We start from the raw sequence: 57671 nt of genomic DNA, 5'->3' as shown, positions 1-57671 counted from the left end.
TGCAAAAATACGTCGTCATAACACTGGTCTCTGGCTTTTTAGTTTATACCACGACATTAGTGGTTACGGAACTCATGCGCTAAATCTGTAGGAGCAAAGAATTGAACAACGAGTCTGAAGTTGAGAATGATGATGTTGTGGTCATCGAAGAACGGGACAAGCGCAGCTATTTGTATATTGTCATTGCAGGTGTCATAGGGCTAGCGTTAGGCGGCCTTGCCGGAGCCGTTGTTACGGCTGATAAATGGCAAAAAGCATATGATGGGCTGGAAGAAAAGTATCAGTCACTGGTTGAAGATAAGAAACAACTCGTGAACCAAGTCGAAGTTAAGGTTGCGAAAGTCGATGATGAAATTGCCGTTAAACTTCAGCAAGCCATTGATGAGCAGCAACAAGAGCATGAAGCGGCTCTGGCAGCGCTACGTTCTGAAGTGTCGGAGCTTGAGAAAGTCAATTTATCTCTTGAAGAACAACTGAATCAGCAGAAGCAGAAGATTGCTGAAGCGAACCGAGAGAATAATCAACTGAATCGACAGGCTGATATGCAAGCCACGATGTTTGAGCGGTCACGAGAGTTATTCCAACAAGAGCTCAAAGTTAAGCAGGAACTGGAAGCATTAGAAAAAGAACGGGAAGAGCTGGAGCCTAAAATCAAGCAACTCAAAAAAGACTGTGATTTGTATCTGGCGGGGACGTCTTGGGAAGCAAAATCTGACTCATGTGACAAGCAAGATGAAGCCAACTCTCGTTTAAGTCAGGTCAATCAGATGATCAGGGTACATCAAATGGATCTCAAGCAGATGAAAGCGTTGACTGACGAGTTAGGCTTATAGTGAAGTCTAACGAACTTGATATGAAACCTCTCTTATGAGAGGTTTTTTTACGCCTAAAGTGGGCAAGAAAACATTTTATTACTAATTTTAAGAGGTGAGGTAGTTAACGTTGCTAATGCAGTAAGGAAGCGGTGTGCATAAGAATAACAGTACAGAGTGGTTTCAAATTATTGCCAACCTTGCTTTCCTTTGTGCTGTAGGGGTTGTGTCTTATAGCCTAGTCAATCAGGATCACACCTGGTCGAGGATCTTCTTCTTATTCCCAATACTAATGATCCTGTCTTTAATCTCGTCTGATTTAACACTTCGACATTTATTTTCATTCTCTGGTGTGGCTATGTTTTTAGTCGGCGGTCTGATTGAACCGTTTGATGTGGCTTCCATCCGAGATAGTTTAATGCTCATTCCTTTGTGCTACATCGTATTGTTCCCAGGCTCCTTGTGGCCGATCGCGGTGGGAGCGGCGCTCATCAATGGATATCTTTACCAATTAACGACCACTGACTTCGAGTTATTCGTCGAAGTGGCTACCGAAGTCAGTGCTATTACCATTGCATTGACCGTGATGTCATATTTCTATGTTAAAGCACGAGAACAAGCACTTACCTACAAGAAAGAGAGTGTCACTGACTATCTAACTAAACTGCCAAACTTGCACGCTTTTTACAGTGATATTAAACAAGTCAATGCCAGCAATGCTGACCATTTTGGCTTGCTGCATATTGGTCTTGAAGGGTTTAAGAATGTGAATGACCGTTTGGGGTATCGTCATGGTGATGTGTTGTTGGTGGCGTTTGCTAATCATATTAAGCAATTAGTTGGTGGCTATGGAAAACTGTATCGGTTGGGGGGAGATGAGTTTGTTCTTATGGTTGAGTCCACTGGGGTGGAACTGGTGCTTGATGAAGTAGTCGAGATTCTTGTGAGGCACAAAAAAACCTTATTTAACATAGATAATACCAGTCATAGGCTTGGGTTTTGCATTGGCGTCGCTTTTGCGAGAGACGCCTCTGAAAGTACCGATGTTTGGATTAAAAATGCCGATTTTGCATTGTACAAAGCGCGTTCGGAAGGAGCGGGTACAGTGTGCTGGTTTGATGAAGCCTTGCTGAATGAGACGATTCGCCAGCATCAGATAGAAACAGAAATTAAAGAAGCGTTAGCCAAAGATCAATTTGTGCTTTGTTATCAGCCGAAAGTTTCTACGACCACGTCGGAAGTGGTTGGTGCGGAAGCTCTGATTCGATGGAAACACCCACAGTTAGGGGCGATAACGCCAGCGGAATTTATTCCGGTTGCTGAGAAAACAGCGCAGATAGTTCCCTTAGGGCACTGGATTTTACGTGAAGCCTGTAAGCAAATTAAAGCTTGGCATGATGAGGGGATTGATATCTGTGTGTCGGTAAATGTGTCCAATGTACAGTTTGCTCACACCGATTTGTTTAAAGTGATCTGTGAAATTCTTAGAGAAGTGCAACTGCCTTCCCACTTATTGCAGATTGAGATCACGGAGTCCACATTGATGAAAGATCCTGAGAGTGTGACGGATATTTGTGGGCAACTGCGAGCGTTGGGAATTTCAATTGCGATTGATGATTTCGGTGTAGAATACTCGTGCTTGAAGTATCTGAAGCAACTTCCGGTTGATGTATTAAAAATTGATAAGTGTTTTGTTGATGATTGTGCAATTCACGATTCCGACAGAATGTTGCTGAGAACGATAGTGCAGATGGGGCACAGTTTAAACATTAAAGTGGTCGCAGAAGGAATAGAGGATGAAGATCAACTGGAGGTTCTTCGTCAGGAGCGATGTGATGAATATCAAGGCTATTTGTTTTCTCAGCCCCTGTCTGGTAAAGAATTTTTCTCTTTGTTTAATGTGAGTGCTAATAAAGCCTCGGCATAAATATCAGAGTAGGTTACAGTGCCCCAGTGTTATCCAATTGAGATACTAGATGCCTACCGATAAGCTGATTATTCCCCTCCCTTCGCTGATTCGTCGGATTGGTAGTGAACAGAACAAACAGTTACGTGTCATCGCCAAACAACATCACTGTGAGCTAAAGCGCATTCGTCGGTCTAGAGATTGGCAACTGATTGGCGAACCTGAAGCGTTACGTGATCTGGTCAATTCTTTATATCAGCATGCATCGAATTTAGAGTTTGTGTTGAACAAACTAGAAGCGTTTATTGATTTCCATGCACCGCCTTGTGAGTCTCTTGCTGCACAGCTTGAGTACTTATTGCGTTCTAACTCTGCTATCACCTTAAATGAATTGATGGAGCAAACCGGATGCTCTCTGTCGGAAGCACGTAGCGCTCGGTTTGCTCTAGACGTATTATGAGCGAACTAGTTGAGGTGATCTAATGGGCTTATTGTGCCCGCGTAGTGCTGGCCTATCACATGTGTGTAGATCTGTGTCGTCTTAACGTCGTTGTGACCCAACAGCTCTTGAACACTGCGAATGTCTCTGCCAGCCTGCAGTAGGTGTGTCGCAAAGCTATGGCGAAATGTGTGGCATGATACCTTTTTGTTGATATCGGCTTTAGCTACAGCTCGACTCAAGGTTTTTCTCACGACACTGCTGTGAAGGTGGTGCCTAGAAGGGCGGTGATTGTGTGGGTTGTGAGAAATAGAAGGTGAGGGGAAGATAAACATCCAGCCGAGTTGTTGAAACGCGTTAGGATACTTTCTATGCAGTGCATTTGGTAAAGATGGGCCAATACCATGCTGGTTGTCAGCTAGCTGTAACTTTTTAGCTGCATCTATTTGTTGGTGTAACTGACTAACACACTGATGGCTGAGTAATGTCTGACGGTCTTTCTTGCCTTTTCCATCCCTCACGGTAATAGACAAGTTGTTTAAATCGATATCTTGTACCCGAAGCCTTAGGCACTCTGAGATTCTTAACCCACTTCCATAAAGTAATTCAATAATCAGTTTTTCTTTTCCATCTAGATAAGAAAGGATTTGCTTAATTTCACTCGGCGTTAATACAATCGGTAATTGTCTCTGCTTACTGGCTAAGCTAAACCCCAAATCCCCTAAATCAATTTTTAAATAGCTCTGATAGAGGAAAACCAGCGCGTTAAGTGCCACCTTTTGTGTATTTACGGCCACATTACGAGAATTCGCGAGGTAGGATAGGAATTGAGTTACTTCATACGCGCCCATATCTTGAGGGTGTCGTTTATCGTGAAAGAAAATAAACGAACGAATCCAGTACAGATACGATTTCTCAGTACGAATACTGTAGCCACTTAACCTCATATACTCACATACCTCTCTAAGAAACGGGCTTTTCTCAGGCATTGAATCATCCTCGGTTCGTTTAGACCTGTACCTTTATAGCGACTTCCGTGAACAGAAAAGTGTGATTTTTGGCTTATTGTGAAGATTAAGAATGTTGTACTTGAAGTGACGTTCACATGTAGAGCTGTTCATGAAGAAATGAAGTGGTTGGATACTGGTTATCTATGTATATCCTCTTTATGTTACCAATTGAGTAATAACCTTTGATTCCAAGTGGAATCATTCTATATAATTCCTTTTATTTTTCAGATACTCAGTACCTAATTTTAAGCTAATCATCATGCCTTTTTTTATTCTTATTACGCTCCTTTTTGTTTTATTAACCCTCTTTGCCTTGTACTTCTATTTTGAAGCTAAACGGAAAAAGGAAGCACAAGATGCGAAAAAAGCACTGACCGTGCGTGTCGAAAAAATGAAAAAGCGATTCAAGTCAGAAGCTCAGCAATGGATGTTTTCTGGAGCCTTGTCCAAGCAGGATGAGAGCACGATGATTCGATTGCCGAACTATTTTTTTGTTTTTCAGCCGATAACGCCTGAAAACGTAGAACATTACGAACAGTCATTAGAAAGCGTGTTATTGACGGTTAATGAAAAGGTGTTGCTCGTCCCTAATAATAGTGATGACGTTACTGTGACATGCGAGCCATTGTGTCAGTTTGTTCAGTCTCTACCATCTGCTGCTCAAGGCTACAATGCCAGCTTTTATCGTAATGATCTGCCTGTGCTCATTCAAAAGCTAAGAGATGCTGAGATTGAGCCAGTAGATGAGCGGAGCCAAGAAGAGACAGAAGTTGCCTAAGGGCTTTTCACTTAAATGGAGAGCGCCCGTTGGCGCTCTTTTTACTGGCTAGCGTTTATTTCTTTGTTCGAAAATATTGAATGACTTGATTTAAATATGTGTGTTGTTGCAAATTTTTGTTGTTTTATGATTTCTCATCAATAACTTACATAATAAGGAAATGAAATGGCAGCATTAACAAAAGGTATACATCACGTAGGATTAACCGTATCTGACTTAGAAGCCAGTGCTCAGTTTTTTATTGAGCACTTAGGTTGGAATGAAGTAAAGAGGAACCCCGATTATCCAGCCATATTTGTTAGTGATGGCAATATCATGCTGACGCTATGGTCCTCTCAGGTTGCTAATCCTACTCCGTTTGACCGAAAAACGAATGTCGGCTTACATCATTTAGCCTTGCTTGTTGAAAGTGAAGGGCAATTAGATCAATTACGAGAGCAGTTCCTCAAATCAGGGATTGAGGTTGAGTTTGGTCCTGAGCTTGTTAAATCTGGCCCTGCCAAACATCTTATGTGTTACGACCCAAGTGGTATTCGAGTAGAGCTATTCTGGCCTGGCTTGTAAAATAAGCATCTCAGAGGACTATCAATGTGTTAAATATCCCCTTTTGGGGTACTTAAAAAGCCTTTTCGTTGTTAAAGGTAATGGCTCGCTTAGAGCTAAAACTCGCAGTATCATATTGAAAAATAATTGTAGAGAAGTCTTTTAAGATGTCATTTCCCCCATGTCCTAATTGCCAATCTGAGTATGTTTATCAAGACCAAGATCATCTGATTTGTCCTGAGTGTGCTTATGAGTGGAATCCAGCCGAAGTATTGGAAGCTGAAACTTTGCATGTGAAAGATACCAATGGAACACTCCTCGCTGAAGGGGATAAGGTGACATTAGCGAAAGACCTTAAGGTGAAGGGAAGCTCACTGGTCTTAAAAATTGGTACGAAAGCAGTGATTCGACGTATTGTCGATGGCAAGGATCATCAACTGGACTGTAAAGTCGATGGTGCAGGGGAAATGATGGTAACGGCGCAATTTGTTAAGAAGGCTTAATCCGACCATGGATTAAACACACTACTTAGAGAAAAACTCATCAACAATCCGTTACCTTATTCCTGTTTGCTCGAGATTCATGTTGTTTTAAGATTGTCTAACAACATACAAGGCTAAAAAGGTTATTCATGAAGAAAACAGTGAGCTTAATTGTGATGCTAGGGGCTCTAATTGGTTGTGATGATGCAACGAAAGCCATCGATCAAGCGCAAGAAGCCGCCAATAAAGCGGTGGATGATATTCAGCAGCAAGTGGAGTCAATTGACTTGGATAAGTTAAACCTTGATCAGCTTGGCGCTGCAACTGAGTCTGCTAAAGAAATGGCGACATCTATAGAGGAGGCCATCAGCATTGATTTTGATAACCCAGAAGCTTTGACCCAAGCTAAGGAGCATATTGCAAATGCATACAGCTGCTTGGTTGAAACTTCCTCTGAATCCACCGCTTCTGAACTAGTAGATCAATTGTTGTCGTCGGTGAATAGTGAAGATGCTATCGCTTTGATTGAGAATGGGGTTGAACAAGCCAAATTGTCACAAGAATGTATCATGTGAACTTTTTAATCCTATTCCCTTTCATATCTAAGTGATCCTTTATTGGCACTAAAAGGTTTTTGATTTTTACAACAAGGTTATAGACGACTGCGAGATATGATGAACAGAGTAATTTTTTTGCTAGCGGTACTTTTTATCAGCGGCTGTTTAGGAATGCCGAAAGATGTGAAACCTGTACAAGGCTTTAAAATCGATAGGTATTTGGGAAAATGGTATGAGATTGCAAGGCTCGATCATTCTTTCGAGAAAGGGCTTAGCCAAGTTACCGCAGAGTATCGCTTAAAACATGATGGGGGCATTAAAGTGATTAACCGCGGTTTTTCCGAAGAGCTTAGCGAATGGAAAGAAGCGGAAGGCAAGGCGTATTTTGTTCGAAGCGCAGATCAAGGCTATCTAAAAGTGTCATTCTTTGGGCCATTTTATGGCTCATACATTGTTTTTGAGCTTGAGAAAGAAAATTACGATTACGCCTTTGTGTCTGGGCCTAATAATAATTACCTATGGTTGTTAGCTCGCACCGCTTCAGTAGAGCAAGATGTCATCAACAAGTTTGTTGCTATGGCCAACGAGAAAGGGTTTGACACGAACCGGCTTATTTTTGTTGAGCACAAATAGTATTCACTTGCTTTAAACTCTTCTATTTAAAATCAATGCTTAATTGGTTTTTCTCCTTGTTTTCTCCATTGTCCTCTATTTCTCTTTGAATGAATTTGAGCGGTTTTCTTATTCAGCCGCTCTATTGTCAAACCGATAACCAGCTCACTTATTAATATTTCTAATAGTTAATGTGATCACAATAATTACAGTGATTGCTTTCCTTGGTCTACTTATCACTTCAGTATGGGATCGATCCCATGGGATTGTTCCCATAAATCATAAAATATACAAACTTGAGTGAATCAATTGAGCTTTACGCTACAAGGAAAGAATTATGAAACTATTACCTATTGCCAGTGCACTTTCTGTTGCCATTCTATCAACCAGCACGTTAGCCGCCACTTCTCCCGTCGAATTTTACGGCTACATGCGTGGTGGAGTCGGGCTAAGTAATGAGGGCGGTTCTAACAGCAAATGGGAAGTGAACAAGGTCGGTCGTCTTGGTAACGAAGATGATCTGTATGGTGAGTTTGGCCTGAAAAAAGAAGTCTATGCAGAAGACGAAGTCTCCTTTGTGGTTGACTCGATGCTTAAATACTGGGAAGGGCAAGATGAAAACTCCAAAGATCGCAGTGTTGAGTTAGCACAGCTGAACGTTCAGGCAACAGGTTTATTTGAAGATAAAGACATCACTATCTGGGCGGGTGAACGTTACTACCAGCGTCACGATGTTCATATCGTAGATAACTACTACTGGGATGTCAGCGGTATCGGTGGGGGTGTTGAACACATTAATATGGGGCCGGGTAAGCTGTCCGTTGCGCTTCTACAAGATACTGTGGCTGGTGACTTAGATGATGGTCAGGAAACGACGGCTGTTATTGCCGATGTTCGATACGCTGGTATCCCAATGTGGGAAAATGCAGATCTGGAAGTGGGCTTGGATTATCACGCGGGTAACGAACGTAGTGGTCAATCACTGGATGCCGACAACAGCCTGATGTTTACGGCAAGCCTTCAACAATCACTGGACAATGGTTTCAACAAAACAATCCTACAGTTAGCGAACTCTGGTTACGCGGAGCAAATGACGACATTTGGTCATGGTAATGGTCTGGTGCGTGATGCTGCAAACAATGATGCGAAAGGTTACCGCCTGATCAACTGGGGTGTTGTTTCTGTTGGAGACAAAATTGAATTTGGTCACTCTATCCGTTATGCCGCAGCCACAGATGTTGATGGTACTGCAACGGATGATTCCACACTCAGCGTGGTAGTTCGTCCGCTATACAAATGGACAGATAGAATGCGTACCATTCTGGAAATTGGTGGTTTCTCAGAAAAGATCAATAACATAGATAGTGCAGGTAGCAAGTTTACTGTTGCACAAGCTTGGGTACCTAAAGCGGGTTTTTGGTCTCGACCTGAGATTCGCGTATTTGCTACATATCTGAATGATGCAGAAAATGATAATGCTTTTGGTACAGGTAAGGACACAGAAATCAGTGTTGGTATGCAGGTAGAAGCTTGGTGGTAAGCGCTTCGTAATCGACTGATTTTTCTTGCTGGGCGGGATAGAATTATCCCGCCTAAACTCTTCAAGGTAGCTCTTCTCACTTCTTTCTTAATATCACATCATTGCTGCACCATTCGCCTGTTTTATTAAGTTGCTATAAATTAAGACTTATTCTTGACGTTAGTTTGCCAAACTTGGGTACTTATCTCGTTGTCATCTTGATAAGATGAAAAAACGTGAAACCACTGTCGTCAGGGAATGATATGGACATTGCTGTGTTAACTTTCCAAGGCTTTAATGAGTTGGACTCATTTATTGCTTCTGGGATCCTCAACCGAATGAAAAGTGCTGGCTGGAATGTTCAAATTACCAGCCCAAGTGAAACTGTCACATCAATGAACGGTGTGTCCATTGCTGCCCAGCAACCTTTAGAGTTTGCTAACCAAGCGGATGCGGTGCTTTTTGGTAGTGGTAGCCTGACCCGAGAGATTGCTAAAGACAGTGCTGTGCTATCCAGATTATCGCTGGATCCAAGTAAGCAATTGATTGGAGCACAGTGTTCAGGAACCTTATTGTTATCTGCTCTGGGGCTTTTAGATAACACGCCCGCATGCACCGATTTGACCACCAGACCATGGGTGCTGGAAGCTGGTGTGGAAGTCCTAAATCAGCCATTTTATGCCAATGGAAATCTCGCAACCGCAGGCGGTTGTTTGGCGTCTCAATACTTGGCCTGCTGGACTATTAGTAAATTGGCTGGAGTAGAGCAAGCAGAGAGTGCTATCCATTATGTCGCGCCAGTGGGAGAAAAAGAACAAACGGTCATAAAGTGCCTATCAACCGTGACGCCATTCTTGTAATTGAAGGAGTGAACGGTATGGCATTGGTTGGCTGGTCATCCGCCTTTTCCTTCAGTTAATAGGAATTCAATGGAACGTTTTATTGTATTTACAGGTGGGCCCGGTTCAGGGAAAACATCGGTTATAGAGCACCTGCAAAGTCTGGGGTACAAGACCGCTGACGAAGTTGGTCGACGAGTGATTCAACAACAGGTTGAGAGCGGCGGTAATGCCCTTCCATGGTTGGATAAAACTGCTTTTCGTGACGCCATGGTTTCAGCAGAAATAGACAAATATCGTCGAATTGGTGTTGGGGGAGAGTTTGTATTTTTCGATCGAAGCATCGTTGATAGTTACGGTTACAGCTTATTAGAGGACTTGGCCCTCACTGAGAGTCTCACGCAGCAATGCTATCAACTCAGACATCACCTACAGGTGTTTGTTTTCCCTCCTTGGAAAGAGATATTTGCCAACGATGCGGAAAGGAAGCAAGACTTTGCCGAAGCCGTGACCACTTATGAAAAAATGCGCGAAGCGTATCAATTGTTTGGCTACACCTTAACGGAAGTACCAAAAGGTAGCGTTGAGCAACGATCACGATTTGTTCTTGATGCGCTAAGCTCTCGTTAACCTCAATCTATAAGTGACTGAAGAGATAAACATGACTTACGAGCAGTTTAATCAGTTTTGTTCTGAGCTTCCCGCCACTACCCATATTGTGCAATGGGGGGATTCTCATGTTTGGAAAGTAGGGGGTAAGGTATTTGCCGTCGGCGGTTGGGGCAAATCGGACAAACCCGCCTTTACGTTTAAAACCTCCCCGCTAAATTTTGATTTTCTTAGCGATCATGACGGGTATATTCCTGCACCTTACTTTGCGAACCGAGGAATGAAATGGATTCAGCAAGTGGAAACGTCAGGTGAACTCGATGAAGAGCTGGAGTACTACCTGCGAGAGTCTTATCGGCTGGTGGCTTCAGGTTTGAGTAAACGTAAGCAAAGTGAACTTGGGTTGAATCTGGAAGGGAAAAGTTAGCATCCGGTCATTTCCTTTCTCCAATCTATACTTTGTTCCTTTCGGTTGTTAGGATCCGCATTCGCGGCTGCACATGGATACAACTTACGAATTAAGTGACTCATTATGAATGTAGAAAATGTGCTTCCTGAAAATTTCGCAGAGATGCTGGATGTTTGGGAAAACTCAGTCCGAGCGACTCATGACTTCATAACAGAAGAAGATATTGAGTTTTTTAAACCTATTATCATTGAAGAAGCTTTTCCGGCCGTCACACTGAAGTGTATAAAAAACGAAAACGGCAACATTCTCGGCTTTGTGGGTGTTCATGAAGCAAAAGTAGAAATGCTGTTTGTGTTAGACGCCGCGAGAGGCAAGGGAATAGGGAAAGCATTATTGCAATATGCCATTGAACATCTCGGTGTAAACAAAGTAGATGTGAATGAGCAAAACCCAATGGCGATCGACTTTTATAAACACATGGGGTTCCATGTTGAGTCGCGCTCGCCTTTTGATGATATGGGAAAACCATTTCCAATTTTGCATATGACGCTCTAAGTCTCGGTTTGTCGTCACTCAATCTGTTAGAAGAAACGCTCAAAGCTAATAACTTTGAGCGTTTCCGTATATATTCATTATTTACAGTGACTTATATAACCTAAGTGATAGGTTATTTACGCAATTTAATTTTCATATAAGGAACCTAATGGCTGTCTTAAAGATTCTTACCGCACCAGACCCAAAGCTAAAGATAAAAGCTGAAAAAGTATCGGACATTCAATCCGTTCAGACCCTAATCGATGACATGCTGGAAACACTCTACGCCACAAGTAATGGAATTGGCTTGGCGGCAACTCAAGTGGGCCACCGTGAGGCTATCGTGATTATTGATCTGTCGGAGAGCCGAGATCAGCCACTGATATTAGTGAATCCAGAAGTAGTAGAGGGTAAGAATCGAGCGATGGGACAAGAAGGGTGTTTATCCGTCCCGGATTATTATGCTGATGTTGAGCGTTACACATCCGTTGTCGTTGAAGCTCTAGATAGACACGGCGAACCTGTGAGGATTGAAAGTGATGATTTTCTTGCGATTGTCATGCAGCATGAAATCGATCACTTGGCAGGTAATCTGTTTATCGACTATCTTTCTCCATTAAAGCAGCGTATGGCATTGAAAAAAGTGAAAAAACACATCAAAACAATGGCAAGCTAAACGTGACAAAATGATAAATACAGGGAGTGTAATTAATGCAGCCTTTTGAATGTGTCATTTCTTTTAGTCGATAACAACCAGATACTGCTGGAAAAGAGATCGATACATAAAGCGAGTGACCCTGGCTTAACCTGTATTCCCGGTGGACATATAGAAGATGGCGAAACTCAGCCACAAGCCCTGTGCCGTGAGCTAAAAGAAGAATTGGATCTTACCGCCAATAAGTATCATTACTTGTGTTCTCTTTACCATCCCACCTCTGAGTTACAGCTTCTACATTATTACGTGGTGACTGAGTGGCAAGGTGAGATTAAAGCATTGGAAGCAGAGAGCGTAAGTTGGGAGAAGCTTGAATCAGATTCAGTTTCGATTGAGGCAGATAAGCGAGCGATAGAAGAATTCAAACGAGTGAATCATCATCTTTGTTAGTTAGGAGGGGGACTATGAACCAAGCTGAGGCATTGTTACCTCTCTTCTGGCGTGAATCCCATGAAGAGCTGCGTGAATTTAAAAATATAGACGAAACGGTGCAGGCTAGTGACCGCTATGAAGCGTGGCTAGATAAAAAACGGCAGCTCATTCTTTGTGATATTCAAGAGACGCATTGGATTAAGTCCTGCACAGGTGGTTACATAACGGAAGTTGTCTTTCACGCTGATGGAACGTTAGAAGAGTACCGTTTGTTTGACCGATTTCCGACTCAAGGTCATTGGCAACTACACGACGGTACTTTGCATGTGGAAATTTATAAAGCGGATAACTGCTACACATTTGCTGTGGTAGGCTGCCAAGCCGTCAATATCCATTCTGCCATCGAATACAAAAACGGTGAGCTACACTCATATCTCAAGCTCGCTCAGGTTAAGCCAAACTAGTGATCTACAGGTAGAGGAATCTTCCCAATGTCAAAAGGCCTCATTCTACTGACTTCTGCCGTATTCTTTTTCTATGGTCTGGCGTTCGCTATTGCCCCGAACAGTATGCTTAGTCATGCAACTGGTGGGTATGCGACTTCTGCATCCATGCTGGTTGATATGCGGGCAACCTATGGGGGTATGTCTGTTGGTGTCGCACTTGTCCTGTTCCTGCTTTCGAAAAAAACGTCAACACACAGTACAGGCTTGCTGGCCGTCATTTTTGTCAATGGAAGTATGGCGACAGGGAGAATCATCGGCTTGGTAAGCGATGGTGAAGCCAACAGTACGATGTATTTCTATCTGATGTTAGAAGTGGGAGTATCGCTGCTTGCCCTATATCTGTTTAAATCGGAAAAAACAGGGGGCTGATATGCTAATAGCACATTGTACAATCTCGCCGGATTTGATTTCCAAAGCAGAGACCGTTGAAGTTATTGAGCGCTGGGGTAGTTTTTCTGAGCAGCCTACTACAGATATGACCATTAATTTTGCTCGGGCTGAGCGGCAAGAGGGGAAGTCGTACTCAATCATTGCCAACCTTTGTTTGCCGTCAGTCTGGTCAGAAAAGTCAGTGAGCGCGCTACAGCTGGGGTTGGCAAAAGCCTTATCAGAGAGTTTTTCTGTCGAGCCCAAAAACGTATTGGTTATGACAACGATTCTAAGTTCAGGCTTCGTGGTGGAAAATGGACGCGAGGTGACTTGGTAACATCGCGCCCAGATTTTTACCTTCGCTATGAATTTAGTTCTTCATATTAAGAATGAGTACCGCTGCTAACGCTAGAAAGGCGGTCATCATCAGGAAGACATCGTTGTAGGCCATGATCGCGGCGTCGCGTTGCATGGTACTGAGTAAACTGGCTTCAGCTTGCATCATGGCTGTGGCGGCGTCACTTCCAGATTGCATAAAGAAGGCTTGCTGCTGGTGCAGCGTGTCCCAACCTAATGTACTCACCGACGGCAGAGATTCTTTAATATGTGCGAGGTGTTCACAGGTCTTGTTGTCGAGCAAGGTCGCAATGATAGCAATACTAAAAGCACCGCCAAGGTTACGCATAACATTGGTCAGTGTTGAGGCATCTGGAGTGTCTAGCTTGCTGATGTTTTTCATCGCGACCAGAGATAACGGCACCATAATGAACGGGCTGCCAATAGCACGTAGAATCATCGACAGAATCAACTGGTGACCACCAAAATCTATCGTCATGTGAGTATTGACGTAGCAACTCAAGCCGAACATCGCGAAGCCAAAGGTAACTAAGGACTTAGGTTTGATGATTTGAGTCAGCTTCGGAACCAGCGGAAAGATCAAGAGCTGAGGAAAGCCCATCCACATCAAGACTTCACCAATCTCCATCGCGTTGTATTGCTGGATCTGAGTTAGGTAGAGAGGCAGCACATAGATTGAACCTAGTAAGGCCATGCCCAAAATCAGATAAGCAATACACGACATGGCAAATTGCCCATCACGCAGTAATCTCAAGTTCACTAGTGGTTTCTTGTGCTGTAGCTCATTGATAACGAAGTACACTAAACTCACGGCGGAGATAATGCTTAGCGTAATGATAAAACTAGAGCTGAACCACTCTTCACGGTTTCCTTCTTCCAATACTACTTCGAGGCAGCCTAAACCTAACGCCATGGTCGCAATGCCGAACCAATCGGCTTTTTTGAGGGTATTTAGACTTAGCTTCTCGTCATCCAAACCATAGCGAATCATTGTAATCACCAGAAGCGCTGGTGGAATGTTGATATAAAAGATGTAATGCCAGGAAAGATTTTCTGTGAGCCAGCCACCAAACGTTGGACCAATGGACGGAGCAAACGTAGCGGTAACACCGAACAACGCCATACCAACGGCTCGCTTGTTAATCGGAAGTAGCTGAATAACCAGAGAGAAGGCGAGAGGAATTAATGCACCGCCACTAAACCCTTGCATTGCACGGAATACGATCATCGAGGTCATGTTCCATGAAAAAGAGCAAAGCAGTGATGACAGTGTGAAGATTGCTGTTGTCCAAGTCAGGTAACGACGCTTGCCCAGCGCTTTAGACAACCAACCACTGAGTGGAATAGCAATCATCTCAGCGACTAAATAGGATGTCGAAATCCATGAGCTCTCATCCAGAGTCGCAGACAACGCACCTTGTATGTCTTTCAGTGACGAGTTGGTGATCTGAATGTCGAGAATGGCCATGAAGGCGCCAATCAAGCCACCAAATAAAGCGATCCAGTGGCGTGTTGACACTTCATTCTCTTGAACGGCAGGTGAGTTTAAGGTTGCTTCCGACATGGATTAACCTCTGGTATCAATGGTTGCCACAACTGATAACCCCGGTAGTAATCGGCCTTTCAATGCATGTTGGTCGGGGATGGTGATTTTAACTGGTACGCGCTGAACAATCTTGGTGAAGTTACCTGTCGCGTTCTCCGGAGGTAATAGTGCAAACTTGGCGCCAGTGGCAGGTGAAAAGCTGTCTACGACACCTTCTAATGGTTGGCCTGGAAAGGCATCCAGCTCGATCTCAACTTTTTGTCCCTGATGAATGCCGCTCAACTGAGTCTCTTTGAAGTTAGCTTCTATCCAGACGTCACTCGTCGGCACCAAGCTCATTAATGGTGTACCAGCTTGAACCAACAGACCTTCACGCACACTGCGCTTGCCCACGATACCATCGACCGGCGCATAGATTTTGGTGTAGTCGAGGTTGAGCTGAGCTTGCTCGACGGCTGTTTGAGACTCAACAATGGATGCCTGAGCTTGTTTAATGTCGCTATCGATAACCGTGAGCTGATCGTGAGCAGCAACCAGACTCGCTTTCGCTTCATCTAGCTCTGCCTGAGTGACTTTTTGTTGAGCCAGCATGTTGTCGACTTCATCTTGCGAAGCGTAGTTGCGTTTAAGAAGGCTGCGTGAACGTTGTACTTGCTGAACAGCGCGATCATATTCCGCTTTTGCTGAATCGACGCGGCTTTCTGCTTGATGGATTTGGCTTTGTTGCAAGGTTTGCTGTGCTTTTAAATTCTCTACGCTGGACTGTGTGACGGTGAGGTGTGCTTTCGCTTGTTCGAGAGCAGTGCGGTAGTCACGGTCATCAATTTGGACTAACAGATCGCCCTTTTTGACTTTTTGGTTGTCACTGACAAAGGAGTGTTCAATGTAGCCAGCCACTTTAGGGCTAATCGTGGTGATCTCTCCCTGAAGGTAGGCGTTGTCGGTGGATTCGAAGTACTGACCGTATCCAAACCAGTACCCACTGCCTAGCAAACCCAGTGAAAGCATAATGGCTGTTGCGATAAGAGGGGCTTTTCTGGTTTTTGCCAGCTTCGTCTCAGTATGTGTATCTGTCATTATTTTTCTCGTATTCAGTTTTCATCTACGGCGGATGTTACAAATTGTAAATAATCTGGATTGATTGATAAGATAGGAAAAAAGAGAAACACTGTTGCAAAAATTTAACTAATTGAAGCGTAAGGTGATGAGATGGATTTGAATGCGATTACCGTTTTCGCACAAGTTGTTGATTGTGGAAGCTTTACTCACGCAGCAGATGCTCTGAATATGACCAAGTCAACTGTGAGCCGAAAGTTAGTTGAGCTGGAAAAGCATCTAGGTGTGCGTTTGATCACTCGTTCAACGAGAAGCCTAATGTTAACGCCAGAAGGGGAACGGTTTTATCAATCCTGCCTGCAAATGCTGGAGATTATGAATCAGGCTGAGCTTGAAGTCTCTGCCAATCAGGATTTGATTCGTGGGCCTTTAAATGTGGTGTTGCCGGTAGAGCTGGGTCATCAAATCATGGGTTCATACATTAACGCTTTTCTCAAAGAATACCCCTGCGTCACCATAAACCTTGAGCTGTCGAATCGAGAAGTCGACATCATCGCTGAAGGCATTGATTTGTACGCGCAAATTGGTGAATTAGAAGACTCTGCTTTGGTTTCTCGTCCACTGACGAAATCACTGCGTGTATTGGTTGCCAGCCCAGAGTATCTAGAGGAGCATGGCGGAATTGAGTCTCATCGTGACTTAATTCCACCGCATCAAATGGTTGAGGTGTATAACCGCGCGGTGAGGTTACCTAAATGGCATTTGATCCCGGAAGACGGAGACTCATTGCAAATTGACCTGCCACACCGATTGCGAGTCAACACCATTACCGCCTGTCTGAAAGCCTGTCTGGACGGGCTTGGTATCGCAGTATTACCCGAGTTCATTTGCCGTGAACACTTTGTTAGTGGGCGACTTACCCAACTGCTTCCTGAATATAAGATGCCAGAAGTGCTTGTGAGCTTGGTCTACGCAGATAGGCAACTCATGCCGAAACGTAAAAAGGTCTTTATCGACTTTTTATTAGAGGCATTCGGTAAAGACCTTGCTGCACGCGGGTGAGACAAATTCGTAAGCCTCTGTTATATCTGCTGGACTAGACTCTATTTAAAAGGATTGTTAAAGGTAAGGTCTGCGAATGAGGTTGAAGTCTTGGCTTGTTAGTGTGGGACTACTGATGGTTACTTCAGTTTCCTACGCCAGTGATAGTAAACGAATTAAAATAGTTAGTCAGGAATGGTCCGGTTACACCAACAGCGACGGTACAGGCCTTTACTGGGAGATTGTTAAAGCCGTTTTCCAACCTTTGAATGTTCCCCTTACCCTAGAAGTATTGCCATGGAAACGAGCCAAGCATCTTGTCCGAAAACAGGAAGCCAGCGCTTATTTGGGCGATTACTTTTATCCAAACGCGGATGCGTTTCTATATCCACAGTGGCACCTTAGTGTGGAAGAAGATGTAATTGTTGTGTTTGCTCGAGGCTCGCTTGATTGGGAAGAGCAGCAGCTTTCATCACTGGTAAATAAGAAAGTCGCATGGGTTCGGGGTTATGGTTTTGAGAAGGGCTTCCTTAAAGATATTCCGCTTGAACTGGTTGAGGTAGACAGCGCCGAGCAAGGGATGAAACTTCTCAAAAAGGGCAGAGTGAACGCTCTAATAGATTATCCCTCAAGTATGGCTAGCTCAGAATTGTTAACGACAGACGCGTTTGTTACTGAAGTTGCCAAGAAAGGGGAGAAACTTTACGTCGTATTTTCTAACACCGAGTCATCAAACAAGCTCATCGAGATGTTTGATACTCGCATGCCACAACTCATCCAGTCTGGTGAGCTAAAACAAATTTATCTTACTCATGGTCAAGATTATGAGGCTTATATGTCATCGATTGGGGAGTGATCTGTCAATTTAGAACTGACAGATCACTGGTATCATTTTTCGCACTCTGGAAAATGTTCCCTTAAATCTTCAAGATCGGTTAGTACGGCTAGGTAAGTCGAAGCTTTGGAGTTGTTTGCTGGGCCTAGGACCGTACCTGTTTTATGTAGCATTCCCATGCTAGAAATTGTACTAGCGGATTTTAATGAAAGTTCTAAAGCGAGCAACTCTTTCGAAAACCCTTTTAAATCTTGCGCAATTTCTTTGGCATCCAACGTCGCGGCGAGTTCTGATATTTTTGATTGGGTGTTGATGAAAGAAATAGAATCAGCGGCAATGGTTTTAGTGACGACTTTCAAATGATCCGATTTGCTTGCAGTAATCGCTTTGCTGTTGATACATGAGATCTTGAGTTCGTTGATGCTGTAGCCATTAACGATGGTGATCCCCTGAGTGGCGGATTCTCCTGAGGCTTTTAGGCTTTCCGAACCGCTGTCGGCGGAATGCTTGATAGTATCACTCCAGTTGTAGACCCTTACGTTTGTTCTATTCAATTCTTCCTGAAGAGTATTGGCGGCTTTATTGATGCTCTTACTACTTGAAGTGAGCGCTTTTTGGCATTCTTCTTCGTTACATGTGGCTAAATTTAATGTAGCGTTTGTGAGGGCCTGGTTGAGGTTAAAGGCGAGGGTTGAAATCGCGATTGGATCTTCGCTATCCGATTTATACTCATGTTGAATTACCGTTGCGTTGACTGGGTTACTACCTGATGATTGGTTAAAACAGTTTGAAGTCATTGGCGAGCGATTTCTGTCTGAATAGCACAAATCTCCAATCTGATAAGTGAGCTGGCCATCTAGGCTTATTTGAGTCGTTTGCAGAGGATAAAAACGTATCGGGTCGTTAATCCCTCCTTCGTTTTTGGCGGTGTAGGTTAGTCCGTCAAAAACAGTCAGTTGGTTTGAGCTACTGCACGCGGATAGGCTGGCAAGGTAAGCTGCGACTATGATTCCCTTATTCATTTGAATCCTTCCTTGGTGTTATATGAATTGAGATTAATATTGAAAGCTAATTATTATAGAAAACTCAATATTCATAAGTGATCTGTATCATAGTGTCTGATTTCTAGACTTCACCTTTGTCTAAATAGATTGTCTCCTCCAATGTTGTGCCTTTTCTAGCAGGTTATGATCTACTGCTAAAGAGTGGTGTAACTTAAAAGAGCAGGGTAAGACTCTTGATAAACCAGTAATAATGCCGCGCCGTTGCTAAGCGATGACGCGGCATAAAGCTTAAGGTCGTTGCAGAGGATGTGCTGTTGTATGAGTCAGAGCATTGAGACTGCTGCCTTGCGCAGCGAGAAACTGCTCAAAGGTTCGAATTCCTCCGCGATCGTCAATCCGTTGGATCGTCGCGATGGAGGAGACAATTCCTGTAAACATAGGTGTTACTCCTTACGATCAGCTGGCTAAAGCGCTGGTGTTTTGTAGTCGATAGGCGACGATGTCTTCGATCGTTAATACCGGCATCCCATGCTCTCGTGCGAACTCAACAATCTGTGGAGCGCGAGCCATGGTGCCATCAGGGTTTGTTACTTCACATAGAACGCCAGCAGGAGCTAAGCCCGCTAGAGTCATCAAGTCGACCGTTCCTTCTGTGTGGCCGCGGCGACTTAAAACGCCACCAGAGCGTGCACGTAAGGGAAATACATGCCCAGGGCGCGCCAAATCCTGCGGTTTTGCATCTGGCGCAATAGCGGTCTGGATAGTGGTGACGCGGTCATGGGCTGAGACGCCGGTGGTAACGCCTTTTTTAGCTTCAATTGAAACTGTGAATGCCGTCAGATTCGCACTGTCGTTACGGCTAACCATAGGCGGTAAATCGAGTTGAGTGGCTTTGTCATCCGTTAAGCACAGGCAGACAATCCCGCTGCATTCTCGAATCATTAGTGCCATTTGCTGGGGTGTGAGATGTTCAGCAGAGTAAATTAAGTCACCTTCATTTTCTCTGTTTTCATCATCAAGTAATAAAACGCCTTGTCCGCGCTTTAGAGCATCAAGAGCCGCGTTGACGCGGTCGATAGGAGTGCCAAATTCGGCAAGTAAAGATGTCTGATTCATGGTGTTTCCTTATTGTTTACCAGAATCAGGGCAATATGGGATAGAAGACAACGCAAAATGCACCAGCGTTTCGCAATGAAACATCTGGTGTGCATCAATTCTCTCTCATCCGGACTATAACCGTCGGCTCTGGCATCTCACCAGATCTGCTGACCTCGACGAATCGAGCGCTCGCGGGCTCATCTTGCTAAAGATATACCGCCGGTGGGGAATTTCGCCCCGCCCTGAGAATAAATATATGTATTAAGTACCCATTGTTATGGGCGGCCTTAGCATAGTGCATTTCGGGATTGCAGGGAATGGAAAAGTGACACAGAGTCTTTAGAGGCCGAGTGAGCAATTTGGACTCTTTCGTAAACAAGGTGCATTTAAGAAATTGATTCTTGATCTCAAGTTAGGTCGAGGTTTTATCCTGCGTTTTCTTAGTTTCAAGGATACCCAGAGATGGGCCATCGCTGAGCACAGGATTTCGATAAGGAGCAACTATGATCCCAAGGAACTCAACATTGCGTGTCGCTCGACCAACGAACGATCTCGATACTCTCACCAATATGTATATCAACGGCTTAGGCTTTGATTTGCTGAGCAGCTTTACCGACCATGAAGGTTTTAGCGGAACCATCATCGGTCATCCAGCTCATCCCTATCATATAGAATTTACACACCACTACGGCAGCCATGTAGGGCCTGCACCAAGTCAGGATAATTTGCTGGTGTTTTATGTACCCGACGAAAGTGGTTGGAAGCGTTGCTGTCAGAATATGCTCGGTGCGGGTTTTCAGAAAGTGACCTCATTCAATCCTTATTGGGAAAACGTTGGATGTACTTTTGAAGACATCGATGGTTACCGCGTTGTATTGCAGCGTCAGGTTTGGGAGGCGTAATGGGCAATTTAGAGCATGTAAAATTAGCTCGAGATATGCGAATCGCGATTGTACTTGGCTCGTCAAAGGCAGATGGCAATACACATCAATTCGCTGAAGCTGTTGCTGCGGTTTCCGGGGGTCGCGTGTTTGACTTGTCAGATTATGACATCACATATTACGACTACAAACATCAGAACGAATCCGATGATTTTCTTGAGTTGATGCGTACATTGGTGGATGCATACCATATAGTTTGGGCGTCCCCTGTGTACTGGTATTCGATGTCAGCTCAGATGAAAGTGTTTTTTGACAGGTTGTCGGACTTGACGGAGAACGACAAGCTTTTAGGTCGCCGATGGGCAGGAAAAAGCATGTCGGTCATTTCTACGGGCTATCAATCTACGTGTCCATCGTGTTTTATTGAACCATTTGTGATGACCGCTCGGTATTTTGATTTAGATTTCAGAGGCCACCAATATCTCTCTATTCAAACGGAAGCTGATCTTACGCATATAGAATCGGCTGCTAGAAAAGCGGCAGCGCATATCAACAGCCAGCAAATTCGTGAGAAAGACGTCAGCGTACAATAACTGTGAAAGCGTTCAATCTGGGCGTTGAAACTTTCGCCCAGATTGAAGCCGAGCTATTCGTAGTCGCTAATGATAAGTGACTGTTAACACGGGGCCCATTCCCAGTTCGCGGGAGCTGATATCAAGACCATTGAGGCTCTTGGGTACAATGATAAGCCCAGTGTTTTCTCCGTTAAGCCAAGATTGAAGTAAGTCCGAGTTGGTCAAATCGATACGGTAAACACCAGTCTCTTTTGGTGAGAAGGTGGTTAGGTAGTCGCCAGAACCGCCATTATCGTAAATCGATTGCCAGGTCGCCGTCTGCTCATTCCAATTTTGATTGACGCGATACAATTCAAAATTGCCAGTCGAAGCATTGGTCACGTGTAATGCCAATATCACTGAATCGAATTCAACGCCTTCAGGTAGTGCAGAGACATCAAACTTCATCAGCGCATTGGTTTTTCCATATTTGGTATCAAGCAAGTCTGCAAGTAAGCCGTCTGCATGATTGTTGAAGTTTTCAGAAGCTTTGCTGGAGGCGATAAAGGTATCGTCGCTGGTTGGTAACGATAATGAGTTAACAGGTGTCTCGCAGTCTTTGCGTTCGTTGTAGCTCACGACTAGTGCTGGTGGTGTACCTGTTTCGCTTGAATCAAAGTCAAGGCCATCTGTCGTACCGGCTGACGCGATGACTAGGCCAAAATTGCCATCATGCTCCCATAAGTCGAGTAGGTGGCTGTCGGTTAGATCAACATCGACCGTTCCCGTTGATGATGGTATGAAGTGGGTCAGTGTTCTTCCGGCGATTTGTTCACCATCCACTGAATTCCAGGTCGCCGATGAGTCTTTCCACTCCTCTGCAGCGACATGAACGCCATACTCTCCATAAGATTTGTTGGTGACTTGCAATTCAAGCTTAACACCGGCTATATCGACACAAGTTGGAATTGAAGATACGTCAAAGGCTATTAGGCTCATAGTACGGCCGTAGGTAGAATCGGATGCATCGGCGAGCAAGCCATCTTCGTGTCCATCAAAGTTAGTGTCTGGCTGTGATTGTACGACAAAAACATCTTGTGTGGCGGATAAGCGAATGAACGAAGGGGAGGTATCAGGATCTTGATTTTTAAGTATCGAGAGACGATCCGCGGATTGAACCAATTCCATCGTTTCTCCGACTTCGTTGAGTGACCACCAATTCACGTTCTCTGGTAAACGGAGGCTATCCGCTTCTCTCTCCTCTCTTGTCAGCGTTGAAGCTGAAGCATCAAACTGCGCAGTTCGGACGGTCATGGAGTCTTTCAACACTTGAATGACTTTTACTTGCTGAATACTTGCTGCATCTAGCGTCCAGCTTTTAGGGTCATTAGCAGAGCGGGCTGCTGCCCCCCAACTGCCTTCACCGATGTACACTGTTCCTCCGGTTGGCGAACTAACAAAGTTGTTACCGTCCGGTTTTAGTTCTCGGGTCGCTTTGGTTAAGTGACTATCTGATTCGACAACGAGATTCATACTGTGCTGGTAAAACAACTCTGCCCACCAGCTAAACAAATCTGGGCTATCAGACTTGGATGAAACGTGAGGAAACATTGGTCTGTGGTATTGTGCCACGCGCCAGATGTTCTCTTCGCCATGAGTGGCCAAATCTTGTTCTAGCCATTCGTTCATTTGGGATGCATAGCTTGACCAGCCACTTTTTCTAAACTGGCTGTTCAGTGTATAGACGCGAAGTAATGGCGAAATGTTAACAACGTTGTAGGTATCAAAAGGATTACACTCGCCATTACCGTCAGCATCGACTCCAAACACTTTACACAGTGTTGAGTAATCGTAATCTTCGTGGTTGCCGTGGGTTGGAATGAATGGGTAGGTACGTTTGTACGCTTTGCCATCTATCTGATCACTGGAAAAGGTCAATGCCCAATCGTCTAAGTACTGAGCCATTTGCGACGCGCTGTTTTGGCTGGTGTAATCGCCGCCGTGAAGAATAAATAAGGGGCGAACCTTCGCTACTAGCTGATTCCCCATTCTTCGGTTGGTCCACCCTGTGCGAGTATCGCCCCCAGCGATCATGACAAACTCACTATTGTCTATAGGAGCGGTGCGGAACCAAAAGCGCTCACCACAACCTTGTTGGTCACAGACACGATAGTAAACGGGGGAATCCGGCGTCAGGTTATCCAATCGGACAAAATAGCTGAGTAAGTCGCCAGCAAATACATGATCGTAGCTAGGTTGTTTGGTTAGCCATGTGGCTTCATCGGTTGACGTTCCATATTGCACATAGGGTTGTTCACTCTCGCCGTTAGGAGAGAATCCAATGACCGCTTCTCGCGCAGGGTCACCGTCCCAGACTACTCGATGATATTGTGTCGCGGCTTCCGCATTCAGGCTGGTGAGCCCGGCTACGGCTAAAAGTGACAGTGTTGCAATCCTTCGAATCATAATAAAGTCCATAGTTTATGGGTTAGAGTCGGTCTAAACTGACCATGAAAATTCGACTATCGGGCTTGAGTGACCAAGATTAAAAAGGCGGCATTTCGATAGGGAAGGGTTTTCACTTGCCCATCACGAAAGTCAACGGCGTTTGCCCCTTCGCCCAATCGAGAGTAAAAGCCGCTTAAAGGAATCGAATGGTCTGCTGTCCAGTAATCACCTTTGCGCACCCTAGGAAAAAATCCGCCACTGATTTTGGCCTGTCCATTCGGCGCTGAGAGGTTAATCAGTGTGGAGAGCTCGTCCGTTGTAGGGACTCGCCAATCACTGCGGCCACACAAGGATTCGGCGTTGGTTCGAGTGACATGGTCGAAACTGTCGCAGCGACCATCGTCAAAGAAACAATCGCCGCGATCTGGGACACCTCGCGTGCCATCAAACCATGAGTACGACCAATACGAATCATGGATGTTTTCAGAATCTGTTTTTACTTCCCAGAGTAATCCGGTTTGCTTATCCAACACGCAGCTCCAAGGTCCACTCCAGATATCGATGGGTTGACCTCCCATAGTTATCTTTTGCCATCGTGATGGTTGTGGTTCTTCTTGCTCAATAGGGTTGAAGTAAGCGATGACTACTAAGCTTGCAATCAAAGTAGCGAGTATCGACAGTCGTTTGATCATTGTGTTACCTCAAGTGCTAAACGTATGCCTTGAGCATGTCGCGTGTGTGCTATTTGGGAATGGTCAAAAGCGGCAACCCAAAGACATACACCATCACGTATTGCAATATCCTGCGCTGATCCTGTATCTAATTTTCGAGCGATTTCGAGTGACCATGCTCCGTTGTTCCACTGCCCAAATGCACGGACATCACCTCGGTCACCTTCAAACTGATTGGAGTTGTGTAATACCGAAGGAAGGGACGTCTTGAGGGGAGATTGGTCAATGTTATGTGAGTAAACCTTAGTGTCGTGCCAGCTCAGGTAAGGACCGTGATTCGTAGATTGGTTGATAGACGAAAAAGAGCTGGTTAGGTCTGTATTAGGCAGTCGTTTCGGGGTGACGCCATTAGGTGAATACCACTGCCAATTCATGACGTAAGCCCCAGACTCTTTGCCGTCAGTGATATAGCCTGCGGTATAGCGCCTCTTAGCTGGGTCAACTTGCTGAGGAATAGTGAACGAATTGTCATCCGCCTGATACATGCCATTGGTTCGTACAGCCTTCCAATGCCATAGATCACGAAGGTTGTTATCTGGCGAATAGTGATAACCTTTGCCGTGCCAATTGGCAGGTTTTCCCTCTAGTGGCTTAGGCCCAAGGTGAGCGGTTCCATCGGCGCCTAGGTTGCATGTATTGGAGATCATGATTGCAAGTTTGTCTTCATAGAATTGCTTTTCGTCGAAGTGATAAAAGCCGTTTTCTTGGACTTGCCAACCTTTGTCTGTTTTAACCAGAGGGAGGTGATCCAGACTTTCGGTTGGATCATCCCAAGTGATGTGGAAGAAAATATCCTGCTGGTTGTGGAGCGCTTTGATGCTGATGCGAGTATGCCCATTTTCAAACCCTTCTCCACCATAGGTTTCTACGTAGGTCGATGGTGCATTTTTCCAGATGTCCTCATCGGCAATGCCATCAATGTTGATAACTTGCTCTGAAGGTAGGGTTGTGGCCGTCAGCACCGCAGAGGAAGTCAGAAAGATGCCCGCCCAAGGGAGAAGGGTAAGCGTTAATACTGCTAATATTTGCAGTATTTCATGCTTGGTTATTCGAGTTGAAAAGATAGTGAGAAATGCCGCCACACCATATTGGAGAAAGTAACCGCCAGCGTGCAGAAATACGTAAAGTAGTGCCCCGTGTGCAAGATAAAAGTGAAGCTTGCTTGCATCACCTGCGTAACCGCCAAGCAGCAGCCATCCAGTCACAATTAATGCAGGGAAGAGCACGTAGCTGATTTTAATGAAGCGTTGATTAAATGCGTTTATGCCTCGACGCTGGCTCGATTGAACACTCGGCCTGAGTCTCCAACGATAAAGACAATATGAGATCGCCAATGCACTTAACGCGATGCCAGAGTATATGTGGATTGAATGCAATTGCCCTTGAGGAAGCCACACTGAGAAGAAAAGCCATTGCGGATGGCTTACTGTTGCAATGCGAAAGCCTGTTAAAAGATTCATCAGAACACACAGCATGGCAAAGCCATGCAGCACGACCCAAAGTAGTGTCCGTTTCATTAAGCAGATTGAGTGAGTTGACAAAGGTGAGCCAACTTTAAAGTAAATGATTTAAAAGGATAGGATATGAATCACATATGAACTATGTTTAATATGAATTTCTTGTCACTGTAACAATTAGGGCGATGCGGAGACATCTATTCTATCAACTTAATAAACAAGGGTATTAGCCTTTAGCCCATATCACTCGTGGATTACATTGCTGGCGAAGCTACTTTAGTGCTGATTTATAGAAAAATGGTTCTTTAGAACAATGATGAATGGCGAGTAAAAGTATGTGAAAAGGAAATGGCTCAGATCTAATCTGACAGGAACGAGTCGAAAAGGGAGTAACTGTCAGATCAGGTCTGAATTAATACATCAGTTCAGAAAATATTTAGTCCAAAGCTCCCTTTAATATCAAAAAGAACGGTCTCTGTTTTCTCTCTAGATGTTTGGCTTCCTTTCCTCAAAACATCAATTAATTGGGCGCGATCATTAAGAAACATCTGTCTTCTTTCTCTGATGGGCTTAAGTAGCTCTTGTAAGCATTCTTCTAGTATTTTTTTTGTTGTACCGTCACCCAGCCCGCCGCGTTGATAATGTTCTTTGAGTTGGCTGATATAATCCTTATCTGGATGGAAAGCATCAAGGTAGGTAAACACGACATTGCCTTCGATGGACCCTGGCTCTTCTATTCTCAGGTGATTGGCGTCGGTATACATGGATTTGACCGCTACAGAGATTTCTTTTTCACTGGCACCGAGATTAATGGTATTGCCCATCGTCTTAGACATCTTATTTTTACCATCTGTACTAGGTAAACGGGGAACGTTACTGAGTAAAGGACGGCATTCATTTAAGACATCTTTTCCAGCTAATGAGTTTATTTTCCTCACTATCTCATTGGTTTGTTCTAGCATGGGTATCTGGTCATCGCCAACGGGAACTAGAGAGGCATTAAAAGCTGTGATATCAGCAGCTTGAGATATAGGGTAGGTCAGAAAACCTGCTGGAATAGAACGTTCAAATCCTTTGTTTTGAATTTCACTTTTGACCGTTGGGTTCCGCTCTAGCCGGCTGATAGTAACGAGATTACTGTAATACATAGTTAATTCGGCAAGAGCTGGTAGTTGTGACTGTAGACAAATGGTCGTTTTAGACGGGTCTATACCGACTGCTAAGTAATCTGCAACTACATTTAGGATATGCGAAGATACCTTTTGCGGGTTATGAGCGTTATCAGTAAGGCCTTGTATATCCGCAACAAGAATGGTTTGCTCATGAGTGTTCTGTAGGTCGACACGTTGTTTTAAAGACCCGACATAATGTCCGAGGTGCAATGGGCCGGTCGCTCTGTCACCGGTTAAGATAACTTCCCGTATTTCAGTTGATTGCTTTTTCAGCATGATTTTATCTCCTAGTTAAATAGGTTGCTACTGGAGATAAAAGAAGTGACATACTTAGCTACCTTCCAGCAGCTAAAGAATGTAAGAATTCAGTGCCGCTCTAATTAGAGCGCCACCAGAAGAAAGATGAAGTGAGTGCAGAAATACTGTTCATTCGAACAAGTTACCAATAAACATCCATAAAAACAAATCGCTGAAACCCCATTTTCAATAGAAAGTTCATGTCAGCAAGGGGTGACGCGTAACGAAAAGTTCCCCTTTAAGTTGTAAGGGCACATACGTACTTTGAGCGTTCTGATATACATAATGTGGCTTGAGCTGGTCACGTATAGGCTCATTTCTGGACAACAATGATGTAAGTGAATGCGTGAGTTAAGTCATGGCTATCTTGTAGGATAGACGTTCTACAACATATAGAGTATTACTTACACGCAATAATAGGTATGTGTTGCCAGTTCGTTGTGTATTGTCTAGTGAGCAAATCTCGACGCATCGCCCATTTTTTCTGTATTCCCTGAGCGCCAAGAAAAACAGTATCTCTTCCGTATCGGTCATTGATGTTATCAAACACAGACATAAGCTTATCGTTATTTGGTTCAGGGTTGAAAAGGTCAGGTTGAGCATATCTACCATCAACCAAATCAAGCAAACCCACCCCAATTTTATAGTAAGGCACACCAGGCTTATAGATTTCTTTAGCCATGGCAACACAAGCTTTAGTTATCTGGTTCACGTCAGAAGTCGGGTAAGCGAAGCGGTGTATAGCTCTATATGAAAATGTTTTTTCATCATAAGAGCTACTTGCAGCGAAACAAAGCACCACTTTACAAAGTGACTTTTGGTTACGTGCTTTACGGGAAGCGATGTTTGCATGTTGGCTTAGTGCCTGAGTCAATTCATCAAGTGTCTTGATTCGTTCACCCACAGAGCGAGTTGAGTAAATCTGTTTTTTATCTTGCTGGACGTTATCCCATACTTTACAGCTTTCACCATTTAATTCTCTCACTGTTCGTTCGACTTCAACGTTAAAATTTTTACGAGCAAGACCAACAGGGTAATTCTTTAACTGCAGGGCAGTAGTAATGCCTAAGTGTTTAAAGTGAGTAGTTAAGCGCCTGCCAATACCCCAGACGTCAGAAACTTCGAACAAAGACAGAGCCTTGTCTATATCTTGCTGATTTCCTAATACGCACACTCCCTGATGATCACGAATGTTTTTAGCGCAGTGGTTCGCGATTTTTGAAAGGGTGAGGGTAGGTGCAATACCAACGCAAACAGGTAAACGGCACTCTTTCCAAACAGCTTTACGCAGTTTTAAGCCATGCTCTTTTAAGTCAGGAATTGCAGGGTAAACACGCTCAAATGAAAGGAACGACTCATCGATTGAGTAAACATACTGTTGAGGTGCAAAGCGTCCTATTACGTCCATCATCTTTGATGATAAATCAGCGTAAAGCTCATAATTAGATGAGCAAACAATGACCCCTTTTTGCTCACAAAGGTTTTTAACTTTGAAATAGGGCGTAAATTTAGGAATACCTGCTATTTTTGCTTGTCGGTTTGCCGCCACAATCACACCATCATTGTTTGATAGAACAACGACAGGTTTTCCTCTCCATTCTGGCCGAAACACTTGCTCTGCAGAGCAATAGAAGCTATTAGAGTCAACGAGAGCAAACATATTAGTCCAACAAGTAACAAGGCCTAAAGCAGCGAATGGAGCGTATAACGACGCCTTCTATCGAAAATGTGTCATATTCCATAATCGGAACAGGACGATACTTTGGATTGGCAGAAAGTAGTAATCGCTTGGTTAAGTCGAATTGCTTGCATACAAACTCACCATTTATGTTTGCAACGATTATGTCTAGATGTTGAGCGGTAGGGTAGCGGTCTACAATCAGAATATCATTATCAAAAATACCAACCCCCTGCATCGAATCGCCTTTAGCTTGACCGATAAAAGTTGAGCTTGGGTGATCTATAAGGAATTCATTCAGGTCACAACCAAGTTGAGCGTATTCAGCGGCAGGTGACTCAAAACCTGATACACCTGCACTTGCGTAGATTGGGATTACATGCATACAACTAAGTACTGTTTAAATACACAGTGCTTAGTTTGAGCCAAAGAGAGGCACAGTTCAAGCCGAAAGTGTAGGAAAGGGAGTCGGTTGACCAAAAAGACAGGTGCAGATTACCTAACAATACACAGCTCATGAAAATGTCAGATGCGTTGCGATCGTGAACCGTGACAGGTGACAGGTGACAAGAGAGCTGCGAGGTGTTTTTTAATCGTAGTGCACCAACATCCACACAAAACAAAAGTAATCATAGAATTATGATTATGAGTAAATATTGTTTTTGGGGCACTAAAACGGTGAAACCCCGATGTTGGTAGCATCGGGGTTTCGAATTTTTAGAAGTCTCGGTTGGTAAGGCCGATATTCTTTATGCAAAAGGCTGGATGTAATCCTATTTAATTCCTTGGTAGGGAATTAGATGCGGATGAAGTCCATGTGCTCAACTTTTGGCTTGAAAGCGTGACGTTGAACGTCTTGTGGCTTAACTTTTACTTCAGCGCCATCGATCACTAGAACGATACCTTCGTAAAACTCAGGCTTGTCCATTTGGTTAACAACGTCGTCGTGGTTAAGAACGATAGATACTGGCGCAGCCTCACCACCGTAAACGATAGCAGGGAATTGACCAGCGTGACGTAGGCGGCGGCTCGCACCTTTACCTAGTTCAGTACGTACTACTGCTTCAAATTTCATAGTATTTACTCTCAAATATGAAAAAATAACGACACATTCTGCGATGCGACCTCGCGTGAATGTGGTAAGCGCTTTCGAGTAATTGGTAGTAACTCTTCAAGCGAGCGCGGATACTATCACTCTCTGGTTTTTCTCGCAATAGAAAACCGGCTTAACAAGGTATCTTTTGAGTAAATATTTTCAGTCGCTTACTGTCGATTGGACCAAATGCAAGATAGCTATATTGTTATCTCCAAACAAGTATTCAAATGAACCGAATCTGAATATCTTTCTCACGCCTGATTAAGTCTCACCACAGTATTGTTCATATCGTAAATGATAGATCGACTGAGGAGTTTTTATGAGTCCAGTAAGTATTGTGGTTATCGCGTTGAATGAAGAGAAGAGAATTGGCCGCCTAATGGAAGATTTGAGCAAGCAGACACATCGCGATTTTGAAGTGATCCTTGTCGACTCAGACAGTGAAGACGCGACAAGAGAAGTGGCGAGCGCGTATGAGGCTTCTTTACCTTCATTGACCGTGCATAAGATGGATACACGCGGTGTGAGTCTAGGGCGTAATACGGGCGCATCTATGGCAAAGCATCAGCGTTTGGTATTTCTCGATGCCGATGTGCGACTAGCGCCAAACTTTTTAGCTAACGCCGTCAGCCAGTTAGAAGAAAAGCAGCTTGAGGTTGCGGGTGTGTATATGGGCGCCAAAGCTCTGCCTGTGGTACACAAGCTAGGTTATGGTTTGTTTAATTTAGGTCTGTTTACGACCCAGTATATTTTTCCCACAGCGGTCGGGGCGTGTATTTTCTCGACCAAACGTGTTCACGAGCAGTTGAATGGCTTTGATGAGCAAGTCGTTTTGTGTGAAGGCTGTGATTACGTGAAGCGTGCTAGCAAAACATGGCGCTTCCGCTTCTTGAATCTGACGTTCGGTTTTGATCCTCACCGCTTAGAACAAGAGGGTATTTTCAAAGTGGGCATGACTTACTTCAAAGCCAATGTGCGCCGATTCTTTTTCGGTGAAATGCGTAATCAAGAGATGGAAAATAAGTACGGCCATTATAAAGAGCAGTAAGACTCAGGGTATAGCCACGTTTAAAGTGGCGCGTAATGAAGGGGGTGGGGAGGCGGAGTACCTCTCTACGCGATTAGACTGGAATCTCGCTAGCAAAATCTCTAATAAAACTCAGCTGATTGAAGCTGAGTTTTTCTTTTTTATAATTTTTAAGATATGGTTAAGGTATATAAATTACCTATATTCAGTCTATTACGATGCTGATAATTAATGATAATCATATTCTCAACTTGCTTGCGGGCTCAGTGGAAGATGCTGAATCCGGACAAAAAACTATGCTTGGCGGTAATGAAGTTGCGTTGCTTCAATACATGATCGAACACCCTCATAAACCTTTATCTAAGTCAGAACTTTTGGAACAGGTCTGGCACAAGAAAGGGGTTATTGTCGAAGAAAGTAGCTTGCTTCATTGTGTGTCAAGCTGCCGAAAAGCGTTTCAAGACAGAAACAGTGAAATTATCAGCACCATACGTGGTGTTGGTTATCAATTTAATGGTGATGTCAGAGATTATGAGCCTGAGGAAAACAGTGATGAGTCAGCTCAATCTACATCATTGAACGTTTCTGGAGAGGCGGATGCAGCGTCATCAGTATTGAGGAAGCAGAATGCACGCTATTTAGTGGTGTTTAGTTTGAGTGCTCTGGTGGGCTATCTTCTTATCTCAGCTATTCGCTCACCTTGGGTAGAAGCTGAGTATATAGAAACGCGTTACTTAGGGTGCACCGTACAGACGGATGAGCCGATTACTTTAGCTAACGTACGTGCCTTTCAAACAGGAAATCAGGTGATACTGGTGGATCAGGATGGGACGTCGGTCAGCTACCTTCCGGAAGAAGTGGAGGTGGTGTGTGAATAAGAAAATAACCCTTTTTAGTGTGATAGCAGGCCTACTTATTGGTGGACTGGCGGCATACGCCAATTCACCTACAATGAATCAGAACTTTGATAGTCATACGCAAATTGTGGTGCCTGATCGAGAAGGGAGTGAGCTTGTTAAGATGCGTGCCTCACTGAATTTAAAGCGCTCTGGCCAATACGAGTTGTACTTCTTAACAGATAACATGATTGGATTTAATACGACGGGTCAGTACGATTTTAACTCTTATGGTTTATCGCTGATGCCCACTTCTGCAGAACGAGTGATCCCTGAAGGAAAAACACTGAACTTAATGGAAACGATGTTTAGTCAACGAGGAATGCATTCAATGGAAGAGCTAAAAGTGATCCGGATTGGTAAAGAGCAAACGATCTTGGTGGCGCCGAGATATTCTTACCTGTTTGTAACCGCTGAAAAATAATGTACAAAAACAGTGCAAAGCCAGCATCTTGATGCTGGCTTTTTTTATGCTATTTTTTCTTTAAAAACATGGCTTTGAGGTTTTTTTATAATGGTTCATGATTAAATATCATTCACCTGACAAAGCCCTAACTTAGCAAGAAAAATCTTAGGTATAACAAGCGGCAAGTTTCATCAATTAGAGACAAATCATGAAAAATTACAAGGCGTTGCCACTGTCTATTTTATGTACTGCTAGCTCCGTGTTTGCCGTGAACGTGACAGCAGAAGAGCAAGCTCCAGCCACTCCGGTGACCGTAGAGATTGTTGCTGAGCAATCCAGTACGGCTTCGATTAATGAAGTCGGGAAAATTAAAGCTACAGACTCAGCTGCGCTGACTTTCAGTGCAGGTGAAAAGCTGAAAGCATTGAACTTCAGTGATGGTGATGTTGTTAAGGAAGGAGAGTTGATTGCTCAGCTTGATGATGATCAAGCAAAAGCTGAACTGGATAAAGCAGAGAGCTCGTTGGCACTCGCCGAGTCTAAATTGAATCGTGTTTTGGCCCTCTTAAAGAAGCAGCCTGACTCCATGTCTGCGCAGGATGTTGAAGAATTAAAGCAGGAGGCCAACCTAGCGCGTGCTGATTTTCGCCAAAAGAAAACCGATATGCAAAATTATCAGTTGATTGCGCCCTTTGATGGCCAGTTAACGAACTTTACCCATTCTGTCGGTAGCCGTGTAGAAGCAGCAACAGCACTGGTTAGCCTTATTAAACTTGATCCGGTTGAAGTGCATTACTCGATCAGCCAATCAGAAGTTGGTAAAGCTAAGCTAGGTCAAACAGTGTCATTAACCGTGGATGCTTACCAAGACCAGACTTTCACTGGTACCGTTAATTACATCGCACCACTTGTAGACGAAAGCTCGGGTCGTGTCGAAATTCACGCGCATCTGGACAACCCTGATAATGCGTTGGTCCCTGGCATGTTTGCTAAGGTCTCCCAGACCGTTAGTGAGGAACATGCAGAAGTGGTCGTTTCTCAAACGGCAATTGAGACAGACGGTGATGAGCGCTTTGTTTGGGTTGTTGAAAATGAGAAGGCCATCAAGCGTCCTATCACACTCGGTGAAAATACCAACAATGGCTATGTTGTGATCGAGTCTGGCTTGAATCTAGGCGAAACAGTGGTTGTTACGGGGCGTCAAAACCTAACTTCAGGCTCTCGCGTAGCGGTTAAGCAGACCAAGTCACAGCTCACACTGCCTTCTCGGACTCTACCAGCCCAACCTGAAAAACAGGTAGAGGAAGAAAAAACAGTAGCGGAAAATGAGACGCCGGTAAGTTCTGAAACTCCAGAAACAGAGGCCGCTGAAGTTAAGACAGAAGAATCACAAGCGGTCGTGGAACCAACGGATACCAAAACTGAAGAGGTGACGGATGAAGCTTCCTGAGATATGTATTAAACACCCAGTATTTGCATCTGTTTTAAGTATAGCGATCGTTTTATTGGGTATTGTTTCTTATCAGAAACTGGCTATTCAATATTTTCCTGAACGTCAAACTGCTTCTGCGTCAGTAAGTGCTTCGATTACGGGAGCAAGTGCTGAGTTTATGTCGCAAAATGTGGCAGAAGAATTAATCACTGCTGTCACTGGTCTGGATAAGATTAAAACCATGACCACAGATTGCCAAGAGGGCAGCTGTTCTCTCAAAATCCAATTTGAAGATGGGATCAGTGATGTTGAGTACGCAAGTTTGATGAATAACTTGCGAAGCAAAGTGGATGGTATTTCTGATTTCCCTCCAGCGATGACTGACAAGCCAACGGTTACCGATGACTCTTCTGAGACATCGATGCCAAGTAATATCATTACCTTTGTCAATCGCAGTAGCTCGATGGACAAACAAGAAATGTTTGATTACATCAGCCAACAGCTTGCGCCTCAATTTAAGAACGTACTTGGCGTGGGTGGTGTATGGGGTCCATATGGTGGCTCTAATCGAGCAATTCGCGTCTGGCTGCAGCCTGAGCGTATGGCGGCGTTGAATGTTAGTGCGTCAGATGTGGTTGGGACATTGAGTACTTATAATGCCACATTTACTGCTGGTACGATTAAAGGCGAAGTTCGTGATTTCTCAATCAACCCTGTCAATCAGGTCACGTCTATCGAAGATGTTCGTGACTTAGTGATTCGTGTCGATAATGGCAACATCATTCGCGTTAACGATGTGGCTGATATTCAGATGGGAGAAGAGAGTTTAGAGCCTAGTATGCTGCACGTTGACGGCGATGTGGCTATGTCTCTTCAGGTTCTTCCTTTGAAGACTGAAAACCCAGTGACAGTGGCGAATCGCGTAAAAGATGCAATGGCAAGGATGGAAATGCCAGAAGGCATTGAGATGAAGATGGTTTACAACCAAGCGGACTTCATCGAAGAGGCTATCGACCAAGGGTTGATGACTTTGGTCGAAGCAATTGTCCTTGTATCTGCGATAGTGGTGCTGTTTTTAGGCTCGTTACGCGTTGCAGCGATCCCTCTAATCACTATTCCAGTTTGTGTCATTGGCGTATTTGCAGTGATGGCTTTACTTGGGTTTAGCATTAATGTACTGACCATTCTTGCCATTATTCTCGCCATCGGCTTGGTGGTCGATGATGCTATCGTTGTTGTTGAAAACTGTTACCGTCATATTGAAGAAGGGTTGTCTCCTTTCCAAGCGGCGCTTAAAAGCTGTAAAGAGATCGTTTTCCCCGTTATTGCGATGACTTTAACATTGGCAGTGGTTTACCTTCCAATTGGCTTAATGTCTGGTTTGACAGCGGATTTATTTAGACAGTTTGCCTTTACGCTGGCAGCGGCCGTCATTATTTCAGGATTTGTCGCTTTAACCTTATCTCCGATGATGAGTGCGTACATGTTACGCTCTGTTACGGTGTCACCAAAATGGTTCCAGTGGGTTGAAGTTAAGCTCAATGCAATGACAGATAAGTATATGGCTTATCTGAATGCTTGGTTTAAACGTCCACGTATGGTGATGTCAGGTACGGCGGCTTTGATTGCTTTGTCCATTGTCGCGGTCTGGTTCATGCCTAAAGTCCTTCTGCCAACAGAAGATACTGGCTTTATAGAAGTCACTTCTCATGGACCTGCTGGCGCTGGTCGTCTATATGACCTTGAAAATGCTGGTCAAATCAATGAAGTCTTTGGAGGAAATGATGCGATTGAAGCCAACCTTGCTTATATCGAAACCGCTCCAACTAACCATGTATTGTTGAAGCCTTGGGAAGAGCGCGATAAGAGTGCAGATGAAGTCATTGCAGAGATGAGTGCTAGAGCGAGTGAAATTATCTCCGCTTACACGACCTCTTTTTCAGTACGTTCTGCAGATAACCTTGATGTTGCGGACAATCTGATTCTGCAGATCACAACAGTCAACCGTGATCTGGATGAACTGTCTAATACTGCAGAAAAAGTGGTGAAGCTGCTTGAAGACTATGAAGGCCTATCGAACGTTGATAACTCAACGCATCGTGACCAGTTAAGGTTCGATTTGTCAATTGACCGTAATGCGATTGTATTATCCGGTGTTGACTACGCTAACGTTACTAATGCGATTTCAACTTTCTTAGGTTCAGTGAAAGCCGCGGATTTACAAGCCGATGATGGTTTTACTTACCCAATTCAGGTTCAGGTTAACCGTAAAGCGCTGGGGGACTTTAAAGTCTTAGATAAGCTTTATGTGAGCTCTGAATCGGGTCAGAGGTTGCCATTGTCTCAATTTGTCTCAATCAAACCAGTAACTGCAGAATCGAACATCAAAACATATGGTGGTAAGGATGCAGCGGAAATTACGGCGGACTTAGTCCCTGGTTACAGCGCAGATGATGTTCAAGCCTTCATTGATGCTCAGTTGCCAGAGTTGCTAAAAGCGGGGCAGAGCTATGAATATGACGGTGTCATTAAAGAGCTTAATGAGTCCTCTGCGGGTATGCAGATGCTATTTGGTCTGGCATTGATCTTTATCTTCCTGATCCTTGCTGCACAGTTCGAAAGCTTCGTTGACCCACTGGTTATTCTGATCACTGTTCCTCTATGTCTGGTTGGTGCGATATTAACGCTCAGTGTATTTGGGCAGAGCTTGAACCTATACTCCAAGATTGGTTTGCTGACTTTGGTAGGCTTAGTAACCAAACACGGTATTTTGATGGTAGAGTTTGCCAACCTTAAGCGTAAAGAAGGGATGGAAGTTATGGAGGCGGCATTGATGAGTGCGCGTTCTCGTCTTCGTCCTATCTTGATGACGTCTCTGACGATGATCATTGGCTCTCTGCCTCTTGCTTTAGCTGAAGGCCCCGGTTCATTAGGTCGAGTGAATATTGGCCTTGTTCTGGTGGGTGGTTTGACAATTGGTACTTTCTTCTCCTTGTTCTTTGTGCCTATGGCTTATGTCGCTGTTGCTAAAATCCGCGAAAAAAGCTTGGCGCGTAAGCAGCTTGTGGAGGGCTAAGACGTGTTAATCATTAATGAAAGTCATATTCTTGATATTGAACAGGGGTATATCCATAGTCAGGGAAGCAATGTCCGCCATCCAATTGGAATCAATGAAATTGCGTTGTTGACTTACATGATTGATCATGTCGGAGAAACGTTAACCAAGCATGAACTGATGCATGAGGTTTGGTTGAAGAGAGGTATTGTGGTTGAGAGCAGTAGCCTGCTGCACTGTATCTCAAACTGCCGACGAGCCTTGGAAGATCGTGCGGGTGAAATCATCCGCACGGTTCGTGGAACAGGTTATGAGTTTGTTGGTCGTGTTGAAAAGTATCAACCGGAGTCTAATCCAGAACCTGCTGAGGCCGCAGCCCCTGAGGTTGTCGAGGTGCCTGCTTCTTTGGCGCCAGCTAAAGAGACGTTAGGCAGTCGAATTGCGCAGTACCGTACCCAATTAATGGCCGTCGGTTTGTTTGCTTTCGGTGCTGTATCGAGTTACTTGATCGTCGAACACTCGCATTCGCCATTAGCGTACACGTCTTTCGAACAGCAAGAGTTTGCTTCTTGCTGGTTCACGCCCGAAAACAACGGAGCGAAAGTGAGCTACCAGAACGCGACGCTATATGATTTTGGTGAACTCACCTTGTTAGTGGATAGCAAAGGTCGATCTTTGAGTTTCAGTGCAGAGAGTGGAGTTGTGAGTTGTGAATAAGTTATTGACCATCATTCCTCTTATCGCTGGTGCGGTTGTCGGAGCAGCGGTGTCTTACAGTGACGATAACCAACTGAATCGTCATATGATAAGCCACACGGTGGCACATGTGACTTCAAGTGATCCAGATGATAATTTCTCTGCCACGTTGCCATTGCGTCTTGAGCTTACCTTAAAAGAGAACAGCCGTTACGATGTGTACGCGGTTTTACCGAAAAGCCGCGTGGGTTACACAGGTTCGGGTCGTTATGAACTTGATAGTGATGGTGTGTTCTTTGCTGTAGAAGAGCATGAACCGTTGGATATTGAACCTTTACGTCAAGGCATGGTTGAACAATTGTTTGTCAGGCCTGGTTCTTTTGACGGCCATATGAAAGTGGCTAAGTTGGGTGAAAATAGTGCTGCTCTGGTGGGGCACAAAGTCGTTTTGCATATGACTTATTAATCACGGGCTTTAATGGGCACAAAACGGCAACTTTTCGTTGCCGTTTTTTTTAGCTTGAGGCTGTATCTGGAGAGAATCGATAAACAATAATACCTGGTTTATTGCCTAAATATTCCAGCATCGGACTATCAACGACTTTCCCTTCCTTAGATGAAGCATGTCTCAAAAGAGGAGTGTCTCCATTTTCTATGAAAATGCCGGTATGGGATACGTCTAATCCTCGCTTATGACTATAAATGCCGATCAGGTCGCCACTTTTTAGTTCTCTAATCAAAGCGTCATCGACAAATTCACGCGGAATAAAACTGATATCTTTGTACTTTATGGGTACAGAAGGGATCCAACGTTCACCCTCTGGGGTCTTTTGGTTGATTTGCTTGACCGTCGTAACGGCTCTCGCATCTAGCTGACGGGTGACATCCTGAACATGAAATGCGCTGTCGTCTAACCAGTCAGAAAAGAAATGGCGACGTGTAATGAAATCAACGTTGCCGTAGAGATAACGTGCCAGTTTAAGGTTTTGGTCGAACTGGTTGAAGGAGTCCGAGAAGGCGAGGGAAGTCACGTAATCAAGTAGGGTAAAACAATCGACATGATTAAAGTTTTTAACCAACTCCTCCTTCTCTGAGTTGATGGAAGTGAGAGTGTTGGTTTCATAGTCGACTCCGATAAACAGCTCCGAAGTCTGAACGATACGCTCAGGTGTTGTGAGCTGATTGTCATTCTGAATCGCGGTTAGCACGTCCTGTTCGTCTATGCGTTTATCTTGAGTCACGCGTAGGTAGCTGGTGACAAGACTGCCACCAACTATAGTGATGCCGGTAATAGTTAATACCAATAGGGCTTTATTCATTCGATCATCCTTGTCTCGCCTCTTGTTTTTATCAGTTTTGATGTTGTTTCATAACTCAAACCTAACGGAGTGTTAATCTAATTAATAAATGAAATAACCTTAAAAATCGTAACTGAGGCTCATGGTTGAGTAGATTTCATCGTTAGATTGGTCGTCAGCCACTGTGGTGTTGTAGATATATTCCACATCGAAAACCAACGCCAAACTGCCCATGAGAATATTCTTCATATACGCTTTGGTGTTGTAATGGGTATTTTCTTCACCGTGCGCGACGTCAACGGCGGCCCCTACAGAAAAGGTTTCTGAAAACGATACTGAGCCATCAATATTCGAGGTTGCGATCACTTCGTAGTTGCGTAAAGAAGGGAATTCACTGTCGTTTGGCTGACGTTCAGATATTCGATAACCCGGACCGAGTGATACAGACAGTTTGGCTGTCTCTGTGTTATGCAGATAGAAACCGAGACCACTCATTAAAACCCATTGCTTGCGATATGTTCCGTATAGGTCATTCTCAAATCGTGTGGCAGCTTTTAAGAAGCTCGTCTTGGTATAATCGTAGGTTGAGCCCGCGTTGATCGTATAGCGATTGGCACCATCATCGTCGTTGTCAGCGTCTGTATAGTAACTTTCAAATCCACCTTTATGTTCCCATTGGTTCTCACTGTATTTTAAATTCAACGCAGTATTGTAAGACAGGGAGGAGCTGGTGTTTTCAGTGTAGATAAAGCCCAGTTTTGTTTGAGCTGTAAAAGGGTCTTTAGGAAGTGTCTCTTCAACCTCCGCATTAACTGTACTCGTACTTAGAGCGGCAGCAAGAGCAATAATTAACTTTGTTTTCATGAGAATAAAACAGTTCTTGAACAATATTTGCTCATTATGTTTGCCCACCTGAAAATGTTAACTGAATCATCATGAATAATGATTTGTCTCAGTGCTGTTGTTCTCAAATGATGTAAATGAAAGGCGCCGTTTAGAGCGAACGTACATAAAGATGTGGCGGCTGAAATCGGTTCAGATATGAAAAAGAGCAGGAGCCTGCTCTTGAGTTTTTAGTCGTTTTAGTGGGTGATTTTTAGCGATAATATGGCTTTCAGCCCTCCCATAGAACTTCGATCTAGTGTCAATTTACCGCGATAACTGTGGGCCATTTCACTGACAATGTTCAAGCCTAACCCTGTACCTGGAGTCGTTTCATCTAGACGAACCCCGCGTTTGGTGACTTGTTCGAGTTTTTCATCAGGGATGCCTTTACCATCATCTTCAACAATGATGTCGATGGTTTCTGTATTGTGGTGATTTTGAGCGGAGTGAATGCGAATGATACTGTTAGACCACTTGTAAGCATTTTCCAAAATATTACCTATCATTTCATCCAAGTCGGTTTTATCTACGGCGGTAACTAACTCTGAGTCCAGTTCGTTGATCAAAGTAATATCACGCTCTGCATAGACTTTGTCGAAAGCCATTGAGATCGCATCCACACGTTTAGAAGGGTAGGATTTAACCGATAAAATGTTCTTAGAGCCCGCCATTCGAGCTCGGCCTAAGTGATAGTCAATCTGGTTTTGAATTTGATCGAGCGAAGGTTGAAGCTGTTGCTTTGTGTGTTCGTCTTTGTTGGCGACCTCATTTTTAAGGACAGAAAGTGGAGTCTTCAGTGCATGGGATAAATTCCCCGCATGGTGACGAGCCCGTTCTAACAACTCTTGATAGTGGAAAACCAAGGCATTTAAATCCGAAACGACAGGAGCGACTTCACGCGGATAATCTTCTTCAAGCTGGGTCTTTTTACCTGAACGCAGTTGAGAGAGCTCTTTGTGCATCTTGGTGAGTGGGCTCAGAGACCACTGCACTTGAATAATGATAAGGGTCAGGATGCCAAGATAAAGTAGGGCGAGTATAACCCAAAGTTGGCCCATCAGACTGCGTACCGTGTCTTCTATCGGTTGTTCATCAATACCGATAGTGACTTCAATTGGGCCATCATAATCTGGGTAGTACAGTGTGGACTCAATGTAAATGAGCTTTTCACCTCGTGCACCCAGCAAATCATGCTTGCCTTTTGGGGTTAGCACTTTATCCCATAGGGAGCGAGAGCGCAGTAAGTCTTTATCTGTTTTGGCGGACCAGTAAAGTCCACTGTATGGGCGGTTGAACCTTGGGTCCGAGAGAGGAGTGGTGATGGTTACATTGCCTTCCTCATCCGCCTCAATCGTAGCCGCGATCTCATCCATGTAAGTAGCAAGCTGAATTTTAGCGTCATCTTCCATGTAGACGTAAACTTGAGAAGGTACTGTAACACCTGCTGCGATGATCATGGCTGTTAGCCAGACAACAGCGGCCAGCACTAGACGGCTCTTTAGACTGAGCCGTTTGAGTAAATGCGTTTTTTTATTCGGCATTAAGCTGATACCCCAGCCCTCGTACTGTTTTGATGACTTTAGGGGCTATTTTTTTGCGAATGCGGCCAATAAACACTTCGATGGTATTTGAATCGCGGTCAAAGTCTTGTTTATAGATGTGCTCTACCAACTCGGTACGAGAAATAACCTTCTCAGGGTTATGCATAAAGTAAGCAACAACTTTGTATTCGAGTGCGGTTAGGTCAACGGCTTGGCCTTGCCACATGACTTTAGATGAGCGTGTATCTAAGCTGAGGTTGCCGACTTGCATAACCGGTGAGGCATTACCCGAGGCTCGGCGAAGCTGGGCGCGAATGCGAGCGATCAGTTCAACCATTTCGAAAGGTTTGGTCTGGTAGTCGTCTGCACCTGCATTAAGGCCTTCAACGCGTTGAGTTAGGGTATCACGCGCGCTCAGAATAATGACGGGTGTGTTGATGTTTTCATCTCGGATACCTTTTAGGACGGTCAAACCATCAAGCTTTGGTAGGCCAAGGTCGAGTACAATCGCATCCCATTCTTCGGACGTCGCACGATAGAGTGCATCAATGCCATCTGCTGACAGTTCAGGTACCCAACCGTTCTGTTCAAGGGCTTCTATGATTTGTTCTCCAAGACGAGGTTCATCTTCCACTACAAGTATTTTCATGGTGTTCTTCTTTTAGTTCTTAAGAGCTTGTTTGAAATTGCGGCCTTTGATGAGCATCATCTCGAGCGTTTTCGCGTTGTACTCAACTTTGATGATGTTGTTGTTGTAATTTAACTTTAGTTCGTAAATCCAGATGTCATCATCTTCTTCAAGTTCGACTTTGATAATGCGTCCGCGAAGGTCTTGTTCTACTGCAGCATAAAGATCGGAAAAGGGACGAATATAACCTTTACGAACAGCGTCATAAACTTCATCTTGATCTTCTTCGAATTCAATTTCTGTCCCGGCTTTATGGACATCTTGCACGAGAGCGTGCCCATCATGGTGCTTGTCCGCATAGGAGGGATAAGCAAGCACAACACAAAATGTGACGGCAAGGGCGCAGACTAACTGCTTATGATACATAGTGTTACCTTCTCGGAAATTCTATGGCTGAGTATAATAAATCTTTTCTGAATACAAAGTGAATAATATTGACGGAGCCGCTTAGTTGGTCAGCTCATCCTCAAAGATTTTATCGCGCATTTTCCAGAACCGGCCAGCTTTACGCGCGATCACAAACTGGGGTGGGCGGAAACGATGTTGATTATTGACCACTTTGGCCGGAGAAGTCTCATCAAAAGGACGATGTTTATCAGCGAGATGCGGGCGAACAAACATATCCTTGAATGTCTGTTTCTGTTTCTTGGTCGTTAAAGACCAGAATTCATGCACTTGAGCTTGGTTTTCTCCCACATAGGAAACCTTGAGGCTGCTTTTGCCTTTATCATCTTTGTGAACACTCAAATCCATCGACAGGCACTCGAATACCAAGGCGTCTTTTAAATTTAACGCCTCTTTAAGCTTCTTATCGGGATCCACTAAGGTGGCATCGCATTCGTGACAAATTCGCGCAGCAATGTCATTGTCTGCGCCGCACTCGCCGCAGTATTTGGCGCGGAAACGATAGTTACAGTGTTCTCGTTCACCTGTCTCTTCGTCTTCGAAAAAGCCCTGACATTTTCGGCCATAATGTTCAACTAAGAAGCCATTGTTATCCAGTTTTCCCCAGAAATTGTTGTTAAAGCCACAAGCCGGGCAGGGGATGGTAATGATTTCGCTGTCGGAGTCAGGTTTGGCATCACCCACTTCAGGCTGATAGAGATCGTAGCTGTTGCTTGCATAATCCAATACCAGACACTCTTCTTTGCCCGGAGAAAGACGCAGCCCTCGTCCAACGATTTGTTGATACAAGCTGATTGACTCTGTTGGGCGCAGAATTGCTATCAGGTCGACATGAGGAGCATCAAATCCTGTGGTCAATACGGATACATTCACCAAGTACTTAATTTTACGGTCTTTAAAATCTTGGATGATGGTGTCGCGCTCAGGTGTTGGGGTGTCGCCAATCACAAGAGCAGTTTGGCCCTCAGGAAGCAAACCATAGATTTCTTGAGCATGTCTAACCGTTGCCGCGAAAACCATAATGCCTTGTTTGTCTTTCGAGAGGTGAATAATTTGCTCGACAATCTGAGGGGTCGCCCGCTTGGCTTTGTCGATCACCATGTCCAGCTCCGCTTCTTTGTAGCGGCCTGTCGTCGCTGGTTTAAGCTGTGAGAAGTCATAGCTAAGCACAGGAGCGTCCATCATGCGAGCAGGGGTGAGGAACTTTTCATCAAGCAAATAACGAATAGGCAGCTCGAAAATGCAGTCTCGAAAGAACCTAGGCTCTTCTGTTCTGACTAGGCCGCGTGTGTGATATTGGTAAATCCAACCCATGCCAAGTCGGTAAGGCGTGGCGGTTAAACCGAGCACTTTGATGCCCGGATTCAGCTCACGTAGGTGAGAAATCACTTTCTGGTAGCTGGTGTTTTTGTTATCCGGAACGCGGTGGCACTCGTCAATCACCAGTAGCGAGAATTGGTTTTTGAAGTCATCAAGGTTTCTGACCACAGACTGAACTGATGCAAACACCACTTGTTGGTCAGTTTCTTTGCGGCCTAAACCCGCAGAGTAGATTGACCCTTTGAGATCGTACCCTTCGTATTTAGCGTGGTTTTGTTCCACCAGCTCTTTGACGTGCGCCATGACCAACACTCGTCCCTTAGCCAGTCTGGCGAGCTCAGCAATAACCAGACTTTTTCCTGCTCCTGTTGGTAGCACAAGGACGGCTGGGCTCGAGTGTTTACGGAAATAGTGGATAACGGCTTTCACCGAGTCGGCTTGGTATGGGCGGAGTGTATACATAAATTGTGTGAAATAGCTCAACTATTTAGTCTAGTGGCTCTATAATACCTCACCTGATTAAGATGAGGTATTCATGCGTTTAGATAAATACTTGTGTGATGCACTGGGTGCGACACGTAAAGAAGCAACAAAAATCATTAAAAGTGGTGACGTCACCGTCAACGATATCGTGCAGAAAAGTGGTGCAGTGAAAGTGACGGACGACTGTATTGTCGAATGGCAAGGACGTGAGATTCAGAAACCGGGTCCTCGTTACATCATGTTGTTTAAACCCGATGGTTTTGTCTGTTCGCATGAAGATGGATTTAATCAAACAGCCTTTATGTTACTCGACGAAGTGAAGATGGAAGATCTTCATTTTGCAGGGCGCTTAGATGTAGATACAACAGGTCTAGTGTTGATCACCGATGATGGTCAGTGGTCACACCGTATTACTTCGCCGAAACACAAGTGTGAAAAAACTTATCGCGTTTGGCTGGTTGACCCGATTGGGGCTGATTATGTGGCACAGTTTGAGCAGGGTATTGAACTTCGCAATGAAAAGGCGGCCACTTTGCCAGCGAAACTGGAAATTGTTGATGAAGAAGAAAAAGAAGTACTGCTGACCATCACCGAAGGGAAATACCATCAGGTAAAACGCATGTTTGCGGCGTTGGGTAATAAAGTAGAGCACCTACACCGTGAACGTATCGGCAATATCATTCTGGATGACGAGTTGGAACCTGGTGAATATCGCTACTTAACGCAAGAAGAAATTGAATCAGTCTGGAACTAATCATCTAAGTTGGAAATAGTTTAGTTCCTACTAGGAACTAGTCTTTTATAGAGATATCGCTCAGTATAGATCGGCTACAAGACTCGTGGATGCGAGTCTCTCTTTTCTGTTTGGTTGCAGCACGGAAGCTGCATATCTAACGCAACCGAGTAGGAGATTTATGTCTGATACTGCATTAGAGCAAACCAAAGCACCCCAAATCACTTTTCTTCTTTTTCTTGTTCTGGGTGCCATCGGCGCATTGACGCCACTAGCCATCGACATGTACTTGCCCGCGATGCCGACCATCGCCCGTGACCTAGGCGTGGCAGACGGGGCAGTGCAAATTACTTTAACCGCATATACCGCAGGTTTTGCCATTGGTCAGTTGATTCATGGTCCACTCGCTGACAGTTATGGCCGTAGGCCCGTTCTGATCTTAGGTGTTTTGTTTTTTGGACTTGCATCTGTAGTGAGTGCCACCACAACGGGCATAGAAGCCCTAACTTGGGTACGTACAGCACAAGGCTTTGCGGGCGCAGCGGCGGCTGTCATCATTCAGGCTGTGGTTCGCGATATGTTTGATCGCGAGGATTTTTCTCGTGCTATGTCGTTTGTGACCTTAGTTATTACCATTGCCCCTTTGATAGCCCCTATGATTGGGGGGTATGTGGCGGTTTGGTTTGGCTGGCGTGCGATTTTCTGGATTCTAGCTGCATTTGCTGCGGTAGTGATTGCATTAGTCCTTTGGAAAATCCCAGAAACGTTAAGTAAAGAGAATAAGCAACCGTTTCGATTTGCTACCACAATGCGTAACTATGTCCGCTTATGTCGAAACCCGATTGCCATGGGATTAATTCTGTCTGGTTCATTTTCGTTTGCAGGTATGTTTGCGTTTCTCACCGCAGGTTCGTTTGTCTATATCGATATTTATGGCGTGCAACCTAATCATTTCGGCTATTTGTTTGCACTGAACATCGTGGCGATGATCATTATGACAACGATTAATGGCCGTCTGGTGAAGAAGGTCGGCTCCCATGCCATGCTCAGATTTGCTCTTTTGGTACAACTTATCGCTGGATTGGGACTATTTTTGGGTTGGATGCTTGACCTAGGACTGTGGGGCACTGTACCTTTCGTGGTCCTTTTCATTGGTACCTTGTCGACCATTGGTAGTAATACCATGGGCTTATTACTCAGTGGATACCCAGCTATGGCAGGTACGGCTTCTTCACTAGCAGGAACGCTTCGCTTTGGCACAGGTTCTATTATTGGGGTTGTGGTTGCTGTGTTGCCAGATGGCGTCACTTGGCCAATGATTACTGTTATGACGGCGTGTTCAATTCTGTCCGCCGCATTTTACTGGATATTTGGAACAAAGGCGTAATGTCTCAGTACACTGTTGAAATTCAAAACTTGGTCAATAGCGCTCTAGAAGAATTGGCCGCCGATCATAAATCAGGTAAAGCCGTGGATGCGCCTGTGGCGAACAATCATTATCTGGTGCGTTGGGTGACTCGTGCTCTCAAATCACAACGCTTCCATCGCTGCGTGGTTGATGATCTCACTCGCTGGCAAAAAGCGGGGCGCTCAAAAGGTAACGAAGCTGGGCTGATGTTTACCTTCCAGCGTATTTCTAAGTTTTATGCTGACTTTTTCCCTCAAGGGGAAGCAGAGCGAGTGATTAAGGACAGTGAAATCAACACATTTCTTGATCAGATGGAAGAAGATGGTTGGGAAGTGTCAACGTCAGAGCCGCTTCTTAACTGCGGTAAAGTTCAGATTTTTACTGAAGGTCCAAACTCTTTCGCGTTGTGCACTAACCAGTGTGACGACTGCTTTGACGGCGAAACACTGATAAAGCCAATGAGTTGGTTTGTTCGTGGTAACCACGCGCAGTTTGTTGAAAAAGCATCAGCCGCAGGGTTCATGCTACACAAGATTACCGACTACAAATCAAACGTTAAGTACCATGGCGAGTATCTGGTTTATCCAGGTAACCAAGGAAATCATTTGGCTGAGATTCCAATCGGTTATCAAGTTTAGCTTGCTGTGCTTTTGGATTAGAAAAGAGCTTCCGTTAAGGAAGCTCTTTTGCTTTTCGAACAATGGCTTTCACCATGCCTTTAAATATAAACAGATGTGCAGGCATCATGGCAAACCAGTAAAGTAAGCCTCGTAGCCCTTGCGGGTGCCACCAGGCCGTTACGGTTAGCCTGCGCTTTTCTCCTAGATCTTCTAATAGGAACTCTAAGCGCCCTAGGCCAGGGCCTTTCATACCAAACAATAGTGACAGAAATTGCTCTTTTTCGCAGCGAATCACTTTCCAAGAGTCAATATAATCACCCACTTGCAACTCTGGCCCAGGAGGAGAGCGCCGCACCGGTCGCCCCCCGCCAAAAAACAGATCGAGCCACTCCCTTGTACGCCACATTAGGTTGGCAAAAAAGTATCCCTCTTTTCTGCTGCCAATTTGCTTAATCACCTTCCATAGTTGCTCAAAACTCAAGTCTGTTTCTATGCTGGCGCCAGTTTGTTTGGGGTAATAGCCGTAGCCTGCTTGCCAGCGGGTCAATGCAGCAGGATCGAAGCCCCAGACTTCACTGCGAACAAAATGACCTTCTTCGTCGATGCTTTTTTTAACCATTTGTTCGTAGCCGATAAGTGTTTGAGGGTAGCGTTGACGAATGTCATCTGACTCGGCGATAAAATCGTGTTCTAGACCAGAGAGCAACGCGGCACCTATGCTTGATGGAACTGAAGTGACAATGCCCAGCCAATGTGATGCGAGTTGGGGCGTCAGCAATGATGTTGACCAGAGCTTGATAGGTTTTCTAATTACGGCGCTAATGGTTTCAAATTGTTCTCGATAGCTAAGAGTATCCGGCCCTCCCACTTCGTAAAGCGCATGGCTGGTAGGGGATTCTTCGACCAGCTTTAGCAAGTAGTGATTGAGGTTTTCTAAAGCGATAGGGTTGGCTTTAGAGTCGACCCATTTCGGAGTGATAAGTAGAGGCATGTTATAGACAAAGTCTCGCATAATCTCAAATGCGGCAGAGCCGGGGCCTATAATCACTCCAGCTCGGAGTTCAGTCACGGGTACGCCTGCTTTGCGAATAATGTCGCCTGTCATTCGGCGTGCTTTGAGATGCTCGGAATTACCTGTCTGAGGTTGAATTGCGCTGAGATAGATAACGTGTTTGATATGGCTGTCTTTTAAGGCCAGTTTGAAGTTTTCAGCGAGGGAGAGTTCGTATTCAAGGAAGTCATGGCCGTGTGCCATCCCATGCACCAAGAAATACACGATCTCAAACTCTGGTACAGTACGCAGTGTTGCTTCTTGATCAGCGAGATCAAGATAAATGAGTTCAAGGTTGGGGTGGGGAGTAACTCGTGCTTTCAAATACTCAATTTGCCGAGCCGCTGCTGTTACATGATAGCCTTTGTTACATAATTGAAGTAGCAATTGCGAACCCACGTAGCCGGATGCGCCCAGTACTAGCACTTTTTTCATCTCGACCCCTTATTAATAATATGGTTTATGAGCAAGGCTGATCATATAATAAACGGTATATTTTTCCCTTTCTATCATAGTGTTGTCGTTTGAGGTGAGTAATTGAGCACGGTCTCACAGATTCTATTCCATACACGCGGTGAGTTTTTGCGACGAATGATCGCTATCGCCTTACCCATTACGCTTCAAAGCATCATGTTCTCCAGTCGTGGCCTAGTGGACGTATTAATGCTTGGCCAATTAGGCGAAGCCGAGATCGCTGCGGTCGGCGTAGCAGCCAGAGCTACGTTTGTTACTACTATCATGCTAGTAGGAGTAACGACTGGTGGGGCTTTGCTTACGGCTCAATACTGGGGGGCGGCAGATCGGCAAGGCGTCAAAGAAAGTACCGCTCTAACTTGGCTGGTAGCAATGATTTTTGCTGCGTTTACTGTGGTGATTTTCATCCTGTTCCCGAGCGAAATTATGTCTTTGACCACCGAATCTCAGGAAGTTAATCAGTTAGGTAGTCAGTACTTGGTGATCACAGCAGTGACCATGTTTGCAGTAGCCTGTGTGGCCAGTATGTCTGTCGGTCTGCGTTCGATGCACAAACCCGGTATCAGTACCTTTTTCAGTGGTATTGGTATTGTGTCCAATATTTTTCTTAACTGGGTGTTGATCTTCGGTAAGTTGGGCTTCCCTGCAATGGGAATAAAAGGTGCCGCCATAGCAACTGTGATGAGCGGAGCGATTGAAGTAGCCACGTTGTTTGGTTATATCTACGCGAAAAAGCATCTTCTAGCGTTTGGAATTCAAGACCTAAAAGCAGTAGTGGAGTGGTCGCGAGTTGTACGTTTTCTAAAGCTTTCTCTGCCCACCACGTTTAATTTCCTTGCTTGGGCGGGTGGGCTGTTTGCCTATCACGCCATTATGGGTCAGTCCGGTGTTCAAGGTCTTGCTGCGTTGTCTGTGATGTCTCCCGTTGAGTCCATTGCTTTGGCATTACTGATCGGCATGTCCAATGCAGCAGCGGTGTTGGTCGGTAACCAAATCGGAGCAAAGCACTATGAGGCGGTTTACTATCAGGCGATTGGCATGACCATACTGAGTTTGATGGTTGGCATTGTCGTTGCCTTGATCTTGTACTTATGTCAAGGCGTGGTGCTCGATGCTTTTAGCGCACTGACCGATGAGACTCGTGAACTGGCCGAGAAGTTTATGGTGATTCTCTGTTTTGGCATCATTTTACGTTCAGTCCCGATGATGGTGATCGTTGGTGTGCTCAGAGCGGGGGGAGATGTAAAGTTCTGCCTCTATCAAGACTTGATTGCTCAATGGCTAATTGGCATACCCCTAGCAGCATTTGCGGCCATTGGCTTAGGTTGGGAGCCTGAGTGGGTTTTCCTACTCTTTTTAACAGAAGAAGCCATTAAATGGGGCGGCTCTTTGTATAGAATGAAAACCCAACGCTGGATGAAGAATTTGATCGAAAATTAGACATGAATCGTTCATCTGATGTGTTTTGATGCATATCTTGTGATCCAGTATCCAAAATACTTTCTCCCAGCGTGGTTTTAGTGTAGATTCACAGTCCAATTTTGAACGATTAAGAGACTTTTAATGCTTCAGCTAACAGACCTATGTAAAGGCTATGTCGATGGTGGTGAGTTTCACCCTGTCTTACAAGGTGCTGAGTTGACATTAGAACAAGGTGATCAAGTCGCTTTGATGGGCGAAAGTGGTTCTGGCAAGAGTACGCTACTGAATTTGATCGCGGGCTTGGATACGGTCGATTCAGGAGAAATATGGTTTCCTAACTTCTCCATGCATGAAATCGCTGAAACGAAACGTACGGCCTATCGACGAAATAATATTGGTCTTATCTTTCAGCAGTTTAACCTGCTTCCCACCCTTAATGTCGCTGACAATATTCGCTTCTGTCGACAGCTTAAAGGGCTTCCTGAGGACAAAGGGCTATGGCGCCAGATCCTCTCTGCTCTCGATTTAATGCCATTACTTGGGCGTTACCCTGAAGAAGTTTCAGGTGGCCAGCAGCAACGAGCCGCTATTGCTCGTGCGCTTTATATGGAACCCAAGATTTTGTTGGCCGATGAACCAACGGGAAGCCTTGACGAGCGTAATGCTGAAGCGGTTATGCGCCTTCTTACCACACTGACTCGCCAGTTGGAATGCACATTATTGCTCGTGACACACAGTGAGCGTGTTGCCGAACATATGGAAGGGAGAATTCGTCTTCAAGGAGGGCAGCTTCATGTTATGGCCCGTAGTTAAAGCACTGCTTGGGCACTACAGACGCTATCCTTTTCAAATTCTTCTTGTCTGGCTTGGTCTTACGTTGGGTGTATCGCTGTTAGTGGGAGTAACCTCTATCAATGAACACGCTAGACAAAGTTATGAGCACGGTGAAAAACTTTTCTCTAATCCTCTTCCTTATCGTATACGCCCTAAACATGTGACCAATAAAATCCCACAGGGCTTTTATGTTCAGCTTCGCCGTGATGGGTTCAACCAATGTGCTCCCTTTGAAAGTCTGCGCGTGAGCATGGCCAATGGTACAGACCTTATGTTAGTGGGAGTGGATCCAGTTGCGATGCTGCAGTTCCATCCGGCGACCAGCATAAATGACTTCTCTTCTCTTAAGTTAATGAACAGCCCATATCCAATTATGGTGAGTTCAGATCTTGCGGCACATATGAAATGGCAAGATAACGATTTTATCGTCTTGAGTGATGGCAGCAAATTAGGCCCTATCGTTGTTGATACGCAAGAGCGGTTAAATGGTACTCGAATTATTGCTGATATCTCTTTACTACGTATGCTAGAAAGAAGTTCAGGTATTTCTGTCATTGCATGCGGAGAGATGCCCCCTGAAAAGCTTGCTCGTTTGAAAGAGTACCTGCCTAATGGCATGAGTATCATGCGTAATTCTCGTGCAGAGTTGGAGTCGCTGACGAAGGCTTTCCACATGAATTTAAGTGCAATGGGGATGTTGGCGTTTTTAGTTGGTCTTTTTATCTTCTATCAAGCGATGTCATTATCTCTGACTCAAAGACAGCCTTTGGTCGGTGCGATGCGCCAGACTGGGGTCTCGGGGTGGCAGTTGGCGAAAGCTTTGTGTATGGAGCTTTTGGTTCTCATTCTGGTTAGTTGGCTTTGTGGAAGTGTCCTTGGCATTTTACTTGCCAACCAGTTGATTCCATCGGTATCAGCCAGCTTGGGTGATCTTTATGATGCCAACGTTGGGTTACTCATCGCGTGGAGTTGGAAGTCGAGCATTTACAGTCTATATATGACAGTGATTGGTGCTTTTGTTGCCTGTGCCTGGCCGCTGGTACGCTTGTTACGAGCGCAGCCAATTCGATTAACTGCTCGTCTATCATTGGTTCGTTTTGCAGGCATTGAGTTTGCCATTCAGGCTTTATTAGCGTGCGCATTATGTGTTGCTGCAATTGCGATTTATCAAGCTCCTCAAACTCAGGAGTCTGGCTTGGCAATCATTGGGTTAATGCTATTGAGTGTCGCCTTATTTACGCCGTATCTGATATGGAAAGTTTTCGATGGTCTTTCTTATTCTCTTAAATGGGTGAAGATTCGTTGGTTCTTTGCCGATGCTGCCGCTAGCATGAGCTATCGTGGAGTGGCAACCATGGCATTTATGTTAGCAATGGCTGCTAATATCGGCGTTGAAACCATGGTGGGGAGTTTTCGTGACACCACTGATAAATGGTTAAGCCAACGTCTAGCTGCTGATTTATATATCTACCCCAATAATAGTGCGGCTGCACGCATGAGTGGCTGGCTCTCTAAACAACCGGAAGTGGATTCTGTTTGGTGGCGCTGGGAGAAAGAAGTCAACTCCAACAAAGGTGTACTTCAAGTAGTCAGCACTGGCGCTTCAGAAGGCGAGTTGGCTTCTCTTACGGTCAAGCTGGGTATTCCTAATTACTGGTATCATCTCCATCATTCTAAAGGCGTGATGATCAGTGAATCGATGGCGTTAAAGCTTGGTATCCGTCCGGGTGATTACATTGATTTATCGGGCAAGTTGGGACAAGGCTGGCAAGTGGTTGGCGTCTATTACGACTACGGTAACCCGTATAACCAAGTACTGCTTTCCCACCGAAATTGGTTGTATGCGTTTGCAGGAAATGGGACGGTAGCACTTGGCGCTGTCCTCAAGGATGGTGTTAACTCTATTGGTCTTAAACGACGTATGGAATCTGTATTCCGTTTGAATTCAGAGCGTATTTTCGATAATGGCCACATCCATAAGCAGGCAATGAGAGTGTTTGACCGAACCTTCTCCATTGCAGATACACTCGGCAATATTACATTGATTATTGCTGTGTTTGGTATTTTCTTTGCGACCGTAGCTGGCGAAGTATCGAGGCAAAGGCACGTGTCCTTACTGCGTTGTTTAGGCATGTCTGGTAAGGAGCTAGTTGTAATGGGAGGGCTGCAGTTGTTTGTCTTCGGTGCCATATCTATATTAATCGCATTGCCGCTCGGACTCGCTTTAGCCAACTTGGTTGTGGATATTGTTATAAAGCAATCTTTCGGCTGGACACTTGAACTGAAAATGATTCCTGAAGAGTATTTCCAGACCAGTTTAATGGCGATGGGCTCATTGATGTTGGCAGGAGCGCTACCTGTGTTGAGGATGATTCGAAATACGCCAATGAAATCGCTAAGGGATGCGTTATAAATGCGAAAATCAGTCCAAGCCAAAGTGATTGGCGTATTGATGCTGCTTATTTTTGCAGGTGTTATTGCTGGAGGAGTGTACCTTTGGTTCTATCTTGCTCCTCCGGTTACTCAGCAGGGCTCTGTTGAGAATGTGATGCAATCTAGATCGACCCAGGTGTTTGAGCCCGTATTACCAAATATCCCAGTTAAAATACCCCAAGACTTTCGCTTTCATGATGAGTATCAGCATGAATGGTGGCACTTTTTCGCTAATGTTGAAGATATCAATGGCAAACAATACGGCATTCAATGGAGCTACTTCAGAGTGGCGATGGATGATAGAGAAGGAATGGGTTGGCAAAACCCTCAACTTTATGTATCCCACGTTGTTGTATCGGATAAAGACAAAGTATGGAAAGAGCAAAGGCTCGCTCGTGGCGGTATTGGTCAAGCGGGTATGGCTAATCGGCCTTTTCGTCTCTGGATTGATAACTGGTCTTGGCGCTCGCTAGGGCAAACTCCGTTCCCGGGACAGTTGAGTGCCGCGAGCGATAGTTTCAATGTTCAGCTAAAAGCCGTGGCTCATGGGCCTTATGTATTACCGGGTGATAAAGGCTACGTTGAAAAACACGATCTTCTGCCGATTGCGTCTTACAACCTCACCAGCCCATTTATTAAAGTAAAGGGTGCTCTTCAATTAGATTCAGGTCTGTTGGTTCCTGTTGAGGGTAGCGCTTGGATGAGCAAGGAATGGGGTAGTGGTCTCATTGTTGAGGGGCAAAAAGGCTGGGATTGGTTTGTCTTTCATCTTGATGATGAAACGACGTTATCAATTAGTCGTTATCGCCATGCCCAGCAATTACCTTATTTATTTGGCACACTGTCTCGTAATGATGGAAAGGTGGTTAATCTATCAGCAGAAGATATAACTATCGAACCTCATGAATCGACTCTATTTAGCAACGGAAAACGCATCCCGCTACATTGGGATATTCATATCCCTCGATATGATATTAAACTGACAACTCAGGCGCTTAACCAACAGCTCTGGCTACCGTTCGTAGTTCCTTATTGGGAGGGGCCAATTCAAACGACGGGCACTCATAAGGCGAAAGGTTTTATGCAGTTGACAGGTTACTAAGTAAAAACGAACGACTAAGTGACTAAAACGCAGTTTCTCACTATTTGAGGAACTGCGTTTTTTGTTGGTGTTGGTAATTTTTTTAATTTACCTATAATTACTTAAGGAATAAGCGTTGCATTAGAGTGTTTATATCGAAAATTCCGAAGTTAAACATCCAAACAAGCGATTTTTCCTGAAGAATCGATATCTATAAACTCAGCTCTATTCTTTGTTCATCGTTTATTAACATAATAAATAAAAGGACGATATCATGAGTGATATTATTCGCGATTTCTTCAAAATGGAGTCAGCAGGGGGAATTCTTCTCGTTATCGCTGCTGCAATCGCAATGACTATAGCTAACACGCCACTTAACGATACTTATCAAACAGTGTTGCATTCTTATGTGTTTGGCATGTCGGTTTCACATTGGATTAATGATGGCCTGATGGCCGTATTCTTCCTTCTTATTGGTCTGGAAGTTAAGCGTGAGCTTCTTGAGGGGGCTTTGAAATCTCGTGAGACCGCGATTTTCCCGGCGATCGCTGCTGTAGGCGGTATGCTCGCACCAGCCCTTGTCTATGTTGCCTTTAACTACAGTAATGCTGAAGCCATTCAAGGTTGGGCTATTCCTGCTGCAACCGACATTGCTTTTGCGTTAGGTATTATGGCATTGCTGGGTAAGCGTGTCCCAGTCAGCCTGAAGGTATTCTTACTGGCACTGGCTATCATTGACGACCTTGGTGTTGTTGTCATTATCGCGCTTTTCTACACAGGTGACTTATCAACTTCTGCGCTTGCAGTTGGTTTTGCTATGACCGCAGCGTTGTTTATGCTCAACTCGAAGAAGGTCACTAAGTTAACACCGTATATGATCGTCGGGGCAATACTCTGGTTTGCTGTGCTCAAGTCTGGTGTGCATGCGACGTTAGCGGGTGTAGTCATAGGTTTTGCGATTCCTCTTAAAGGAAAACAAGGTGAGAGGTCTCCACTCAAACATATGGAGCACGCACTCCACCCATACGTAGCCTTTGGTATCCTTCCAGTATTCGCTTTCGCTAATGCAGGTATTTCTCTTGAAGGGATTTCTGTCGAAGGACTGACTTCAATGCTACCTCTAGGGATTGCTCTTGGTCTGCTGCTTGGTAAGCCTTTGGGAATCTTTAGCTTTAGTTGGATTGCCGTTAAGGCGGGAGTGGCGAAGTTGCCAGAGGGGATCACTTTCAGACATATCTTTGCGGTCTCTGTGTTGTGTGGTATTGGATTTACGATGTCGATTTTTATCTCATCACTGGCATTTGGCCCAGTTAACGCAGAGTTTGATACTTATGCGAGGCTCGGGATATTGATGGGCTCAACGACGGCCGCGATAATAGGCTACGTACTACTGCATATCTCTTTACCAAAAAAGACAGCGCTGGCAGATAAGCCAGCGACTGAAGCTAATCACTAGACCTATTTACTAGTATAAAAAGGCCCCGTTGTGAAAACATCGGGGCTTTTACTTATGAATCTTTCTAGCGTTCTATTGTTGAAAATATGGTCCACTCTTCAACCACTTTTTCTGTTAGTCCCACAACAGTGGCTGTAACTCGTCTGTTCAGTGCATGATCTAATTCTTCTTGACCATCAGACTCTAGATGAGTTGAGCCGAAACCAACGATAGTCACCCTCTCTGGTTTGATTCCATAAGAAAGCAATTGTTGTTCTACCGCGAAAGCTCGTTTTTTAGATAGCTGAAAATTATAGTCAGGGTTGCCAGTCTTACTAGCATAGCCTTGGATTTCAATAGAAGCCGAACGATATTTCTCCATAAAATCTGCCATCGCACGGATTTGATCTGAAAAAACTGGGCTTACATCATAGGAATCATTGGCAAATAAAATCCTTAGTTGCCGCTCTTCCTCTTTAAGGACTTCCAAGCTACAGCCATCATTGTCGATTTGAGCACCTATTGGTGTGTCCGGACAGAGATCTCGTGCATTGACGACACCATCACGATCATCATCGGTTAAATCAGATGTCTGTTCGGCATTTGGTGTTTGAATGTATTCATACTGATCATCATAAGCGAGAATGTGAAAAGACAATGAGGCGCCTAAAAATGGCAATGAATAAAGAATGGGGCGTTTCATAATCAGTACTCCACTTTTTCAGTCCACTCTATAGGGATATCAACAAGTAAAGCGTTGAGTAAATTTCCTGTCGCATTCATGACTCTATATTTGGCGTACTGTTCCGAATAATGGGCGTCTAGATAATCTTTACGAGCTTCGAATAGTTCATTCTCTGTGTTGAGGAGATCGAGCAATGTTCTCTGACCGATACGATACTGCTTTTCGTAAGCAATGACTGTCGCAGAGGCCGAGTCAACGTGATCGGCTAAAAATTTCTTTTGCTGTAACGTTAAATCAAGTGCGCTCCATGATAAGCGTAAACTCTCTTCCACTTGGCGGTAGGAATTGTCTCTCAGGTCTTTAGCTTTATTGAGCTGGTATGCTGCTCTCTCTGACAAGTCACTATCGGAGCCTCCATTGAATAAGTTGTACCTCAACCTCAGCATAGCGAGAGATTCATTACTACTTCCAACATCACCACCCGCATCATCTCTCCAAGTTTGACTCGCTTCTACAGATAAAGTGGGGTAGTGGTTACCTTTCGATTGTTTGTATTGATACCTTGCGGAATCTACATCTGCTTTTGATACTTGAATTACAGGGTGTTGTTCAAAAGCCACTTTGATTGCTTCATCTAAAGAGAGTGGAATCTTTGATTCATCCGCTCTCGGGTAAATAAGGCTAAGAGGGGCCTGTCCAACAAGGCGTCTAAACTGTGTGTGGGTGTCGATGAGGTTGTTTTGTGCGGCGAGTAGATTACCATGGGCTTTGGCGAGTCTTGCTTCAACTTGGAAGACGTCAGCGGTGGAACCTATTCCAGATTCTGCTCGCCTTTTGATATCTTTATAGATGTCTTTGTGTACCGCGAGGTTTTTTTCAGATAGTTTTAATACTTCAGTGGCTTTAATTGACTCTAAGTAAATGTCAGTGACTCTTAATGCTATGTCTGAAGCATCTGCTAGTAACTGAAGCCTTATCGACTCAGCATCAGCTGCTGTTCTATTTATATCGTTGATGGTGGAACTGCCGTCCCATAACAATTGAGTCAAGCTTAAGGTTGCTTCCTTTCGAGTCAAATCCGTATCATTCTGACCTGTTGAA

The 57671-nt window shown here is 44.6% G+C and carries 60 protein-coding genes and 1 riboswitch (2 of these 61 running past the window's edge); of the genes, 38 read left to right on the top strand and 22 right to left on the bottom strand.

Annotated features, from left to right (window positions below):
- The 4 genes from L1D15_RS13120 to L1D15_RS13105 form a co-directional block, all read left to right on the top strand.
- On the top strand, positions 1-83 hold the 3' portion of the coding sequence (locus L1D15_RS13120) for a hypothetical protein (protein WP_171360678.1). It extends 76 nt beyond the left edge of the window; the window shows 83 of its 159 coding nt (coding positions 77-159); its start codon lies off the left edge, out of view; its stop codon occupies positions 81-83.
- Between the two features lie 18 nt (positions 84-101).
- The gene (locus L1D15_RS13115) at positions 102-833 is read left to right on the top strand and encodes a chromosome partitioning protein ParA (RefSeq protein ID WP_239866023.1); all 732 of its coding nucleotides are present in this window, start codon (positions 102-104) and stop codon (positions 831-833) included.
- 133 nt (positions 834-966) lie between these two features.
- Positions 967-2739: a bifunctional diguanylate cyclase/phosphodiesterase gene (locus L1D15_RS13110; RefSeq protein WP_239876050.1), complete on the top strand. Its 1773-nt coding sequence runs from the start codon at positions 967-969 to the stop codon at positions 2737-2739.
- 49 nt (positions 2740-2788) lie between these two features.
- Positions 2789-3178 carry a ribosome recycling factor family protein gene (locus L1D15_RS13105; protein WP_239876049.1) on the top strand — a complete coding sequence of 130 codons (390 nt, stop codon included), beginning with the start codon at positions 2789-2791 and terminating at the stop codon, positions 3176-3178.
- Between the two features lie 5 nt (positions 3179-3183).
- On the opposite strand, the gene L1D15_RS13100 is transcribed toward L1D15_RS13105, so the two are convergent.
- Entirely contained in the window at positions 3184-4146 is a 963-nt protein-coding gene (locus L1D15_RS13100) for an integron integrase (protein WP_239876048.1), read from the bottom strand.
- Positions 4147-4426: 280 nt separating this feature from the next.
- Between L1D15_RS13100 and L1D15_RS13095 the strand changes: the two genes are divergently transcribed.
- The 15 genes from L1D15_RS13095 to L1D15_RS13025 all read left to right on the top strand — a co-directional run bounded on the left by L1D15_RS13095 (position 4427) and on the right by L1D15_RS13025 (position 13348).
- On the top strand, positions 4427-4945 hold the full coding sequence (locus tag L1D15_RS13095) for a hypothetical protein (protein WP_239876047.1): 519 nt from the start codon (positions 4427-4429) through the stop codon (positions 4943-4945).
- Between the two features lie 165 nt (positions 4946-5110).
- Positions 5111-5509, top strand: a complete 399-nt coding sequence (locus tag L1D15_RS13090) for a VOC family protein (RefSeq protein WP_239876046.1) — start codon at positions 5111-5113, stop codon at positions 5507-5509.
- Between the two features lie 146 nt (positions 5510-5655).
- A complete protein-coding gene (locus L1D15_RS13085; protein ID WP_239876044.1) occupies positions 5656-5991 on the top strand; it encodes a zinc ribbon domain-containing protein YjdM in 336 nt (111 codons plus the stop codon).
- 128 nt (positions 5992-6119) lie between these two features.
- Entirely contained in the window at positions 6120-6545 is a 426-nt protein-coding gene (locus L1D15_RS13080) for a hypothetical protein (RefSeq protein ID WP_239837163.1), read from the top strand.
- Between the two features lie 99 nt (positions 6546-6644).
- Positions 6645-7160 (top strand): lipocalin family protein, encoded by a 516-nt coding sequence (locus L1D15_RS13075; RefSeq protein WP_239837375.1) that lies wholly within the window; start codon positions 6645-6647, stop codon positions 7158-7160.
- Positions 7161-7476: 316 nt separating this feature from the next.
- Positions 7477-8679: a maltoporin LamB gene (lamB, locus tag L1D15_RS13070; RefSeq protein WP_239876042.1), complete on the top strand. Its 1203-nt coding sequence runs from the start codon at positions 7477-7479 to the stop codon at positions 8677-8679.
- A gap of 242 nt (positions 8680-8921) precedes the next feature.
- Positions 8922-9518 (top strand): DJ-1/PfpI family protein, encoded by a 597-nt coding sequence (locus tag L1D15_RS13065; RefSeq protein WP_239876104.1) that lies wholly within the window; start codon positions 8922-8924, stop codon positions 9516-9518.
- A gap of 69 nt (positions 9519-9587) precedes the next feature.
- On the top strand, positions 9588-10127 hold the full coding sequence (locus tag L1D15_RS13060; protein ID WP_239876041.1) for an AAA family ATPase: 540 nt from the start codon (positions 9588-9590) through the stop codon (positions 10125-10127).
- A gap of 31 nt (positions 10128-10158) precedes the next feature.
- Positions 10159-10533, top strand: coding sequence for an MmcQ/YjbR family DNA-binding protein (locus tag L1D15_RS13055; protein WP_239876039.1), 375 nt, complete (start codon positions 10159-10161; stop codon positions 10531-10533).
- Between the two features lie 105 nt (positions 10534-10638).
- A complete protein-coding gene (locus L1D15_RS13050) occupies positions 10639-11070 on the top strand; it encodes a GNAT family N-acetyltransferase (protein ID WP_239876037.1) in 432 nt (143 codons plus the stop codon).
- Positions 11071-11218: 148 nt separating this feature from the next.
- Positions 11219-11725 carry a peptide deformylase gene (gene def / locus L1D15_RS13045; protein ID WP_006962566.1) on the top strand — a complete coding sequence of 169 codons (507 nt, stop codon included), beginning with the start codon at positions 11219-11221 and terminating at the stop codon, positions 11723-11725.
- Between the two features lie 51 nt (positions 11726-11776).
- Positions 11777-12154, top strand: a complete 378-nt coding sequence (locus tag L1D15_RS13040) for an NUDIX domain-containing protein (RefSeq protein WP_239876035.1) — start codon at positions 11777-11779, stop codon at positions 12152-12154.
- A 14-nt stretch (positions 12155-12168) separates the two neighbouring features.
- Entirely contained in the window at positions 12169-12600 is a 432-nt protein-coding gene (locus L1D15_RS13035) for a hypothetical protein (protein WP_239876033.1), read from the top strand.
- Positions 12601-12627: 27 nt separating this feature from the next.
- A complete protein-coding gene (locus L1D15_RS13030) occupies positions 12628-13011 on the top strand; it encodes a DUF4345 domain-containing protein (protein ID WP_239876032.1) in 384 nt (127 codons plus the stop codon).
- A gap of 1 nt (position 13012) precedes the next feature.
- Positions 13013-13348, top strand: a complete 336-nt coding sequence (locus tag L1D15_RS13025; RefSeq protein ID WP_239876030.1) for a hypothetical protein — start codon at positions 13013-13015, stop codon at positions 13346-13348.
- A 33-nt stretch (positions 13349-13381) separates the two neighbouring features.
- Here the strand turns inward: L1D15_RS13025 and L1D15_RS13020 are convergent, their stop codons facing one another.
- Together L1D15_RS13020 and L1D15_RS13015 are read right to left on the bottom strand one after the other, a co-directional pair.
- Positions 13382-14932, bottom strand: a complete 1551-nt coding sequence (locus L1D15_RS13020) for a DHA2 family efflux MFS transporter permease subunit (RefSeq protein ID WP_239876028.1) — start codon at positions 14930-14932, stop codon at positions 13382-13384.
- A 3-nt stretch (positions 14933-14935) separates the two neighbouring features.
- A complete protein-coding gene (locus L1D15_RS13015; protein ID WP_239876027.1) occupies positions 14936-15991 on the bottom strand; it encodes an HlyD family secretion protein in 1056 nt (351 codons plus the stop codon).
- A 132-nt stretch (positions 15992-16123) separates the two neighbouring features.
- On the opposite strand from L1D15_RS13015, the gene L1D15_RS13010 reads away from it, so the two are divergent.
- On the top strand, positions 16124-17032 hold the full coding sequence (locus tag L1D15_RS13010) for a LysR family transcriptional regulator (protein ID WP_239876026.1): 909 nt from the start codon (positions 16124-16126) through the stop codon (positions 17030-17032).
- Positions 17033-17147: 115 nt separating this feature from the next.
- Positions 17148-17867 carry a transporter substrate-binding domain-containing protein gene (locus tag L1D15_RS13005; protein ID WP_239876025.1) on the top strand — a complete coding sequence of 240 codons (720 nt, stop codon included), beginning with the start codon at positions 17148-17150 and terminating at the stop codon, positions 17865-17867.
- Between the two features lie 32 nt (positions 17868-17899).
- On the opposite strand, the gene L1D15_RS13000 is transcribed toward L1D15_RS13005, so the two are convergent.
- The 3 genes from L1D15_RS13000 to ribB form a co-directional block, all read right to left on the bottom strand.
- On the bottom strand, positions 17900-18868 hold the full coding sequence (locus L1D15_RS13000; RefSeq protein ID WP_239876024.1) for a hypothetical protein: 969 nt from the start codon (positions 18866-18868) through the stop codon (positions 17900-17902).
- Positions 18869-19138: 270 nt separating this feature from the next.
- On the bottom strand, positions 19139-19288 hold the full coding sequence (locus L1D15_RS12995; RefSeq protein ID WP_239876023.1) for a hypothetical protein: 150 nt from the start codon (positions 19286-19288) through the stop codon (positions 19139-19141).
- An 18-nt stretch (positions 19289-19306) separates the two neighbouring features.
- On the bottom strand, positions 19307-19966 hold the full coding sequence (gene ribB, locus L1D15_RS12990) for a 3,4-dihydroxy-2-butanone-4-phosphate synthase (protein ID WP_239876022.1): 660 nt from the start codon (positions 19964-19966) through the stop codon (positions 19307-19309).
- A 93-nt stretch (positions 19967-20059) separates the two neighbouring features.
- A riboswitch (FMN riboswitch) is annotated at positions 20060-20202 on the bottom strand.
- 249 nt (positions 20203-20451) lie between these two features.
- Here ribB and L1D15_RS12985 point away from each other — a divergent pair.
- Together L1D15_RS12985 and L1D15_RS12980 are read left to right on the top strand one after the other, a co-directional pair.
- Positions 20452-20850, top strand: coding sequence for a VOC family protein (locus L1D15_RS12985; RefSeq protein ID WP_239876021.1), 399 nt, complete (start codon positions 20452-20454; stop codon positions 20848-20850).
- Positions 20850-21422 (top strand): NAD(P)H-dependent oxidoreductase, encoded by a 573-nt coding sequence (locus tag L1D15_RS12980; protein ID WP_239876020.1) that lies wholly within the window; start codon positions 20850-20852, stop codon positions 21420-21422. The genes L1D15_RS12985 and L1D15_RS12980 overlap by 1 nt, the downstream gene beginning before the upstream one ends.
- Positions 21423-21488: 66 nt before the next feature.
- Here L1D15_RS12980 and L1D15_RS12975 read toward each other — a convergent pair whose 3' ends face one another.
- From L1D15_RS12975 to rplY, 7 genes are all read right to left on the bottom strand, one after another.
- Positions 21489-23849 carry a DNRLRE domain-containing protein gene (locus L1D15_RS12975; RefSeq protein ID WP_239876018.1) on the bottom strand — a complete coding sequence of 787 codons (2361 nt, stop codon included), beginning with the start codon at positions 23847-23849 and terminating at the stop codon, positions 21489-21491.
- Positions 23850-23905: 56 nt separating this feature from the next.
- Positions 23906-24523, bottom strand: a complete 618-nt coding sequence (locus tag L1D15_RS12970; RefSeq protein ID WP_239876017.1) for a DUF1566 domain-containing protein — start codon at positions 24521-24523, stop codon at positions 23906-23908.
- On the bottom strand, positions 24520-26079 hold the full coding sequence (locus L1D15_RS12965; protein ID WP_239876016.1) for an ethylbenzene dehydrogenase-related protein: 1560 nt from the start codon (positions 26077-26079) through the stop codon (positions 24520-24522). The genes L1D15_RS12970 and L1D15_RS12965 overlap by 4 nt, the downstream gene beginning before the upstream one ends.
- Positions 26080-26444: 365 nt before the next feature.
- A complete protein-coding gene (gene trpS / locus L1D15_RS12960) occupies positions 26445-27467 on the bottom strand; it encodes a tryptophan--tRNA ligase (RefSeq protein WP_239876015.1) in 1023 nt (340 codons plus the stop codon).
- 421 nt (positions 27468-27888) lie between these two features.
- Entirely contained in the window at positions 27889-29148 is a 1260-nt protein-coding gene (locus L1D15_RS12955) for a Y-family DNA polymerase (protein WP_239876014.1), read from the bottom strand.
- Position 29149: 1 nt separating this feature from the next.
- On the bottom strand, positions 29150-29551 hold the full coding sequence (gene umuD / locus L1D15_RS12950) for a translesion error-prone DNA polymerase V autoproteolytic subunit (protein ID WP_239837135.1): 402 nt from the start codon (positions 29549-29551) through the stop codon (positions 29150-29152).
- A gap of 411 nt (positions 29552-29962) precedes the next feature.
- Positions 29963-30241, bottom strand: a complete 279-nt coding sequence (gene rplY / locus L1D15_RS12945; RefSeq protein ID WP_239837134.1) for a 50S ribosomal protein L25 — start codon at positions 30239-30241, stop codon at positions 29963-29965.
- Positions 30242-30581: 340 nt separating this feature from the next.
- Between rplY and L1D15_RS12940 the strand changes: the two genes are divergently transcribed.
- The 7 genes from L1D15_RS12940 to L1D15_RS12910 all read left to right on the top strand — a co-directional run bounded on the left by L1D15_RS12940 (position 30582) and on the right by L1D15_RS12910 (position 38240).
- Positions 30582-31310, top strand: coding sequence for a glycosyltransferase family 2 protein (locus L1D15_RS12940; RefSeq protein ID WP_239876013.1), 729 nt, complete (start codon positions 30582-30584; stop codon positions 31308-31310).
- 197 nt (positions 31311-31507) lie between these two features.
- Complete coding sequence (locus L1D15_RS12935; RefSeq protein WP_239876012.1) at positions 31508-32167, top strand: winged helix-turn-helix domain-containing protein; 660 nt, start codon at positions 31508-31510, stop codon at positions 32165-32167.
- The gene (locus L1D15_RS12930; protein WP_239866153.1) at positions 32160-32609 is read left to right on the top strand and encodes a hypothetical protein; all 450 of its coding nucleotides are present in this window, start codon (positions 32160-32162) and stop codon (positions 32607-32609) included. Before L1D15_RS12935 ends, L1D15_RS12930 begins: the two co-directional genes overlap by 8 nt.
- Positions 32610-32799: 190 nt before the next feature.
- Positions 32800-34041 (top strand): efflux RND transporter periplasmic adaptor subunit, encoded by a 1242-nt coding sequence (locus L1D15_RS12925; protein WP_239866155.1) that lies wholly within the window; start codon positions 32800-32802, stop codon positions 34039-34041.
- Complete coding sequence (locus L1D15_RS12920; protein ID WP_239876011.1) at positions 34028-37099, top strand: efflux RND transporter permease subunit; 3072 nt, start codon at positions 34028-34030, stop codon at positions 37097-37099. Before L1D15_RS12925 ends, L1D15_RS12920 begins: the two co-directional genes overlap by 14 nt.
- 3 nt (positions 37100-37102) lie before the next feature.
- Positions 37103-37795 (top strand): winged helix-turn-helix domain-containing protein, encoded by a 693-nt coding sequence (locus tag L1D15_RS12915; RefSeq protein ID WP_239866159.1) that lies wholly within the window; start codon positions 37103-37105, stop codon positions 37793-37795.
- The gene (locus L1D15_RS12910) at positions 37788-38240 is read left to right on the top strand and encodes a hypothetical protein (RefSeq protein WP_239876009.1); all 453 of its coding nucleotides are present in this window, start codon (positions 37788-37790) and stop codon (positions 38238-38240) included. The genes L1D15_RS12915 and L1D15_RS12910 overlap by 8 nt, the downstream gene beginning before the upstream one ends.
- Before the next feature lie 49 nt (positions 38241-38289).
- On the opposite strand, the gene L1D15_RS12905 is transcribed toward L1D15_RS12910, so the two are convergent.
- From L1D15_RS12905 to L1D15_RS12880, 6 genes are all read right to left on the bottom strand, one after another.
- Entirely contained in the window at positions 38290-39093 is an 804-nt protein-coding gene (locus L1D15_RS12905; protein WP_239876008.1) for an N-acetylmuramoyl-L-alanine amidase-like domain-containing protein, read from the bottom strand.
- 99 nt (positions 39094-39192) lie between these two features.
- On the bottom strand, positions 39193-39936 hold the full coding sequence (locus tag L1D15_RS12900) for a DUF481 domain-containing protein (RefSeq protein ID WP_239876006.1): 744 nt from the start codon (positions 39934-39936) through the stop codon (positions 39193-39195).
- Positions 39937-40154: 218 nt separating this feature from the next.
- Positions 40155-41498 carry an ATP-binding protein gene (locus L1D15_RS12895; protein ID WP_239876004.1) on the bottom strand — a complete coding sequence of 448 codons (1344 nt, stop codon included), beginning with the start codon at positions 41496-41498 and terminating at the stop codon, positions 40155-40157.
- On the bottom strand, positions 41488-42147 hold the full coding sequence (locus L1D15_RS12890) for a response regulator transcription factor (protein WP_239876003.1): 660 nt from the start codon (positions 42145-42147) through the stop codon (positions 41488-41490). Before L1D15_RS12890 ends, L1D15_RS12895 begins: the two co-directional genes overlap by 11 nt.
- Before the next feature lie 12 nt (positions 42148-42159).
- Positions 42160-42552, bottom strand: a complete 393-nt coding sequence (locus L1D15_RS12885; RefSeq protein ID WP_239837122.1) for a PepSY domain-containing protein — start codon at positions 42550-42552, stop codon at positions 42160-42162.
- Between the two features lie 81 nt (positions 42553-42633).
- Positions 42634-44373, bottom strand: coding sequence for a DEAD/DEAH box helicase (locus tag L1D15_RS12880; RefSeq protein ID WP_239876001.1), 1740 nt, complete (start codon positions 44371-44373; stop codon positions 42634-42636).
- 73 nt (positions 44374-44446) lie between these two features.
- Between L1D15_RS12880 and rsuA the strand changes: the two genes are divergently transcribed.
- The 3 genes from rsuA (at position 44447) to L1D15_RS12865 (ending at position 47173) form a co-directional block, all read left to right on the top strand.
- On the top strand, positions 44447-45148 hold the full coding sequence (gene rsuA / locus L1D15_RS12875; protein ID WP_239837120.1) for a 16S rRNA pseudouridine(516) synthase RsuA: 702 nt from the start codon (positions 44447-44449) through the stop codon (positions 45146-45148).
- 160 nt (positions 45149-45308) lie between these two features.
- Positions 45309-46514, top strand: a complete 1206-nt coding sequence (locus tag L1D15_RS12870) for a Bcr/CflA family multidrug efflux MFS transporter (RefSeq protein ID WP_239866172.1) — start codon at positions 45309-45311, stop codon at positions 46512-46514.
- Positions 46514-47173, top strand: a complete 660-nt coding sequence (locus tag L1D15_RS12865; RefSeq protein ID WP_239875999.1) for a DUF2913 family protein — start codon at positions 46514-46516, stop codon at positions 47171-47173. The genes L1D15_RS12870 and L1D15_RS12865 overlap by 1 nt, the downstream gene beginning before the upstream one ends.
- A gap of 34 nt (positions 47174-47207) precedes the next feature.
- Here the strand turns inward: L1D15_RS12865 and L1D15_RS12860 are convergent, their stop codons facing one another.
- On the bottom strand, positions 47208-48641 hold the full coding sequence (locus L1D15_RS12860) for a DUF2867 domain-containing protein (protein WP_239875998.1): 1434 nt from the start codon (positions 48639-48641) through the stop codon (positions 47208-47210).
- A gap of 102 nt (positions 48642-48743) precedes the next feature.
- Between L1D15_RS12860 and L1D15_RS12855 the strand changes: the two genes are divergently transcribed.
- The 5 genes from L1D15_RS12855 (at position 48744) to nhaA (ending at position 55906) form a co-directional block, all read left to right on the top strand.
- Complete coding sequence (locus tag L1D15_RS12855; protein ID WP_239837116.1) at positions 48744-50120, top strand: MATE family efflux transporter; 1377 nt, start codon at positions 48744-48746, stop codon at positions 50118-50120.
- A gap of 123 nt (positions 50121-50243) precedes the next feature.
- A complete protein-coding gene (locus tag L1D15_RS12850; protein WP_239837115.1) occupies positions 50244-50915 on the top strand; it encodes an ABC transporter ATP-binding protein in 672 nt (223 codons plus the stop codon).
- Positions 50896-53349: an FtsX-like permease family protein gene (locus L1D15_RS12845; protein WP_239866186.1), complete on the top strand. Its 2454-nt coding sequence runs from the start codon at positions 50896-50898 to the stop codon at positions 53347-53349. The genes L1D15_RS12850 and L1D15_RS12845 overlap by 20 nt, the downstream gene beginning before the upstream one ends.
- Before the next feature lie 135 nt (positions 53350-53484).
- Complete coding sequence (locus tag L1D15_RS12840; protein WP_239876103.1) at positions 53485-54471, top strand: lipocalin-like domain-containing protein; 987 nt, start codon at positions 53485-53487, stop codon at positions 54469-54471.
- Between the two features lie 253 nt (positions 54472-54724).
- On the top strand, positions 54725-55906 hold the full coding sequence (gene nhaA / locus L1D15_RS12835; protein WP_239875996.1) for a Na+/H+ antiporter NhaA: 1182 nt from the start codon (positions 54725-54727) through the stop codon (positions 55904-55906).
- 64 nt (positions 55907-55970) lie between these two features.
- On the opposite strand, the gene L1D15_RS12830 is transcribed toward nhaA, so the two are convergent.
- The gene (locus tag L1D15_RS12830) at positions 55971-56588 is read right to left on the bottom strand and encodes an OmpA family protein (protein ID WP_239875995.1); all 618 of its coding nucleotides are present in this window, start codon (positions 56586-56588) and stop codon (positions 55971-55973) included.
- 2 nt (positions 56589-56590) lie between these two features.
- Positions 56591-57671 carry the 3' portion of a TolC family outer membrane protein gene (locus L1D15_RS12825; protein ID WP_239876102.1) on the bottom strand. Its footprint extends 212 nt past the window's final position, so 1081 of the gene's 1293 nt are visible here — the last part of the coding sequence; the start codon falls outside the window, past its right edge; the stop codon is at positions 56591-56593.

Source organism: Vibrio sp. Isolate25, assembly GCF_022398025.1.
Classification (GTDB): domain Bacteria; phylum Pseudomonadota; class Gammaproteobacteria; order Enterobacterales; family Vibrionaceae; genus Vibrio; species Vibrio coralliilyticus_A.
The sequence above is the reverse complement of the archived record's forward strand: the minus strand, read 5'-3'. Positions and strand labels throughout refer to the sequence as shown.

Coding starts and splice junctions, on each gene's coding strand:
- L1D15_RS12840 (WP_239876103.1), top strand. CDS start 53,485: ATGCAATCTAGATCGACCCAGGTGTTTGAGCCCGTATTACCAAATATC.
- L1D15_RS12885 (WP_239837122.1), bottom strand. CDS start 42,552: ATGTATCATAAGCAGTTAGTCTGCGCCCTTGCCGTCACATTTTGTGTT.
- L1D15_RS13060 (WP_239876041.1), top strand. CDS start 9,588: ATGGAACGTTTTATTGTATTTACAGGTGGGCCCGGTTCAGGGAAAACA.
- L1D15_RS13085 (WP_239876044.1), top strand. CDS start 5,656: ATGTCATTTCCCCCATGTCCTAATTGCCAATCTGAGTATGTTTATCAA.
- def (WP_006962566.1), top strand. CDS start 11,219: ATGGCTGTCTTAAAGATTCTTACCGCACCAGACCCAAAGCTAAAGATA.
- L1D15_RS13090 (WP_239876046.1), top strand. CDS start 5,111: ATGGCAGCATTAACAAAAGGTATACATCACGTAGGATTAACCGTATCT.
- lamB (WP_239876042.1), top strand. CDS start 7,477: ATGAAACTATTACCTATTGCCAGTGCACTTTCTGTTGCCATTCTATCA.
- L1D15_RS12955 (WP_239876014.1), bottom strand. CDS start 29,148: ATGTTTGCTCTCGTTGACTCTAATAGCTTCTATTGCTCTGCAGAGCAA.
- nhaA (WP_239875996.1), top strand. CDS start 54,725: ATGAGTGATATTATTCGCGATTTCTTCAAAATGGAGTCAGCAGGGGGA.
- L1D15_RS12900 (WP_239876006.1), bottom strand. CDS start 39,936: ATGAAAACAAAGTTAATTATTGCTCTTGCTGCCGCTCTAAGTACGAGT.
- L1D15_RS12890 (WP_239876003.1), bottom strand. CDS start 42,147: ATGAAAATACTTGTAGTGGAAGATGAACCTCGTCTTGGAGAACAAATC.
- L1D15_RS12940 (WP_239876013.1), top strand. CDS start 30,582: ATGAGTCCAGTAAGTATTGTGGTTATCGCGTTGAATGAAGAGAAGAGA.
- L1D15_RS12850 (WP_239837115.1), top strand. CDS start 50,244: ATGCTTCAGCTAACAGACCTATGTAAAGGCTATGTCGATGGTGGTGAG.
- trpS (WP_239876015.1), bottom strand. CDS start 27,467: ATGCTGAAAAAGCAATCAACTGAAATACGGGAAGTTATCTTAACCGGT.
- L1D15_RS13100 (WP_239876048.1), bottom strand. CDS start 4,146: ATGCCTGAGAAAAGCCCGTTTCTTAGAGAGGTATGTGAGTATATGAGG.
- L1D15_RS12985 (WP_239876021.1), top strand. CDS start 20,452: ATGATCCCAAGGAACTCAACATTGCGTGTCGCTCGACCAACGAACGAT.
- L1D15_RS13025 (WP_239876030.1), top strand. CDS start 13,013: ATGCTAATAGCACATTGTACAATCTCGCCGGATTTGATTTCCAAAGCA.
- L1D15_RS13065 (WP_239876104.1), top strand. CDS start 8,922: ATGGACATTGCTGTGTTAACTTTCCAAGGCTTTAATGAGTTGGACTCA.
- umuD (WP_239837135.1), bottom strand. CDS start 29,551: ATGCATGTAATCCCAATCTACGCAAGTGCAGGTGTATCAGGTTTTGAG.
- L1D15_RS12865 (WP_239875999.1), top strand. CDS start 46,514: ATGTCTCAGTACACTGTTGAAATTCAAAACTTGGTCAATAGCGCTCTA.
- L1D15_RS12845 (WP_239866186.1), top strand. CDS start 50,896: ATGTTATGGCCCGTAGTTAAAGCACTGCTTGGGCACTACAGACGCTAT.
- L1D15_RS13015 (WP_239876027.1), bottom strand. CDS start 15,991: ATGACAGATACACATACTGAGACGAAGCTGGCAAAAACCAGAAAAGCC.
- L1D15_RS13000 (WP_239876024.1), bottom strand. CDS start 18,868: ATGAATAAGGGAATCATAGTCGCAGCTTACCTTGCCAGCCTATCCGCG.
- L1D15_RS13095 (WP_239876047.1), top strand. CDS start 4,427: ATGCCTTTTTTTATTCTTATTACGCTCCTTTTTGTTTTATTAACCCTC.
- L1D15_RS12965 (WP_239876016.1), bottom strand. CDS start 26,079: ATGAAACGGACACTACTTTGGGTCGTGCTGCATGGCTTTGCCATGCTG.
- L1D15_RS13055 (WP_239876039.1), top strand. CDS start 10,159: ATGACTTACGAGCAGTTTAATCAGTTTTGTTCTGAGCTTCCCGCCACT.
- L1D15_RS12895 (WP_239876004.1), bottom strand. CDS start 41,498: ATGCCGAATAAAAAAACGCATTTACTCAAACGGCTCAGTCTAAAGAGC.
- L1D15_RS13005 (WP_239876025.1), top strand. CDS start 17,148: ATGGTTACTTCAGTTTCCTACGCCAGTGATAGTAAACGAATTAAAATA.
- L1D15_RS12880 (WP_239876001.1), bottom strand. CDS start 44,373: ATGTATACACTCCGCCCATACCAAGCCGACTCGGTGAAAGCCGTTATC.
- L1D15_RS13050 (WP_239876037.1), top strand. CDS start 10,639: ATGAATGTAGAAAATGTGCTTCCTGAAAATTTCGCAGAGATGCTGGAT.
- L1D15_RS13080 (WP_239837163.1), top strand. CDS start 6,120: ATGAAGAAAACAGTGAGCTTAATTGTGATGCTAGGGGCTCTAATTGGT.
- L1D15_RS13030 (WP_239876032.1), top strand. CDS start 12,628: ATGTCAAAAGGCCTCATTCTACTGACTTCTGCCGTATTCTTTTTCTAT.
- L1D15_RS13105 (WP_239876049.1), top strand. CDS start 2,789: ATGCCTACCGATAAGCTGATTATTCCCCTCCCTTCGCTGATTCGTCGG.
- L1D15_RS12925 (WP_239866155.1), top strand. CDS start 32,800: ATGAAAAATTACAAGGCGTTGCCACTGTCTATTTTATGTACTGCTAGC.
- L1D15_RS12970 (WP_239876017.1), bottom strand. CDS start 24,523: ATGATCAAACGACTGTCGATACTCGCTACTTTGATTGCAAGCTTAGTA.
- L1D15_RS13010 (WP_239876026.1), top strand. CDS start 16,124: ATGGATTTGAATGCGATTACCGTTTTCGCACAAGTTGTTGATTGTGGA.
- L1D15_RS12860 (WP_239875998.1), bottom strand. CDS start 48,641: ATGAAAAAAGTGCTAGTACTGGGCGCATCCGGCTACGTGGGTTCGCAA.
- L1D15_RS12995 (WP_239876023.1), bottom strand. CDS start 19,288: ATGTTTACAGGAATTGTCTCCTCCATCGCGACGATCCAACGGATTGAC.
- ribB (WP_239876022.1), bottom strand. CDS start 19,966: ATGAATCAGACATCTTTACTTGCCGAATTTGGCACTCCTATCGACCGC.
- L1D15_RS13020 (WP_239876028.1), bottom strand. CDS start 14,932: ATGTCGGAAGCAACCTTAAACTCACCTGCCGTTCAAGAGAATGAAGTG.
- rsuA (WP_239837120.1), top strand. CDS start 44,447: ATGCGTTTAGATAAATACTTGTGTGATGCACTGGGTGCGACACGTAAA.
- L1D15_RS12980 (WP_239876020.1), top strand. CDS start 20,850: ATGGGCAATTTAGAGCATGTAAAATTAGCTCGAGATATGCGAATCGCG.
- L1D15_RS12870 (WP_239866172.1), top strand. CDS start 45,309: ATGTCTGATACTGCATTAGAGCAAACCAAAGCACCCCAAATCACTTTT.
- L1D15_RS12935 (WP_239876012.1), top strand. CDS start 31,508: ATGCTGATAATTAATGATAATCATATTCTCAACTTGCTTGCGGGCTCA.
- L1D15_RS12975 (WP_239876018.1), bottom strand. CDS start 23,849: ATGATTCGAAGGATTGCAACACTGTCACTTTTAGCCGTAGCCGGGCTC.
- L1D15_RS13075 (WP_239837375.1), top strand. CDS start 6,645: ATGAACAGAGTAATTTTTTTGCTAGCGGTACTTTTTATCAGCGGCTGT.
- rplY (WP_239837134.1), bottom strand. CDS start 30,241: ATGAAATTTGAAGCAGTAGTACGTACTGAACTAGGTAAAGGTGCGAGC.
- L1D15_RS12830 (WP_239875995.1), bottom strand. CDS start 56,588: ATGAAACGCCCCATTCTTTATTCATTGCCATTTTTAGGCGCCTCATTG.
- L1D15_RS13035 (WP_239876033.1), top strand. CDS start 12,169: ATGAACCAAGCTGAGGCATTGTTACCTCTCTTCTGGCGTGAATCCCAT.
- L1D15_RS12905 (WP_239876008.1), bottom strand. CDS start 39,093: ATGAATAAAGCCCTATTGGTATTAACTATTACCGGCATCACTATAGTT.
- L1D15_RS12920 (WP_239876011.1), top strand. CDS start 34,028: ATGAAGCTTCCTGAGATATGTATTAAACACCCAGTATTTGCATCTGTT.